The sequence below is a fragment of the Streptomyces sp. CC0208 genome (assembly GCF_003443735.1).
GTDB lineage: Bacteria > Actinomycetota > Actinomycetes > Streptomycetales > Streptomycetaceae > Streptomyces > Streptomyces sviceus.
Genome location: NZ_CP031969.1, coordinates 8,273,238 through 8,330,908 on the forward strand (window position 1 = coordinate 8,273,238; position 57,671 = coordinate 8,330,908).

The 57,671-nt window shown below is 70.1% G+C and carries 47 protein-coding genes and 5 pseudogenes (2 of these 52 cut by a window edge); 31 read left to right on the forward strand and 21 right to left on the reverse strand.

Going from position 1 to position 57,671, the window contains the following annotated elements; genetic code table 11:
• The 3 genes and pseudogenes from D1369_RS37955 to D1369_RS37965 form a co-directional block, all read right to left on the reverse strand.
• Positions 1-135 (reverse strand): annotated as a pseudogene (locus D1369_RS37955) (MFS transporter) (its annotated part extends 546 nt beyond the left edge of the window); the annotation flags it as partial.
• 2 nt (positions 136-137) lie between these two features.
• A pseudogene (locus D1369_RS37960) lies at positions 138-263 on the reverse strand (ferredoxin); the annotation flags it as partial.
• 47 nt (positions 264-310) lie between these two features.
• Complete coding sequence (locus D1369_RS37965) at positions 311-1,516, reverse strand: cytochrome P450 (RefSeq protein ID WP_007379925.1); 1,206 nt, start codon at positions 1,514-1,516, stop codon at positions 311-313.
• A 170-nt stretch (positions 1,517-1,686) separates the two neighbouring features.
• On the opposite strand from D1369_RS37965, the gene D1369_RS37970 reads away from it, so the two are divergent.
• Positions 1,687-2,373, forward strand: a complete 687-nt coding sequence (locus tag D1369_RS37970; protein WP_050789664.1) for a TetR/AcrR family transcriptional regulator — start codon at positions 1,687-1,689, stop codon at positions 2,371-2,373.
• Positions 2,374-2,615: 242 nt separating this feature from the next.
• On the opposite strand, the gene D1369_RS44220 is transcribed toward D1369_RS37970, so the two are convergent.
• Together D1369_RS44220 and D1369_RS37985 are read right to left on the reverse strand one after the other, a co-directional pair.
• Entirely contained in the window at positions 2,616-2,999 is a 384-nt protein-coding gene (locus D1369_RS44220) for a hypothetical protein (protein ID WP_037898926.1), read from the reverse strand.
• Positions 3,000-3,351: 352 nt separating this feature from the next.
• Positions 3,352-4,257: a LysR substrate-binding domain-containing protein gene (locus D1369_RS37985; RefSeq protein ID WP_118082906.1), complete on the reverse strand. Its 906-nt coding sequence runs from the start codon at positions 4,255-4,257 to the stop codon at positions 3,352-3,354.
• 241 nt (positions 4,258-4,498) lie between these two features.
• Here D1369_RS37985 and tcuA point away from each other — a divergent pair, with 241 nt between their 5' ends.
• Positions 4,499-5,971 carry an FAD-dependent tricarballylate dehydrogenase TcuA gene (tcuA, locus tag D1369_RS37990; protein WP_007379922.1) on the forward strand — a complete coding sequence of 491 codons (1,473 nt, stop codon included), beginning with the start codon at positions 4,499-4,501 and terminating at the stop codon, positions 5,969-5,971.
• A gap of 416 nt (positions 5,972-6,387) precedes the next feature.
• On the forward strand, positions 6,388-7,230 hold the full coding sequence (locus D1369_RS37995) for an IS5-like element ISSsv1 family transposase (RefSeq protein ID WP_007379921.1): 843 nt from the start codon (positions 6,388-6,390) through the stop codon (positions 7,228-7,230).
• Positions 7,231-7,361: 131 nt separating this feature from the next.
• Here the strand turns inward: D1369_RS37995 and D1369_RS38000 are convergent, their stop codons facing one another.
• Entirely contained in the window at positions 7,362-8,165 is an 804-nt protein-coding gene (locus tag D1369_RS38000; protein ID WP_007379920.1) for an NAD(P)H-binding protein, read from the reverse strand.
• Between the two features lie 63 nt (positions 8,166-8,228).
• Between D1369_RS38000 and D1369_RS38005 the strand changes: the two genes are divergently transcribed.
• Positions 8,229-8,915: an AraC family transcriptional regulator gene (locus D1369_RS38005; RefSeq protein ID WP_240436128.1), complete on the forward strand. Its 687-nt coding sequence runs from the start codon at positions 8,229-8,231 to the stop codon at positions 8,913-8,915.
• 15 nt (positions 8,916-8,930) lie between these two features.
• On the opposite strand, the pseudogene D1369_RS38010 reads toward D1369_RS38005, so the two are convergent.
• Positions 8,931-9,089 (reverse strand): annotated as a pseudogene (locus D1369_RS38010) (IS5/IS1182 family transposase); the annotation flags it as partial.
• An 880-nt stretch (positions 9,090-9,969) separates the two neighbouring features.
• Here D1369_RS38010 and D1369_RS43210 point away from each other — a divergent pair.
• A complete protein-coding gene (locus D1369_RS43210) occupies positions 9,970-10,185 on the forward strand; it encodes a hypothetical protein (protein WP_158680111.1) in 216 nt (71 codons plus the stop codon).
• 1,374 nt (positions 10,186-11,559) lie between these two features.
• Here D1369_RS43210 and D1369_RS38025 read toward each other — a convergent pair.
• From D1369_RS38025 to D1369_RS38035, 3 genes are all read right to left on the reverse strand, one after another.
• Positions 11,560-12,261: a response regulator transcription factor gene (locus D1369_RS38025; RefSeq protein ID WP_007379916.1), complete on the reverse strand. Its 702-nt coding sequence runs from the start codon at positions 12,259-12,261 to the stop codon at positions 11,560-11,562.
• Between the two features lie 360 nt (positions 12,262-12,621).
• On the reverse strand, positions 12,622-13,326 hold the full coding sequence (locus tag D1369_RS38030) for a CBS domain-containing protein (protein WP_037898924.1): 705 nt from the start codon (positions 13,324-13,326) through the stop codon (positions 12,622-12,624).
• Positions 13,327-13,365: 39 nt separating this feature from the next.
• Complete coding sequence (locus D1369_RS38035; RefSeq protein ID WP_037898922.1) at positions 13,366-13,830, reverse strand: cyclic nucleotide-binding domain-containing protein; 465 nt, start codon at positions 13,828-13,830, stop codon at positions 13,366-13,368.
• Between the two features lie 196 nt (positions 13,831-14,026).
• On the opposite strand from D1369_RS38035, the gene D1369_RS38040 reads away from it, so the two are divergent.
• The 3 genes from D1369_RS38040 (at position 14,027) to pflA (ending at position 17,468) form a co-directional block, all read left to right on the forward strand.
• Positions 14,027-14,236, forward strand: coding sequence for a hypothetical protein (locus D1369_RS38040; RefSeq protein ID WP_037898919.1), 210 nt, complete (start codon positions 14,027-14,029; stop codon positions 14,234-14,236).
• A 227-nt stretch (positions 14,237-14,463) separates the two neighbouring features.
• Positions 14,464-16,725, forward strand: a complete 2,262-nt coding sequence (pflB, locus tag D1369_RS38045; RefSeq protein ID WP_118082908.1) for a formate C-acetyltransferase — start codon at positions 14,464-14,466, stop codon at positions 16,723-16,725.
• A gap of 5 nt (positions 16,726-16,730) precedes the next feature.
• Positions 16,731-17,468 carry a pyruvate formate-lyase-activating protein gene (pflA, locus tag D1369_RS38050; protein WP_082319352.1) on the forward strand — a complete coding sequence of 246 codons (738 nt, stop codon included), beginning with the start codon at positions 16,731-16,733 and terminating at the stop codon, positions 17,466-17,468.
• A gap of 168 nt (positions 17,469-17,636) precedes the next feature.
• On the opposite strand, the gene D1369_RS38055 is transcribed toward pflA, so the two are convergent.
• Positions 17,637-18,656 carry a SulP family inorganic anion transporter gene (locus tag D1369_RS38055; protein ID WP_007379912.1) on the reverse strand — a complete coding sequence of 340 codons (1,020 nt, stop codon included), beginning with the start codon at positions 18,654-18,656 and terminating at the stop codon, positions 17,637-17,639.
• Positions 18,657-18,892: 236 nt separating this feature from the next.
• On the opposite strand from D1369_RS38055, the gene D1369_RS38060 reads away from it, so the two are divergent.
• The 9 genes from D1369_RS38060 to D1369_RS38100 all read left to right on the forward strand — a co-directional run bounded on the left by D1369_RS38060 (position 18,893) and on the right by D1369_RS38100 (position 30,125).
• Entirely contained in the window at positions 18,893-19,522 is a 630-nt protein-coding gene (locus D1369_RS38060; protein ID WP_007379911.1) for a DoxX family protein, read from the forward strand.
• A 164-nt stretch (positions 19,523-19,686) separates the two neighbouring features.
• The gene (locus D1369_RS38065) at positions 19,687-20,592 is read left to right on the forward strand and encodes a universal stress protein (protein WP_007379910.1); all 906 of its coding nucleotides are present in this window, start codon (positions 19,687-19,689) and stop codon (positions 20,590-20,592) included.
• A 25-nt stretch (positions 20,593-20,617) separates the two neighbouring features.
• Positions 20,618-21,640 carry a zinc-dependent alcohol dehydrogenase gene (locus D1369_RS38070; RefSeq protein ID WP_007379909.1) on the forward strand — a complete coding sequence of 341 codons (1,023 nt, stop codon included), beginning with the start codon at positions 20,618-20,620 and terminating at the stop codon, positions 21,638-21,640.
• Positions 21,641-21,645: 5 nt separating this feature from the next.
• Positions 21,646-22,512 (forward strand): universal stress protein, encoded by an 867-nt coding sequence (locus tag D1369_RS38075; RefSeq protein ID WP_007379908.1) that lies wholly within the window; start codon positions 21,646-21,648, stop codon positions 22,510-22,512.
• A gap of 80 nt (positions 22,513-22,592) precedes the next feature.
• Positions 22,593-24,983 carry a phosphoketolase family protein gene (locus tag D1369_RS38080; RefSeq protein ID WP_118082909.1) on the forward strand — a complete coding sequence of 797 codons (2,391 nt, stop codon included), beginning with the start codon at positions 22,593-22,595 and terminating at the stop codon, positions 24,981-24,983.
• A 31-nt stretch (positions 24,984-25,014) separates the two neighbouring features.
• Complete coding sequence (gap, locus tag D1369_RS38085; protein ID WP_007379905.1) at positions 25,015-26,028, forward strand: type I glyceraldehyde-3-phosphate dehydrogenase; 1,014 nt, start codon at positions 25,015-25,017, stop codon at positions 26,026-26,028.
• A 131-nt stretch (positions 26,029-26,159) separates the two neighbouring features.
• A complete protein-coding gene (locus tag D1369_RS38090) occupies positions 26,160-28,853 on the forward strand; it encodes a GNAT family N-acetyltransferase (protein ID WP_007379904.1) in 2,694 nt (897 codons plus the stop codon).
• 12 nt (positions 28,854-28,865) lie between these two features.
• Positions 28,866-29,597 (forward strand): CBS domain-containing protein, encoded by a 732-nt coding sequence (locus D1369_RS38095; RefSeq protein ID WP_037898914.1) that lies wholly within the window; start codon positions 28,866-28,868, stop codon positions 29,595-29,597.
• A 15-nt stretch (positions 29,598-29,612) separates the two neighbouring features.
• Positions 29,613-30,125 carry a flavodoxin domain-containing protein gene (locus D1369_RS38100; RefSeq protein ID WP_118082911.1) on the forward strand — a complete coding sequence of 171 codons (513 nt, stop codon included), beginning with the start codon at positions 29,613-29,615 and terminating at the stop codon, positions 30,123-30,125.
• Between the two features lie 63 nt (positions 30,126-30,188).
• Here D1369_RS38100 and D1369_RS38105 read toward each other — a convergent pair whose 3' ends face one another.
• Genes D1369_RS38105 through D1369_RS38115 form a run of 3 tightly spaced genes read right to left on the reverse strand, consistent with a single transcriptional unit; the run spans position 30,189 to position 31,935 of the window.
• Complete coding sequence (locus D1369_RS38105; protein WP_007379901.1) at positions 30,189-30,833, reverse strand: universal stress protein; 645 nt, start codon at positions 30,831-30,833, stop codon at positions 30,189-30,191.
• A gap of 39 nt (positions 30,834-30,872) precedes the next feature.
• Complete coding sequence (locus D1369_RS38110) at positions 30,873-31,457, reverse strand: hypothetical protein (RefSeq protein ID WP_118082913.1); 585 nt, start codon at positions 31,455-31,457, stop codon at positions 30,873-30,875.
• A 22-nt stretch (positions 31,458-31,479) separates the two neighbouring features.
• A complete protein-coding gene (locus tag D1369_RS38115) occupies positions 31,480-31,935 on the reverse strand; it encodes an STAS domain-containing protein (protein WP_082319351.1) in 456 nt (151 codons plus the stop codon).
• 282 nt (positions 31,936-32,217) lie between these two features.
• On the opposite strand from D1369_RS38115, the gene D1369_RS38120 reads away from it, so the two are divergent.
• From D1369_RS38120 to D1369_RS38130, 3 genes and pseudogenes are all read left to right on the forward strand, one after another.
• Complete coding sequence (locus tag D1369_RS38120; RefSeq protein WP_007379898.1) at positions 32,218-33,288, forward strand: zinc-dependent alcohol dehydrogenase family protein; 1,071 nt, start codon at positions 32,218-32,220, stop codon at positions 33,286-33,288.
• Between the two features lie 18 nt (positions 33,289-33,306).
• Entirely contained in the window at positions 33,307-33,987 is a 681-nt protein-coding gene (locus D1369_RS38125) for a pyridoxamine 5'-phosphate oxidase family protein (protein WP_037898911.1), read from the forward strand.
• Between the two features lie 151 nt (positions 33,988-34,138).
• A pseudogene (locus D1369_RS38130) lies at positions 34,139-34,675 on the forward strand (universal stress protein).
• A gap of 42 nt (positions 34,676-34,717) precedes the next feature.
• On the opposite strand, the gene D1369_RS38135 reads toward D1369_RS38130, so the two are convergent.
• Positions 34,718-35,185, reverse strand: a complete 468-nt coding sequence (locus D1369_RS38135; RefSeq protein WP_007379896.1) for a pyridoxamine 5'-phosphate oxidase family protein — start codon at positions 35,183-35,185, stop codon at positions 34,718-34,720.
• Between the two features lie 165 nt (positions 35,186-35,350).
• A complete protein-coding gene (ppdK, locus tag D1369_RS38140; RefSeq protein ID WP_007379895.1) occupies positions 35,351-38,038 on the reverse strand; it encodes a pyruvate, phosphate dikinase in 2,688 nt (895 codons plus the stop codon).
• 299 nt (positions 38,039-38,337) lie between these two features.
• On the opposite strand from ppdK, the gene D1369_RS38145 reads away from it, so the two are divergent.
• Together D1369_RS38145 and D1369_RS38155 are read left to right on the forward strand one after the other, a co-directional pair.
• Positions 38,338-40,068: a GAF domain-containing sensor histidine kinase gene (locus D1369_RS38145; RefSeq protein WP_007379894.1), complete on the forward strand. Its 1,731-nt coding sequence runs from the start codon at positions 38,338-38,340 to the stop codon at positions 40,066-40,068.
• A 433-nt stretch (positions 40,069-40,501) separates the two neighbouring features.
• Positions 40,502-40,879, forward strand: coding sequence for a hypothetical protein (locus D1369_RS38155; RefSeq protein WP_158680110.1), 378 nt, complete (start codon positions 40,502-40,504; stop codon positions 40,877-40,879).
• Positions 40,880-41,037: 158 nt separating this feature from the next.
• On the opposite strand, the gene D1369_RS38160 is transcribed toward D1369_RS38155, so the two are convergent.
• Positions 41,038-41,703: a DUF4389 domain-containing protein gene (locus tag D1369_RS38160; protein WP_037898905.1), complete on the reverse strand. Its 666-nt coding sequence runs from the start codon at positions 41,701-41,703 to the stop codon at positions 41,038-41,040.
• 946 nt (positions 41,704-42,649) lie between these two features.
• Positions 42,650-43,663, reverse strand: a complete 1,014-nt coding sequence (locus D1369_RS38170; protein ID WP_007379891.1) for an NADP-dependent oxidoreductase — start codon at positions 43,661-43,663, stop codon at positions 42,650-42,652.
• 229 nt (positions 43,664-43,892) lie between these two features.
• On the opposite strand from D1369_RS38170, the pseudogene D1369_RS38175 reads away from it, so the two are divergent.
• The 4 genes and pseudogenes from D1369_RS38175 (at position 43,893) to D1369_RS38200 (ending at position 48,155) form a co-directional block, all read left to right on the forward strand.
• A pseudogene (locus D1369_RS38175) lies at positions 43,893-44,749 on the forward strand (SDR family NAD(P)-dependent oxidoreductase).
• Positions 44,750-45,196: 447 nt separating this feature from the next.
• Entirely contained in the window at positions 45,197-45,787 is a 591-nt protein-coding gene (locus tag D1369_RS38190) for a TetR/AcrR family transcriptional regulator (RefSeq protein WP_007379887.1), read from the forward strand.
• Between the two features lie 433 nt (positions 45,788-46,220).
• Positions 46,221-47,057: an alpha/beta hydrolase gene (locus D1369_RS38195; RefSeq protein ID WP_205574501.1), complete on the forward strand. Its 837-nt coding sequence runs from the start codon at positions 46,221-46,223 to the stop codon at positions 47,055-47,057.
• A 624-nt stretch (positions 47,058-47,681) separates the two neighbouring features.
• Positions 47,682-48,155: a helix-turn-helix domain-containing protein gene (locus D1369_RS38200; protein WP_007379884.1), complete on the forward strand. Its 474-nt coding sequence runs from the start codon at positions 47,682-47,684 to the stop codon at positions 48,153-48,155.
• A gap of 320 nt (positions 48,156-48,475) precedes the next feature.
• Here the strand turns inward: D1369_RS38200 and D1369_RS38205 are convergent, their stop codons facing one another.
• Positions 48,476-49,174: an SDR family oxidoreductase gene (locus D1369_RS38205; RefSeq protein WP_118082915.1), complete on the reverse strand. Its 699-nt coding sequence runs from the start codon at positions 49,172-49,174 to the stop codon at positions 48,476-48,478.
• A gap of 231 nt (positions 49,175-49,405) precedes the next feature.
• Here D1369_RS38205 and lpdA point away from each other — a divergent pair, with 231 nt between their 5' ends.
• From lpdA to D1369_RS38225, 4 genes are all read left to right on the forward strand, one after another.
• Positions 49,406-50,818, forward strand: coding sequence for a dihydrolipoyl dehydrogenase (lpdA, locus tag D1369_RS38210; protein WP_007379882.1), 1,413 nt, complete (start codon positions 49,406-49,408; stop codon positions 50,816-50,818).
• Between the two features lie 145 nt (positions 50,819-50,963).
• On the forward strand, positions 50,964-51,848 hold the full coding sequence (locus tag D1369_RS38215) for an oxygenase MpaB family protein (protein WP_007379881.1): 885 nt from the start codon (positions 50,964-50,966) through the stop codon (positions 51,846-51,848).
• Positions 51,849-51,908: 60 nt separating this feature from the next.
• Positions 51,909-54,158 (forward strand): serine/threonine-protein kinase, encoded by a 2,250-nt coding sequence (locus tag D1369_RS38220; RefSeq protein ID WP_007379880.1) that lies wholly within the window; start codon positions 51,909-51,911, stop codon positions 54,156-54,158.
• 73 nt (positions 54,159-54,231) lie between these two features.
• A complete protein-coding gene (locus tag D1369_RS38225) occupies positions 54,232-55,803 on the forward strand; it encodes an NAD(P)/FAD-dependent oxidoreductase (protein WP_037898899.1) in 1,572 nt (523 codons plus the stop codon).
• 17 nt (positions 55,804-55,820) lie between these two features.
• Here the strand turns inward: D1369_RS38225 and D1369_RS38230 are convergent, their stop codons facing one another.
• The gene (locus D1369_RS38230; RefSeq protein WP_007379878.1) at positions 55,821-56,633 is read right to left on the reverse strand and encodes a glucose 1-dehydrogenase; all 813 of its coding nucleotides are present in this window, start codon (positions 56,631-56,633) and stop codon (positions 55,821-55,823) included.
• 53 nt (positions 56,634-56,686) lie between these two features.
• Between D1369_RS38230 and D1369_RS38235 the strand changes: the two genes are divergently transcribed.
• Positions 56,687-57,538, forward strand: coding sequence for a helix-turn-helix transcriptional regulator (locus D1369_RS38235; RefSeq protein ID WP_007379877.1), 852 nt, complete (start codon positions 56,687-56,689; stop codon positions 57,536-57,538).
• 4 nt (positions 57,539-57,542) lie between these two features.
• On the opposite strand, the gene D1369_RS38240 is transcribed toward D1369_RS38235, so the two are convergent.
• Positions 57,543-57,671, reverse strand: the end of a protein-coding gene (locus D1369_RS38240; RefSeq protein WP_007379876.1) for a serine hydrolase domain-containing protein. 1,635 nt of this gene lie beyond the right edge of the window; the window shows 129 of its 1,764 coding nt (coding positions 1,636-1,764); its start codon lies beyond the right edge, outside the window; its stop codon occupies positions 57,543-57,545.

Genomic DNA, 57,671 nt, shown 5'->3' on the forward strand with positions numbered 1-57,671 from the left:
GTAGACCAGGAGCAGGCCCATGAAGGATGCGACCCAGATGCCGATGCCGGCGCGGAGGTAGGCCGGCCTGAGGAGTTCGCCGAATGCGACGCGCTGGGAGGCGGGCGCTTCCTTGGTGCGGACGAACGCCTCGGACCGGCGGGCGGGGCAGCTTCGAGGAGGACGACCATGCCGTCCTCGTCCCGCTGGTCGAAGACGTCGGGGGCGAGCATGACGCACTGGCCCGAGGCGACGCACTTGGGAACGTCGACTTCTACACGCATGACGGTTCTTCCCTGTGGGGGGGTGGGGGGGGGTAAGCGGGTGCGGGTCACCAGGTGACGGGCAGTTCGTGGACGCCGTAGACGATGGAATCCCGCTTGAAAGCGATGCCCTGCATCGGCACGGCGACCTTCAGGCCGGGGAGCCGGCGGAAGAGTTCCGGCAGGACTATCTGGAGTTCGGCGCGGGCCAGCGGCTGGCCGAGGCACTGGTGGATGCCGTAGCCGAAGGCCAGGTGCCGGCGGGCGTCGGCGCGTTCCAGGTCGAGGTCGTCGGGGGCGGCGAAGACCTCCGGGTCGCGGTTGGCGACTCCGACCGGGATGATCACACCCTCGCCGGCGCGGATGGTGACGCCGCCGATGGTGACGTCCTCCACGGCCGTACGGCGCAGCCCGCCGTGCACGATCGAGATGTGGCGCAGCAACTCCTCGACCGCGCCTGCCACCTGGTCCTGATCGCCGAGCACGTACGGGATCTGCTCGGGATGGTGCAGCAGGGTGATGGTGCTCAGCGCGATCATGTTCGCCGTCGTCTCGTGCCCGGCGAACAGCAGGAAGGAGCTCAGGTCGGCCGCGTCCTGCTCGGTGATGACACCGGCTTCGACCTGCTCGGCGAGCCGGGTGACCAGGTCGTCGCCAGGCGTCGTGCGCTTGGTCCGCACGAGTTCCAGCAGATACGTGGCCAGTGCCTGCTGCGCACGGGTGGTCTCCTCCGCCGTGGCGGTCAGGTCGACGAAGACCTTCGAGTGCCGCTGGAAAAAGGGGTGGTCCTCGTACGGCACGCCCAGCAGTTCGCAGATCACCAGGGAGGGCAACGGCAGCGCGAAGCGCTCCACGAAATCGGCCGGGCCCGGCCGCCCCGTGAGGTCACCGAGGAGCTCGTCGGTCAGACGGGCGATGGCCGGACGCAGCGCGTCGATACGTTTGACCATGAACTCCCGGGTCAGGGTGCGCCGCATCAGGGCGTGCACGGGGTCGTCATGGCCCTGGAAGAAGCCGCGCCGGGGCTGCGGGGTGCCTGGCTTGAAGTTGGGCGCACCGGGCCGAGACGGGTCGGAGCTGAACGCCGGGCTGCCGAGCACCGCCCGCGCGTCTTCCCAGCGGGTCACGAGCCACGCGCTGAGTTGCCCCTCCCACAGGGAGACCCGGGTGACCGGGCGCTCCGTCCGCAGTTCGGCATACAGGGGCGGAGGGTCAAGAGGCGCGTCCTTCGGACGGGCGAGTTCGAACGCGGGGGCGGACGCAGACGAGGGCATAGCTGTTCCTCTCCACCGTCAACTAACAGCGTTAGGTGTTCTGCTTGATAGACTAACACCGTTAGTCGAAGGGTGTGAAGCCGCATCCTCTGTTTCCGCCTCTGCGGCGCCGGCCGTACGGGTAGGGGGCCCGGGCGGGCAGATAGGGTGCACACAGCGAGGAGGTGGCCGTGAAGCAGCAGGTCAGACGGGTGCCCAATGTGCGGGGCGAGGGGGAACGGCTACGGCAGGAGATCCTCGACGCGGCGACCCGCATCCTGGAGGAGACGGGACGCGAGGACGCGCTCTCCCTGCGAGGAGTGGCCCGCGAGGTCGGCATCTCCGCGCCCAGCGTCTATCTGCACTTCAAGGACAAGACCGAACTGGTCGCCACCGTGCTCGACGCCGCCTACCGGGCGCTGGCCGCAGCGATGGGCGAGGCCGGGGAAGCGGCCGCCGCGGCCGGCGCCGCCCCGTGGGAGCGGATAGGGGCCACCACCGCCGCCTACCGCAGATTCGCCATCGACAAGCCCCGCCGGTACCGGCTGATGTTCAGCCTGGAATACGAACCCGAGCGTCAGCCCTCCGCCGAGACCCCCCTCGGCACCGTGCTCCAGGCATGGACCCACGCCGTGGACACCTATCTCGCGGCGATCGCGCCCGCCCGTCGATCGGAAGCGGAGACCGTCGGCATCCACCTGTGGACCGCCCTGCACGGCCAACTGGTCCTCTGGCACACCCTGCCAGGTCACCACACCAGCAGCGAAGACATCCTGATCGAACTTGAACAGTCATTGCTGCACCGGCTGCTGCCCATTCCGGCCCCTCAGCCATCAACCCCGACGCTCGACGCCGCACACAGCCAGCGAGGCAGTTGAGAACGTCGCACCGGACGCCGCTGAAGCGCGGCTACCGCTCGAATCGGCCGGCGCTGCACCACGAGCAGGGGGTTCGTTCACCGATCCGGCACCCACACCGGCCGCTGCCCCAACCCCAACGGACAGCCCGCGTACGGCACCAGCTCCAAGGTCGTCCTGACCAGCGCACACCTCGACCGCACCCCCGGAACTGCGACCCTGTCGGTAACCCGGGCTATCAGAACGTGCGGAATGCTCCGCGATCAGCGCCGAAGAGAGAGGAGGAGACCGGCGAGGGCCAGGAGCATCCAGGCAGCCAGATAGCCGAATGCGGCTGCTGGGGAGAACACACTCCAGAGGATGCCAGCGATGGTGGACGCGGCGAGGTTGCCGAGGGACTGCGCGTGCGGGAGATCCTTCGGGCCGGTGCCGACGCGATCAAGGTGTGCACCACCGGGGGAGTGGCCTCGCCCGGCGACGACCCCCGGCACGCGCATTTCCGCGACGACGAACTCGCCATGATGATGGCCGAGGTCCGCGCCGCCGGGGTGCACGCGACGGCGCATGTTGCCTCCGGCCTCGGCGAGCCGGATCACGGCGAGCGGCGCCGACAGCGTGGGCACCAACCAGGTGCCGTGGGCGAGCATCAGCTCGATTCCCTCGTCGCGAGGTAGATACCTCGGTGAACTGGCCCTCATGGAGAAGGGCGGTATGAGTCCCGCCGAGGTCCTGGCCACCACCACGTCCTCGGCCGCCGACCTGCTCGGTATGAGCGACCTGACGGGCCGCCTGCGCCCAGGCCTCCTCGCCGACCTCGTCGTCGTCGACGGCGACCCCCGCCCATCCCGCGATAGCTCCCGCTGGTCGGCCTGGCGCTGGAGGGCATGCAGGCCTCGACGGCGACGCCCGCGTCCATTCGCGCGGCTCGGCGGTCACGAGTCCTGGGCACGCCCCGCGGGACGGCGGCGATCGCCGGCAGTCACACCGCGGAACGCCTGTCTAGGAACACAGGGTCCCGGCGGTCTCGATGAACAGTTCCGCGATGGCCTTGGTCGACGGTGTCGGTGGAGTGTCGCGCAGCCGGGTGAGCAGGATGCGGCGAACGGGGGCCGAGGGGCCCAGGTCGATGGTGGTGACGTCGTCCCGCAGGCTGGCCAGGGCGAACCTGGGGGCGAGCGTGATGCCCAGGCCGACCGCCGCCATGGCCTGGGCTTCCTGGTAGTCGTGTGCCCGGTAGGCGATCTTCGGCTCGAAGCCGGCGGCACGGCAGCTACGGTTGAGCAGCTCGGCGACCGGGTGATCGCTCCGGACGATCCAGTTCTCCTCGGCCAGCTCCTCAAAACCGGCGGAGTGCCGGGCGGCGAGCGGGTGGCCGGTGGCGACGACCAGGCAGGTGTGGTCGTCCAGCAGATGGGTGACATCGAGGTTGGTCTCGTCCAGGCGCCGCCACGGATAGTCCCACATCAAGGACAACTCGATCTCCCGGCTCTCCAGGAGGTCCATCAGGCCGGCGTTGCGGTCGCTGTGCACGGCCAGCTCAACCTGCGGGTACCGGGTGCGAAAGGCGCGCACGACGCGGGGCAGCAGGGATGCGGCGATGGTGGGGAAGGTACCGATGTGCAAGGTCCCGCTGTGCAGGCCCGCGATGTCATCGAGGGATCGGCGTGCGGCCCGCAACTGGCGATCGATCCGGGCAGCATGCTCGACCAGAGTGCGGCCGGCCTCGGTGAGCGTGACGCCCCGGGGGTGCCGCGCGATCAGCGGCTGCCCGGCCTCCGCTTCCAGCCTGCTGATCTGCTGGGACACCGCCGAGGGCGTATAGCTCAGGGCGATCGAGGCCGCCGTGATGGAGCCCCGGCGAGCCACCTCGGCCAGCACCAGCATGCGGCGTACATCGAGGCTCATCCCGACCGCCTTAAGCATTCATGAAAGCAGCTTCAATTTCTTTCGATTGTACTGATGGCGCTGCTGGCGCATCGTCGTACTGCCCGGCGGGCGGGCCGCGCAGCCGTCAACCCGCCCGCCGGGCCCTGGTGAAAGAGATCCATGCTGCGGTCGCGTACGCACACAGTCCCTCATCCGTACGCCCCAGCCCCGAAAGGATCTCCGATCCGGGCATCTGCTGTCCGAACCCCTGGGAGTACACATGACCGAGCAGTGGGACGTCGTCGTGGTCGGCGGCGGGAACGCCGGCTTCAGCGCGGCTCAGTCCGCCCGACAGCAGGGAGCATGGGTGCTGCTGCTGGAGAAGGCCCCCCGCCAATGGGCCGGAGGCAACTCCTACTTCACTGCCGGGGCGATGCGCACCAGCCACGGCGGGCTTACCGACCTCACCTCGCTGGTCGAGCCACTTCCCGCGGACCGTGCAGGACGCGTCGACCTCGCCCCTTACACCGACGCCGACTTCCTCGCCGACCTGACCCGGGTGACCCAGGGAAGGACCGACCCCGAACTCGCCAGGATCCTGGTCGGTGAATCCCGCGAGACGATGACCTGGCTGCGCAGCCTCGGCCTGCGATTCGAGCTCATGTTCCACCGGCAGGCTTACGAGGTGGACGGGCGCTACCGGTTCTGGGGCGGACTGGCCGTCGGCGTGGTCGGCGGGGGCAAAGGAATGATCGACCAGCACCTTGCCGCCGCCGATCGCAGTGGCATCGAAGTCCGCTTCGACAGCCCCGTCACCGGCCTGGCCACCGCAGCCGACGGCTCCGTTGGCGGCGTGATGCTCGCCGACGGGCAGCGCATCGAGGCCGACGGCGTGGTCCTCACCAGCGGCGGCTTCGAGGCCAACCCGCAGATGCGGGCCGGCTACCTGGGCGCGGGCTGGGACCTGGCCCTGGTGCGCGGAACCCCGTACAACACCGGCGAGGGCATCCGCATGGCCCTGGCGGCCGGCGCGCAACCCTACGGCCACTGGAGCGGCTGCCACGCGGTGGCCTGGGACAGCCAGGCCCGAGCGACCGGCGACCGGGAGCTGACCAACCAACTCACCCGCGGCGGCTACCCGTTCGGCATCGTGGTCAACGCCGAGGGGCGCCGGTTCGTCGACGAGGGAGCGGACTTCCGCAACTACACCTACGCCAAGTACGGTGCCGAGATCCTCAAGCAACCGGCAGGCGTCGCCTACCAGCTCTTCGACGCGACGTCCGCGCCGCTGCTGCGCCCCGAGGAGTACGCCTCGGCGGGCATCACCAGGGTGGAGTCCGACACCGTGGAGGGCCTGGCCAAGGAACTCGGCATGGACGAGGGCCGGCTGGCGGAGACGGTTGAGCGGTTCAACGCCGCCGTTGTTCCCGGTCGCTTCGACCCGACGGTCAAGGACGGCTGCCGGACCGAGGGCATCACCCCTCCCAAGTCCAACTGGGCCCAGCCGCTGACCACTCCTCCGTACGTCGCCTTCCCGGTGACCTGCGGCATCACCTTCACCTTCGGCGGGCTGCGGATCGACGCCGACGCGCGGGTGCTGGACCTGAGCGGCCGCCCCGTCCCTGGGCTGTACGCGGCCGGCGAACTCGTCGGCGGGCTCTTCTGGTTCAACTACCCGGGAGGCTCCGGACTCACCGCCGGTTCGGTGCTCGGCAGGCGCGCCGGGCGCTCAGCAGCCGCCGACACGCATTGACGGCGACGCCGCAACGGGTTGAATCACACGGTGTGTGGTAGATGCGGTGACCGCCTGCTTCGTCGATGAAGTCGGCCCGCGCGCCCCAGCGGTTGCTGACGCACGGCTGTGGTGATGACGCACGTATGACGCACGAAGCCTTCCGAGGGGCCTGGATTCGTCCTTGAAAGCGCCTCTGAGCTGCATGTTTCCCGGGTGGGGTCGGACTGCATACCTTCCCGATGACGCGTCACCTGGAGTGCGTGGCGATCCATGAGTCGACCGCCAAGGCCCCTGACCTGCGGTTTGGGGAATTGTCCCTCGGTTCGACGACTTAGAACTCGCGCAGCTAGGCTCGATGGGGTACCTCGGAAGTAGTAGAGGAACAGGGCCTGGTGATCATGGAGTTGCGACGCTCTGTGATCACCGGGAGACCTGTGCCTGCCTTGCCGTCATGGCTGACCGAACCCCTGTGGGACCAATTCGCGGCGCTGCTGCCACAGCGGCCCGTCTACGCTCCGACCCACCCGCTGGGCTGCCACCGCACGCGGATCAGCGACCGGATCATCTTCGACAAACTGCTGCAACTCCTGCGCTTCGGCTGCTCCTACGAAGCCCTGGCGGACACCACCTGCTCGGCCACCACGATTCGCAACCGCCGTGACGAGTGGATCCGGCTCGGCGTCTTCGCCCGGCTCCGGCACATCGCTCTGGAGGCGTACGACCGCATCGTCGGCCTCGTTCTGGACCAGGTCGCCATCGACGGGTCGATCACCAAGGCACCCGGAGGCGGAGAAGCCGCTGGACGCTCGCCGGTCGACCGGGGCAAACAGGGCCTCAAACGCTCGGGGATGACTGACGGGTACGGCATCCCGCTGGGCCGCGTCCTGGCCGGGGCGAACTGCCACGACTCGCCGCTGCTCGCCCCGACCCTGGACCTTCTGGACGGCCTGGGCCCGCTGCCCGACGACATCACCGTGAACCTCGACGCCGGCTACGACTCGGGCAGGACCCGTATCACCCTCGACGAACGCGGACTGCGCGGCCGGATCGCACACAGGGGCGAGAAGGCTCCCGTCCAGGCCACCGGGCGCTGGCACGTAGAGCGCACCCACGCCTGGCAGAACGCCTTCCATCGACTCGCACGCTGCTACGAACGCCGGATCGACGTCATCAACGCCTTCTTCGACCTCACGGATGCCGTTATCACCGTGCGTAGCCTCGTTCGCCGCGCCTGGACCACTCACCGCTGGGACGACCGCCCCACCCGGCGACCATGACCCCGCCCCCAATTGCGCGAGTTCTCACCGGCTCCGGCGAAGCACCAGAAGCACCAAAGGAGAACGGGCTCTGTCCCTTGAGCTACGAGGGCCTCTTGCCCGAGAGCCTGGCGGCCGTCGGCGGCGGTGGGTTACGGCATTGACGCGAATGCCTCCCGGTGGTCGCGTGCCCACTGCTCGAACGTGCCCGCCGGTCGGCCGAGCACCTGCGGCACGTGGTCGGTGACGTAGGCCGCACCGCCGGCGCGCGCCCAGCCGATGCCGGTGCTCATCCCGGCCGGCAACTGGTCGAGCGCATTCGTGTCGGTGATCTTGACCGGCCGTTCCAGCACGCCCTCCAGGATCGCCGCCTGGTCTGCGAACGTCAGCAGCTCCGGCCCGGTCAGGTCGTACCGCTGCCCGTCGTGCGCATCGCTGGTCATGGCGGCGACGGCGACCGCGGCCACGTCCCTTGGGTCGACGATGGCCTGCCGGGAGTCGCCGGCCAGGTTCGGGATCGGCTCTCCGGCCTGGATCAGCGCCCGATACCACAAGAAGTTCGAGGCGAAGCTCGGCGGGCGGAGCATCGTCCACACGAGCCCACTGGCCTCGATCGCCTCCTCCGCGGCGAGGTGCCACGCGCCGACGGTCGCCCCGTCGAACAGCTCGCCGCTGCCGATGGCGGACAGCTTGACGACCTTACGGACGCCCGCCGCCCGCGCGGCCGTCACCAGGGCGATGTCGTGGTCCGCGGTCGGCACGGGGGGCACGGTCACGAGAAAGACCGTGTCGACGTCGGCCACCGCCCGTGCCAGCGACGCCGGGTCGTCGAAGTCGGCCCGCACCCCGCCGGGCCGCTCGCGGCGGGACATCGCCCGAAACGGCACGCCCCGCTCGGTGAGCAGACGCACGACGTGACTACCGATGGTGCCGGTGGCACCGGTAACGAGGATCATGTCTCGACGGTCGCATCGCTCTCACGCCGCGTGATAGGAAGTTTCGGCACTATCGTGGGCCGCGTGAGCTCTCTCAACATGCCGCCTGCCCTTGCCCGTTGGGTGGCCGGGGTCGATGTCGCTACGGCGGCCGGTTCGGCGGCCGTCGACGTGCCCGATCACGCCACCACACTTCTCCTGCGCAGCGACAAGCGTGAGCTGATCGTCATGGGCCCCCGCACCCGGGCCGCCTATCACGTTGCCGCGCCCGGCCACTCGTGCGTGCGGGTTCGTATGCGGCCGGGTCGTGCCCAAGCCCTGCTCGGCCGTCCGCTGCGTGATCTCGCCGATCGCGCCCTGCCGCTCCGCGAACTGCCGGGTCTGGACGTCGACCAGCTCGCCGCCGATCCGGTCGCCGCTCTCGAAGAAGCATTGGCCGATTGGCCGGAGCCTCCGGAGCGGCTCGAAGAGGCGGCACACCTACTGGTCGGCACCACTGTCGCCACGGCCGCGGCCCGGTTGCACATCAGTGAGCGCCGCCTGCACACCCTGTTCACCGACGGCACCGGCTTGTCCCCGAAGCACTTCGCACGCATCGACCGCGTTCGCACCGTGCTCGCGGCCGATGCCGGCCGGTGGTCGGACATCGCCGCGACGGCGGGTTACTACGACCAGTCCCACATGACGGCCGAGTTCCGCCACTTCATGGGTGTCCCGCCGGCCGCGTTCACCGCAGGGCGGCGTCCCGCCGCGACTCCGTGCACTGCCTGAGTTCCAAGACTGGCAAAGGAGGAGTTGCAGCAGCTTGTCGAAGATGATCCGGTCGCTGATCCGCGTGCGGTGGCAGCCCAGCGGGTGGGTCGGAGCGTAGACGGGCCGCTGTGGCAGCAGCGCCGCGAATTGGTCCCACAGGGGTTCGGTCAGCCATGACGGCAAGGCAGGCACAGGTCTCCCGGTGATCACAGAGCGTCGCAACTCCATGATCACCAGGCCCTGTTCTCTACTACTTCCGAGGTACCCCATCGAGCCTAGCTGCGCGAGTTCTTACTTCGGGAGTTGCAACGGGTGGACGTGGAGGGCATGCCTGAGCTGCGGTTTCCGGAGCTTCGGCAGCGGTCCGCGCGCCGGCGTCGCCGGGCCATGGCGATTTCTTGACGCACGAATGACAAATGTTCCGAATGGAAGTTAAGTCCGTTTCTGGTAGTGGCCTCGTCCGGGCTCGGTGGGGAAGCCTTGACGGAGGAGGTGTCCGAGGTGAGCACGGGTGACATTGACCGACGCCTCGTCGATGGGCACGCCGAGGAGTTCGTGCAGCTCAGATCGGAACTCCTGGTCGGGGTGCTGGTTGAAGGCGTCCGCGACGGCCCGGTAAACGCTGTGTCGCGTAGTTCACCGGCCCGGGTCGTGGCCTTCTCGTGCTGCGCCTGGAGGTCTGCCAGGAGCTCGAGGACTTTCACGCAGCCGGCTCGAGGGTGTCGCGCCAGGCCGGACTCGGGGCGGTGAGGCGGCGGGTCATGTTCGCGATGGAGGCCCAGTAGACGCGTGAGGTGCAGCATGGGAGTCAGGGGCTGCCTGTTCGTTGTTTGCTCGTGGATGTGTAATTATGGGGGGGTGTTCCCGTGTCCGGTCTGTGGCGTACGAGAGCGCCGCCGCCCGTGACCTGCATCATCGGCTGTGACGGCACGAGGAGCCGCGGACACGAGCTTCTCGCACAGCAGTCAGATGGTGGCCCGAAGAGCGGATGGTCGCTCCGTTCGAGCCGATTCAGGCATACAAAGGCCAGCCGCATCCGGTTCTCCCACCCCCAACGCCATATGGAGACACCATGAGCCTGCGCGACATGCCCGAAAAGCAGCGACGACACGCGCTCGAACTGCTCGCCGTCTTCCGTCTGGATTCGGTGTCTCGAACCACATCGCCTTTCAGAGGTTCACCGAATGGTCCGAAGCCCGGGTATGGACAGAACTCCGCCAACTCCTCCGTAACGCGGATCAAAGTCAGGGCGACCTGGATTGGTCGCGACGCGTCGTTGATGCCGTGAACGCGCGTGCGGGCAAGAGAAGACGCGGGCGCTTGTGAATCACCACATTCTCCTCTGAGGGCACTGTCGAAACGGCGGTCCTCGTTCGGCGGTGACCTACGGGAACAGGTGTTGGCCGGAGATGGCTTGATCGGACACTGTGAGACCCAACTCAGGAGCGCTGTCATGGTGGTCCTCGAACGTACCTACTGGCCTCGCCATGCCTTGCCTGGTGCGTGTGTCCTGCAGGCGTAGAGCCAGGACTTGAACTTCGCGAGCAGGGAGGGTGATGCCTCGGATGGGTGTCGGCTTTGTGGCCGGCTTCAGGCGGCCTTGCTATCGGGAATCGCCCGGTACATGCCATGCTCGAATGCGGCAAGACCCCTCCTGACCTGCGCTGTACCAAAGTGCCAACTATCTCTCTGATTCCGCACTTCAAGATGCTGAAGCTACTTGGCATCAGCGCAGGTCACGAACGTCCCCTAGTGCCAACTATCGATCCTGGTCACACGCTTGTGACGAGGATTTTTAGTTGGCACAAAAGAGGGATGGTCGGCATCAAGATCGGCGTCGCTTCTCAAAGGTGACGACGCATCACTTCGATGCACGTGGCTCGGGCCGCGTTCGATCGGTCCCGCGGGTACGGTACGCCGAGGAGGATCCGTTCGCGGGCCTGTCCGGCGCGGAGCCAGTCGGTCCGGCGGTCGTGCGCCGTGGACAGCACTGTGATCGTCGGGTGCCTCTCGAAGGTTCGGGCTGTGAGCACCTCCGCGTGGCGGTGGGCGCCGAAGTCCCGCATCGGGATGCGGTCATGCCCGGGCCAGTGCTGTTTGTTTCTGCCAACCAGCGGCGGCTATCCATGGCCCGGTCCGCATCGGTGGTGTTGCGGTGCTCTGCCTCCCTGGTGAGCTGAAGGACGCTGTCGGCGGGCCTCTTCCGCGTGCGCGGCTTCGGTGAGTTCGGTGATCACAGCGCTGGGCAACGGCCGCGCCGAGAAGGGGAATCGGCTGCCGGGGCGCGGGAGCAGCCGCGTCACTGGTTCCCAGCCGAAGTGCTCCACTGCTGCAGCCGACGGACACGTGCAGGGGCCGCCCGGTCGGGTCGATGTGGCGTAGGCCGCGTTGCGTCGCCGCGCGGATCTCCAGCGTGAGCGTGTCCGGGTCGAGTCGGAAGGGCCAGGGCTGGTGTTGCGGATCGACGGTGCGGCCACGGCCGCGGAGACCAGCGTCTCCAAGGTCCTCGCGTCGAGGACGGCAGTACGCATCGCGGGCTTCTCCCCGCCCTACGCCATGGGATGCAGCGGGGCTTATGGGTGACCGAACCAGCGTGGCGTTCGGCACGCCGACAGGAGCAGGGGCCGTCCGGCCCGGGGTGGGTCCTGGTCGTCCCCTTCGCTCACTTCGTGGGGCGTTCGCCGGTCTCGGACTGCTCCAGATGAGAGGCCAGGACCGCGGCCTGGACGCGGCGCTGGACGCCGAGTTTGGCCAGGAGCCGGGAGATGTGGTTCTTGACGGTCTTCTCCGACAGGTAGAGCTTCTTGCCGATCTCGCGGTTGGTCAGGCCGTCGCCGATCAGGGCGAGGATGTCCCGCTCGCGGGGCGACAGGCTCGCGAGCTCGGGGGCCATGGCGGGTGTCTCGGCGGGGTCGGCACGCAGCGAGCGCATCAGGCGGGCCGTGGTCGCGGGGTCCAGCATCGACTGGCCCGAGGCGACCGTGCGCACGGCCGAGACCAGGTCGGAGCCCCTGATCTGCTTGAGGACGTAGCCCGAGGCCCCGGCCATGATGGCGTCAAGCAGGGCGTCCTCGTCGTCGAACGAGGTCAGCATCAGACAGGCCAGCTCCGGCATCTGGTTGCGCAGCTCCCGGCAGACCGTGATGCCGTCTCCGTCCGGGAGCCGTACGTCGAGCACGGCGACGTCCGGGCGCAGGGCCGGGCCGCGGACGAGGGCGTGCTCCACGGTGCCCGCGTCGCCGACCACCGAGATGTCCGGTTCGGCGTCGAGCAGGTCGGTGATACCGCGTCGTACGACCTCATGGTCGTCGAGCAGGAAGACACGGATCGGATCCTGGTCGGTGAAGGTGCGTGTCCCGGTCATGACGACCCCTTGTTCCCCGGTGGCGGACGGGCTGCGGGTTCCCGTGAGGCCGATCATCGCGCGCCGGGCCCTGATGCACTAGGGCCGACCGGCCCCGCTCGGCGTCGAAACGTGCCCTCACTGGCCCCGTGCGCAGCTCCTGATGGCCCCTGCTGCCAGAGGGATCGACCGGTGAGATCTTGCATGCGGCACCCAGGCTGGTTCTGTCCATGAGGGGCTGTGACCGATGCGGAAGGCACAGCGCACGAAGGTCCGGTCGACAGCCGTTCAGCGCCGATGTACAGCCTTGAGTACGACGTCCTGGCTCCTCATCTGACGTGGAGCGCCGGTGGCTTCAGGGTATGGCCAGGTCTCGAATCACTAAGCGGGAGCGGATTTCCCCGGCTGTGCGGCCTGGGGGTCCGGGGAACCGTCGGAGTGCTCACGGCCGACCAGCTCGAATTCGACGTCCACCACGCCCTCCACAGCACGTACCAGACGGGCGGCCACGGGGATCAAGGACGTGTCCCGGACGCGCCCGGCGAGCTTCACCACGCCGTCGTTCACCTGGACCCGGATCGCCGAGCCCGGCGGGGGGAAGAGGTAGGCCACCACCTCGCGGCGGACCTCCTCCTCGATCTCCTCGTCACCACGCAGGAACACCTTGAGCAGGTCGGCCCTGCTGACGATGCCCTCCAGCATGCCCAGCTCGTTCACGACCGGCAGCCGCTTGACCCTGGAGTGCGCCATGGTCCGGGCGGCCTGGGCGAGGGTGGCGTCCGGGCGGGTGGTGAGCGCCGGGGAGGTCATCAGTTCTTCCGCGGTGACCGCGCCGGCCTTCGCCAGGTCGGACAGGCGGCGCAGCTGCGTGTAGCGGTCGGGGTCGCTGTCGCGGAACTCCTCCTTGGGCAGGAGGTCTGCCTCGGAGACGAGGCCGACCACGCGCCCCTCGCCCTCGAGTACGGGCAGGGCGCTGACCTTCCAGTCCTGCATCAGCCGCACGATCTCCTTGAAGGTGGCCTTGCGGCCGACGGCGGCGACCGTGTGAGTCATGACGTCGCTGACGATGTGTGGGGTGCCGTGCATGGTGGCTCCCTCTCGTGTCGCTTCGGCCCGTGTGAGCGGTCAGACGTGGCTGCCCGCGCCGTACGGGGCGTACAGGTCCAGCAATCGCGTACGGGCGGAGCGCAGGCGGTGGGCCAGCACGCCACCGACCCACTGGGCGATGGCGTTGCCCATGGCCGGGTCCTCCTGGCACATCAGGCGAACGGCCGTGGCGTCGAACTCGTAGGCCCTTACCGGGGTTGTCGCCTCAGCGCCCAGGTGCCAGACATGGGGGGTGAACAGCCAGGACCACCCGACGAGCTCGTTGTGCCGGAGCGTCTCGATGACGGCCGCGCGGCGACCGGGCACGTGCATGTCGAGCTCGACGGTGCCGGTGCGCACGATCCAGAACCGGTCGGCCTTGCCGCCTTCCTCGAACAGGCGCGCCCCTTGCGGGAAGGAGACCTCGCGGGCGACGCGCATGAGCCGGTGCCGGTGCTCGGCCGGCAGGGCGCGCAGCATGCTGGGCGTAGGGGTGGTGATCATGGCGTGCCTCCCGACGGGATGTAGGAACTGCCATGGCCAGCGTCTGTCCGACGGCGGGCAGCAGACCATGGGCCACCCGGTCCATAGGCCGGGCCACTCGGCTCCGGCAAGGGGACCTGCGGCACGCTGCGGCCACGCCGACTCGGCTGTTCCATGAGGGTGTGAGACAACCCGGCCATTGGAGGGGGTGAGTTCTGTGGGTACCTCACTGACACCCGACTTCTGGAAGTTGTTCGGCGTTCTCCTGGTGACCTCGACGGCGGTCACCTTCGTGGTGAGTGCCGCGCTGGACACGCTGGTCGTACGGCTGCAGGAGCGCCGTCGGCAGCGTCGGCAGACCGACGACCGCACGGCCACGACGCCTCACTGGGCCGACCGGCCACGCCGGGCCCTGGTGCACCACTGAACCGAGTGGTGCGAAGGGCGGAGGCCACCGCCCGGTTCGTCGCGCACGCCGGCGGACCGGCCGCGACAGGCGCCTCGGATGCGGGCCCTGGGGCCGGTCGGCGCATGGACAGGGCCACACGGTCCCGTCAACGGCCCTGGTCGGCACTCGTCCCCGCCGGTACCGCTCACCAGGATCAGAGGTGGAAGGCACCTGCGCGCAGGAACGAGCACGAGAGGGGACCGCCGATGACCGTCACCGTGACAGCAGATGACCGGACGGCGACCGATGCCTGGCGAGGCTTCGCTGGAACCGGCTGGCGTGAGCGCGTCGACGTGCGCGACTTCATCCAGGCCAACTTCACACCGTACGAGGGCGACGCGTCCTTCCTCACCGGCCCCACCGACCGGACGCGCGCCGTCTGGGAGACGGTCAGCGCGCTCTTCCCGGAGGAGCGGAGCCGCGGTGTCCTCGACGTCGACACCGCCACCCCCTCCACGATCACCTCGCACGCCCCCGGCTACATCGACCGCGACCGCGAATTGATCGTCGGCCTGCAGACCGACGCCCCGCTGAAGCGCGCGATCATGCCGAATGGCGGGCTGCGCATGGTGGAGAACGGACTGGAGGCGTACGGCTACGAGCCCGACCCGTTCGTGACGAGGGTCTTCGGGACCTACCGCAAGACCCACAATGACGGTGTCTTCGACGCCTACACACCCGAGATGCGCGCCGCGCGCAAGGCGGGCATCATCACCGGGCTGCCCGACGCCTACGGCCGTGGCCGGATCATCGGCGACTACCGGCGCGTGGCGCTGTACGGCACGGACCGGCTGATCGAGGCCAAGCGAGCTGAGCGGGCGCTGCTGGACGTCCGTCCCTCCACGGCCGATGTGATCCGGGACCGGGAGGAACTCGCCGAACAGACAAGGGCGTTGGGCGAACTGTCCGAGATGGCAGCCACGTACGGCTGCGATGTCTCGCGTCCCGCCACCACCGCCCACGAGGCCGTGCAGTGGCTCTACCTCGGCTATCTCGCCGCCGTGAAGGAACAGAACGGCGCCGCGATGTCGCTGGGCCGCACGTCGACCTTCCTCGACGTCTACCTCCGGCGCGACCTGACGGACGGTCTCATCGACGAGTCCCGTGCCCAGGAACTGATCGACGACTTCGTGATCAAATTGCGGATCGTACGGTTCCTGCGCACCCCCGAGTACGACGCCCTGTTCTCCGGCGACCCGACCTGGGTGACGGAGTCCATCGGGGGCATGGGCGCCGACGGCCGGACCCTGGTGACCCGCACCTCGTTCCGCTTCCTCCAGACCCTCTACAACCTCGGCCCGGCTCCGGAGCCGAACCTCACCGTGCTGTGGTCGCCGCGACTGCCCACCGGCTTCAAGGAGTTCTGCGCCCAGGTCTCGATCGACACCAGCGCCGTCCAGTACGAGTCCGACGACCTGACGCGTCCGCGGACCGGCGACGACACCGCGATCGCCTGCTGCGTCTCCGCGATGGCGGTCGGCAGGCAGATGCAGTTCTTCGGCGCCCGGGTCAACCTCGCCAAGGCTCTGCTGTACGCCGTCAACGGCGGCCGGGACGAGATGACCGGCGACCAGATCGCCCCGCCGACGCCTCCGCTGACCGGGGAGTACCTGGACTACGACGAGCTGTCGGCGGCGTACGACCGGGTCCTGGACTGGCTGGCGAAGACGTACGTCGACGCGCTGAACGTCATCCACTACATGCACGACAAGTACGCCTACGAGCGCGTGGAGATGGCGCTGCACGACCACCCCGTGCACCGCTTCATGGCCTGTGGCATCGCCGGCTTGTCGGTCGCCGCGGACAGCCTGTCGGCCGTCAAGCACGCGCGGGTGAAGGTGTTCCGGGACGCCGGTGGCCTCGCCGTCGACTTCCGTACCGAGGGCGACTTCCCGGCGTACGGCAACAACGACGACCGCGCCGACAGCATCGCCGTCCACCTGGTGGAGTCCTTCATGGCGAAGGTGCGCGAGCACCCCACCTACCGGGACGCCGAGCACACCCAGTCCGTGCTGACGATCACCTCGAACGTCGTCTACGGCAAGCACACCGGCAACACCCCCGACGGCCGCCGCGCCGGAGAGCCCTTCGCCCCCGGCGCCAACCCGATGAACGGCCGCGACCGGCACGGGGTGGCCGCCTCCGCGCTGTCGGTGGCCAAGCTGCCGTACGAGCAGGCTCGCGACGGCATCTCACTGACCACGACCATCACCCCCGAGGGCCTGGGGCACTGCCCGCAGGAACGGGCAGGTCACCTGGTCGGCATCCTCGACGCGTACATGGCCGCGGGAGGCTTCCACATGAACGTCAACGTCCTCGACCGCACCACGCTGGAGGACGCCATGGAGAACCCCGGCAAGTACCCGGACCTGACCATCCGCGTCTCCGGCTACGCCGTCAACTTCGTCCGGCTGACCCGCGAGCAGCAGCTCGACGTGATCAGCCGTACCTTCCACGGAACGCTGTGAGCCCGATGGCGGGGACGATGAACGGCCGGATCCACTCCTGGGACCTGTCCACCGGTGTGGACGGTCCCGGGACCCGGTTCGTCCTCTTCGTCTCCGGCTGTCCGCTCCGCTGCCTGTACTGCGCCAACCCCGACACCTGGCACATGCGGGACGGCAAGGAGACATCCGTGGACGAGGTGATGCGGGAGATCGAGAAGTACCGCGCCTTCGTCACCACGGCCGGCGGCGGGGTGACCGTCACGGGCGGCGAGCCGCTGCTCCAGCCCGCCTTCACCGGCGAGATCCTGCGCCGCTGCAAGGACACCGGACTGCACACGGCGCTCGACACTTCGGGCTTCCTCGGTGCGCGCGCCAGCGACGAACTCCTCTCCGGGACCGACCTGGTGCTGCTGGACATCAAGTCCTTCGACAGCGCGGCCTACCGGCGTCTGACAGGCGGTGAACTCACGCCCACCCTGAACCTCGCCAACCGTCTCGACCGGCTCGGTGTCCGGATGTGGATCAGGTACGTCCTGGTGCCCGGCTGGACGGACGACGCGGAGTCCGTGGAGAGTCTGGCCGACTTCGTGGCGGGGCTTCGCTCGGTCGACCGCGTGGACGTCCTGCCGTTCCACAAGCTCGGCGCCTCGAAGTACGAGGCCCTCGGCCTCCCGTTCCCGCTGCGCGACACCCCGACCCCGGCACGGGATGCGGTCGAGCGGGTACGGGAGCGGTTCCGCGCGCACGGCTTGATGGCCTACTGAACGGGTGTGAAGCGGTCGATCAGGTAGCGAGCCGCACCGGTCAGGGCCTGCGGAGGGAAACGAGCCTCCGCGACAAGGCCGGAGCCGTCCGACCGGAGCGCCTCCCGGAGACGCCGGCATGGTGTTACGGCAAGTCGGCAGCCTGCCGCTGTCATGGTGCAGCCCGGTCTAACCGGTGTTGGTCGTGAGCCAGCGACGGTACGCCGCCACTGCCGTCGGCAGGGTCGGGAAGATCAGATCCGGACCCACGGAGTCCGCCAGGCCGTACGCCTCCAAGTCGTCCAAGAGGTCCTGCTTGACCCGGGCCAGGGCGAACACGACGCCACGGCCGGTGAGTTCACGCCGGAGTTCATCGACCGCGTCGAGGGCGGTGGCGACGATGAGCACCCCCAGCGCGGGCAGTACGAGTCGGGGCAGCTCGCCCGGATCCGGCCACGCGAGGGTGGGCAGGCCCGACGGGACCTCGCCGATCACCTTGACGCCGTACCGCTCGTCGAGGTCGAGGGAGACCACGGCGGCCGTGGTGAGGACCACGGCAAGGAGCGGGCCGGGCACGGCACGGACGTATCGCGACACCGTGAACAGGAACGCGAGCACGGCGGCGGAGAGGGCGACGGTGGCCGTGTGGGCGTCAGCCACGTGCCGTACGAAGGACCAGAGTTGGGGGAAGAACTCCGAGCCGGTCGTCTTCACGCCGGTGAGCTTGGGCAGTTGGTCGACCATCATGATCAGAGCCACGCCCGCCAGGTACCCGATCAGGACCGGTCGGGAGAGCAGGTCCGCGAGGAAACCGAGCCGTACGGCCCGCGCCAGTAGGCACAGCAGTCCGACCGTGACGGCGAGCGTGGCCGCCAGGGCGGCGTAGCGCGCCGGACTGCCGGCGGCCAGCGGGGCGACCACGGTGGCGGTCATCAGCGCGGTCGTGGACTCGGGACCGACGGAGAGCAGGCGCGAGGAGCCGAATAGCGCGTACAGAGCGAGGGCGGGCAGGATCGCCCACAGCCCGGTGACCGGCGGGAGCCCTGCCACCCCCGCGTACGCCATGACCTGCGGCACCAGGTACGCGGCCACGGTGACACCGGCCAGCAGGTCGCCCCTCAGCCAGGTGCGCCGGTATCCGAGGAGGGCGACGACTCCGGGCACGAGGTCACGCCACCTAGGAGCTTTTCTGCCCGCGTCCTGCGACATGCGCCGCCCTTCTCCGTTCGATCGGTCTCAGGATCCCCCGACAGTCACCCCCTCGCGACAGATGAGCCGTGCCCGTCGCGTCGAAGGCCGAGCATGCACCCCAACGGCCCATGAGCACAGGGCCGTTCAGCCCTGCACCCGCGGACCTTCGGCATCCGGTGGCCACCGCCGCACGAGACGACAGTGAGGGACGTCAGATAACGAACGGACTCACCCTCCTTGAAGGGATCACCACCATGGCCGTGCACGAGCACCCTCACCGGAGCTCCGGCTTCCACCTGTCGTCCTTCCGCAGGAACCGGACCGCCTCCGCATCCGAGTCCGGCGTGTCGGCACTCAGCGCCACGCACACCGCGCAGGCCTACGTCCTCGCGTCCCTGCGCCTGCTCACCGGGTTCGTCTTCCTGTGGGCCTTCCTCGACAAGACCTTCGGCTTCGGCTACGCGACTCCGTCCGGCAAGGGCTGGATCGACGGCGGCTCGCCGACCAAGGGTTTCCTCAGTGGTGTCGTCGCCGGACCGATGGAGTCCACGTTCCACTCCTGGGCCGGGGACCCGTGGGCGGACTGGCTGTTCATGCTCGGTCTGCTCGGGATCGGTGTCGCGCTCATCGCCGGTGTGGCGATGCGGTTCGCGGCCGTGGCCGGCACCGCGATGACGGCGCTGATGTGGGTCGCCGAGTGGCCGCCCGCCCAGCACCTCTCCGACGGTTCGCCGAGCATGTCGACGAACCCCTTCGTGGACTACCACCTCATCTACGCGGTCGTCCTGATCGCCCTGGTCGCCGCCTCTGCCGGCGACACCTTCGGTCTCGGCAAGTTCTGGGCCAAGCTCCCCCTCGTCCGCCACAGCCGCTGGCTGCGGTGACCGCGGGAGGCGCGGCGGGCCCCATCAAGGGCAAGCGAGGGTCCGCCGCGCCAAGGCGGGCCTGGGCCGGTCGGCCCATGGCAGGGACCTGCGGCCCCTGCCATGGGCCTCATCCGAAGACGAAGCTCGAATTGGGAAAACCCCCGATTCAGGAGGTGGAGATCATGACCCGCACCGTCACCGTCGGTCTCGACGGCTCGAGTGAGAGCCGCGCGGCGGCCGAGTGGGCGGCCCGCGAGGCACAGTTGCTCGGACTGCCACTGAAGCTGGTGCATGTCTGGGAGCCGGTGCCGGCCCCCATGGCGCAGGCGCCGCTTCTGGGCGCCGAGACCCATCAGCACTGGGCCGAGAGGATTCCCCGCGAGGCGGCCGAAGGTGTCCGTCTGCGCCACCCCGGCCTCGACGTCGCCACCGAGCAGCTGTCCGGCCGTCCCGCCGACATGCTGGCAGACGCGGCGAAGGACGCCGAGCTGCTGGTGCTGGGCTCGCGCGGTCTGAGCGGGATCGGTGGATTCATGGTCGGCTCCGTCGCTCTGTCGGCCGTGGCCCACGCCGAACGGCCGGTCGTCCTGGTCCGGGCCGGTGAGCAGGCCGCCGACGAGCACGAGATGGACCCGGCCGGCATCCCGTCCGCCGTCACCCCGTTCCGGCCCGTCGTCCTCGGCCTCGACGTCGAGAGCCCGGACGAGGAGCTGATCGAGTTCGCGTTCGCGGCCGCCGCCCGCCGGAGCACCTCCCTGCGGGTGGTCCACGCCTGGAACCCCCCGCCGTACTACGCCTACGGGCTCTCCGTCGACCTGGAACTCCACGGAGAACTGGCCCGGCGCGAGGCCACCACCCTGGCGGAGGTCCTGCGGCCGTGGCACAAGAAGTTCCCGGACGTCGAGGTCACCGAGGAGTCCTCCTACGGCAGCCCCGGCAACCACCTCGTCGACGCCTCCCGTGAGGCCTCCCTGGTCGTGGTGGGCCGCCGGATCCGCCGCGCCGCGCTCGGCGCCCACATCGGCCCCGTCACCCACGCCGTCCTGCACCACTCCACCGCGCCCATCGCTGTCGTCCCGCACAACTGACTTGGAAGATCTGAGGAGTTGAACCATGAAGGCAGCGGTCGTACGAGCCTTCGGCGAGCCCCTGGTCATCGAGGAACGCCCCGACCCCGAACCCGGCCCCGGCCAGGTCCGGGTCCGTGTCGAAGCCTCCGGGCTCTGCCACACCGACATCCACGCCGCCCGCGGCGACTGGCCCGTCAAGCCGAACCCACCCTTCGTGCCCGGCCACGAGGGCGTGGGCCTGGTCGAAAAGCTCGGCGCGGGGGTCGCCCACCTGTCCGTCGGACAGCGGGTCGCCGTGCCCTGGCTGGGCAAGGCCTGCGGGCGGTGCGAGCACTGCCTGTCCGGCTGGGAGACGCTGTGTGAGGGGCAGATCAACACCGGCTACGGCTGCGACGGCGGCTACGCCGAGAAGATGCTGGCCTGGGCCGACTTCGCCCAGCCGGTGCCGGACGGCGTCACCGCCGTCGACGCCGCCCCGCTGACCTGCGCCGGCGTGACCACGTACAAGGCCCTGAAGGTGGCCGGCGTGCGGCCCACGCAACTCGTCGCGATCTCCGGCGTCGGCGGACTCGGGCACCTCGCGGTGCAGTACGCGAAGATCGTCGGAGCGCAGGTCGCGGCGATCGACGTCACCGACGAGAAGCTCGACCTCGCCGCCGAACTCGGCGCGGACCTGGTGATCGACGCCCGCAAGGACGACGTGGGCGAGGCCCTCAAGCGGTACGGCGGGGCCCACGCTGCGATCGCTCTGGCCGTGAACGAGGAAGCGTTCACCGCGGTCAACTCCGGGCTGCGGCGCGGCGGCAAGCTCGTCATGGTCGCTCTGCCCGCGCACGGCACGATCCGGGTCCCGATCTTCGACACGGTCCTGAACGGCACGAGCGTGATCGGTTCGATCGTCGGCACCCGGCAGGACCTCGCAGAGGTCTTTCAGTTGCACGCGGCCGGCCGCACCCGGGTCATCTCCGAGACCCGCCCTCTCGCCTCCGTGAACGAGTCCATCGAGGACGTGCTGCGCGGTCAGGTCAGGGCCAGGATCGTCTTCGATCTCGGTGCGGGGCGGTGAGCGCGATGTCGATGGATCTCCCGGTGGTCGTCGGTGTCGACGGCTCCGAGCCGAGTCTGCGGGCCGTCGACTGGGCGTCCGACGAGGCCGTCCTTAGGAGCGTGCCGCTGCGGATCGTGAACGCATGCCTGTGGGAACGCTACGAGGGGTCCGCTCTCGCCCACGACCTCGGCAAACCCGCCGGAGGGGTGCTGCCGCAGGACCTCGTCCGGGATGCCGTCCGGCGCGCCGGCACCCGCCACCCAGACCTGAAGGTGACCTCGGAGGTCGTCTTCGAGGAGCCCGAGTACGCACTGGTCCGCGAGAGCCGCAACGCCTGCGCACTGGTGACCGGCACCCGCGGCCGCGGCGGCATGACCGAGGCCCTGCTGGGCTCCGTGAGCCTGACCGTGGCCGGCCACGCGCACTGTCCGATGATCGTCGTCCGGGGCAACCACGACAACCAGGCCCGGTCCGGACGGCACGGCCGCATCGTCGTCGGGGTAGGCGAGAAGACGACCCTGGACTTCGCCTTCGAGGAGGCGCGGCGGCGCGCGGTGCCGGTGGAAGCCGTACGGGCCTGGCGGTGCCCCGCGCACGAGAGCACCGACCACCCGCTGCTCGCCGGGGAGCCCGCCCGGCTGCACGCACAGCAAGCCGTCGAGGCCCTGGACGCGGCACTCCAGGACGCCCCCGCCGATGTCGAACTGCGCCGCCGCACCGTCGAGGGTCCCGCCCGGACCGTGCTGGTGGAGGCCTCGCACCACGCCGACCTCCTGATCCTGGGGGCCAGGCGCCATCCACGGCAGTTCGGGCTCCAGCTGGGCCGGGTGGCCCATGGGGTACTGCACCACTCCGCCTGCCCGGTCGCGATCGTGCCCGAACAGGCGTGAGCGCGACGACCCGCTGCTGGGAGACGCGCCGTCAACGCCACCGTCCCGATGACCCGTACCGATGACTTCCGGAGCCACTCATGCCCAAGGCCGAACACCTGGACGCCACCGCTCTGTCGGTACTCTCCGACGACGAACTGCGCACTCTGGACGCCCACTGGCGGGCCGCCAACTACCTGGCCGCCGGACAGATCTACCTGATGGCGAACCCGCTGCTGACCGAGCCCCTGAAGCCGGAGCACATCAAGCCGCGGCTGCTCGGCCACTGGGGCACCTCCCCGGGACTGAACCTCGTGTACACACACCTCAACCGGGTGATCAAGGCACGGGGGCTCGACGCGCTGTGCGTGTGGGGTCCGGGGCACGGCGGGCCGTCCGTGCTCGCGAACTCCTGGCTGGAGGGCAGCTACAGCGAGACCTACCCGGACGTCTCCCGGGACGCCCAGGGGATGGAGCGACTGTTCCGACAGTTCTCCTTCCCAGGTGGCGTGCCAAGCCACGTCGCCCCGGAGACCCCGGGCTCGATCCACGAGGGCGGCGAGCTCGGATATTCGCTCGCCCACGCGTACGGGGCCGCCTTCGACAACCCGGACTTGCTGGTCGCCTGTGTGATCGGGGACGGCGAGGCGGAGACCGGACCGCTGGCGGCTGCCTGGCACTCCAACAAGTTCCTGGACCCGGTGCACGACGGGGCTGTCCTCCCGATCCTCCACCTCAACGGCTACAAGATCGCCAACCCGTCCGTGCTCTCCCGCCTGCCCGAGTCCGAACTCGACGAGCTGATGCGGGGTTACGGCCACGAGCCGATCCACGTGACCGGCGACGATCCGCTCCAGGTGCACCGGGCCATGGCCGCCGCGTTCGACGACGCGCTGGAGCGCATCGCCGTGATGCAGTCCAGCGCCCGCGAGGAGGGCGTCTCCGGCCGCGTGCACTGGCCCATGATCGTGCTGCGCACCCCGAAGGGCTGGACCGGCCCCGCGGAGGTGGACGGTGTCCCCGTCGAGGGCACTTGGCGCGCGCACCAGGTCCCGCTGGCGGGCGTGCGCGAAAACCCGGAGCATTTGCGGCAGTTGGAGGCCTGGCTGCGGTCGTACCACCCTGAGAAGCTGTTCGACGCCGACGGCCGGCCCGTCGCGGACGTCCTCGCCTGCGTGCCCGAAGGCGTCAGGCGTCTCGGTTCCAGCCCGTATGCGAACGGCGGCCTGCTGGTACGCGACCTGCCGATCCCGTCCCTCGACCATTTCGCCGTACCTGTGGACAAGCCGGGTACCACCCTGCACGAGCCCACCCGGATCCTCGGCGACCTCCTCGAAAAGGTCATGCACGACACCTCGGCAAGCCGCGACTTCCGGGTCGTCGGACCCGACGAAACCGCCTCCAACCGACTGCAGGCCGTCTTCAACGCCAGTGGCAAGGCCTGGCAGGTCGAGCACCTGCCGGTGGACGAGCACCTGGACCGGCACGGCCGGGTCCTGGAGATCCTCTCCGAGCACACCTGTCAGGGCTGGCTGGAGGGCTATCTGCTGACCGGCCGGCACGGACTGTTCTCCTGCTACGAGGCCTTCGTGCACATCGTCGACTCGATGGTCAACCAGCACATCAAGTGGCTGAAGACGTCCAGGGAACTGGCGTGGCGTGCTCCGATCGCCTCCCTCAACTACCTGCTGACGTCGCATGTGTGGCGACAGGACCACAACGGCTTCTCCCACCAGGACCCCGGCTTCGTCGACCACGTCCTCAACAAGAGCCCCGAGGTCGTCCGTGTCTACCTGCCGCCGGACGCCAACACGTTGCTGTCGGTGGCCGACCACGCGCTGCACAGCCGGGACTACGTCAACGTGATCGTGGCCGGCAAGCAGCCCTGCTTCGACTGGCTGTCCATGGACCAGGCGAAGGCGCACTGCGCCCGCGGCGCCGGGATCTGGGACTGGGCGGGAACCGAGAACGGCGGCGAACCGGACGTGGTGCTCGCCTGCGCCGGCGACGTGCCCACCCAGGAGGTGCTGGCCGCCGCGCAGTTGCTGCGTCGCCACCTGCCGCAGCTCGCCGTCCGTGTGGTCAACGTCGTCGACATGACCAGGCTGCTGCCGCGCGAGGAACACCCGCACGGGATGAGCGACTTCGAGTACGACGGCCTGTTCACCACCGACAAGCCGGTCATCTTCGCCTACCACGGCTACCCCTGGCTCATCCACCGCCTCGCGTACCGCCGCACCGGTCACGCCAACCTGCACGTACGCGGCTACAAGGAGTCCGGGACCACGACCACACCTTTCGACATGGTCGTCCGCAACGACCTCGATCGCTACCGCCTGGTCATGGACGTCATCGACCGCGTCCCCGGACTCGCCGTCCGCGCCGCCGCCGTACGACAGGAGATGGCCGACGCCCGCACCCGGCACCATGCCTGGATCCGCGAACACGGCACCGACCTGCCCGAGGTCGCCGACTGGGCCTGGAACGCCTGAAAGCCCCTTCCCCGCACAGGAGTTCACCGCCATGACCGTACGTATCGGCATCAACGGCTTCGGTCGCATCGGCCGCACCTATCTCCGCGCGGCACTCGACCGCGCCGAAGCGGGCATCCAGGACGTCGAGGTGGTCGCCATCAACGACATCACCTCGCCCGCCACCCTGGCCCACCTCCTGGAGTACGACTCCACGTTCGGACACATCGGACGCGAGGTCCTCCACGACGACAGCTCGATCACCGTCGACGGCAGGCGCATCGCCGTCAGCGCCGAACGCGACCCGGCCGCCCTGCACTGGTCCGACTACGGCGCCGACATCGTGGTCGAGTCCACCGGCCGCTTCCGCGACCGCGACGCGGCCGCCCTGCACCTGAAGGCCGGCGCTCACACCGTGCTGCTGTCCGCGCCCGGCAAGAACGCGGACGCCACCATCGTGATGGGCGTCAACGACACGACGTACGACCGCAGCCAGGACCGGGTCATCTCGGCCGCCTCCTGCACCACCAACTGCGTCGCCCCCATGGTGAAGGTGCTGCACGAGACCTTCGGCATCGACCGCGGCATGATGACCACCATCCACGGCTACACCAACGACCAGGCCCTGATCGACAGCCCGCACAAGGACCTGCGCCGGGCACGCTCGGCAGCGCTCAGCATCATCCCGACCAGTACGGGCGCCGCGCGCGCCGTCGGGCTCGTGCTGCCGGAGCTGGCCGGGGCGCTGGACGGGATCGCGGTCCGTGTTCCGGTCGAGGACGGTTCCCTCACCGACCTCGCCGTCGTCCTGCGCCGCGAAGCGACGGTGGACGAGATCAATGAAGCGTTCACCGCGGCCGCCGAGGGACCGCTGCACGGCATCCTCCGGGTGTCGAAGGCGCCCATCGTGTCCCGCGACGTCATCGGCGATCCCTCCTCCTGCATCTTCGACCCGGTCCTCACCCAGGCCAACGGCACGCTCGTCAAGGTCTTCGGCTGGTACGACAACGAGTGGGGCTACACCAACCGGCTGCTCGACCTCACGGCCCTCGTCGCCGACGACTGACACGTCCTGGAGGGGACGACCAGCGGAAACGTTGGGCCGACCGGCCCCCCGGAGCACCCGGACAGCCCATGGGAACCGGCCACGATCCGCTGGATGCTCGAAGTGCCGAAAGGCGTTGGAGGAGATCCCCCATGACGGACGACGTGCTCAACCGATCCCCGGTCCACGCCCTGCTCGCGGACGGCACCACCGTGTGCATCCGCCCCGTGGTGCCCGGAGACCACGATCAGCTGGAAGGGCTCTACGAGGAGATGTCCCCGGAGAACCTGCGGCTCAGGTTCTTCGCGGCGAGCCGCCGGTCGGCCGCCCTGGCCGCCGACCGCGCCTGTGCGCCGGCCCGATCCGGCTACCGCGCCCTGCTGGCGGAGACCCAGGGCCGGGTCATCGGCCTCGCCGAGTACGACACGGGCGACGACAAGGACGCCGCTGAGATCTCCATCGCCGTGGCCGATGGGCTGCACCACCGGGGTGTGGGCACCCTGCTCGTCGAGCACCTGGTTTCCGCGGCCCGCGCGGACGGCATCACCACCTTCACCGCAGACGCGCTCAGCGAGAACCACGAGGTGCTCCGGCTCTTCGCCGACCTCGGTCTGCGCACCGCCCGGCACTTCGAGGGCCCGGAGGTGCGCTGCACGGTCGCGCTCGACGAGGACGACGCCTATCTGTCGGCCGTGGAGTCCCGCGGCCGCTCCGCCGACGTGGCCAGTCTCCAGCCCGTGCTGCGGCCGAAGGCCGTTGCGGTCGTCGGCGCCGGACGCACACCCGGGTCTGTCGGCCGGGCGATCCTCCACCATCTGCACACCGGTGGCTACGCCGGCCGTCTGTTCGCGGTGAACCCGGCGGCGCACTCGATCCTGGGGGTGCCGTGTCACCCGGCGATCAGCTCCCTTCCCAGGACTCCCGACCTCGCGGTGCTCGCCGTACCCGCCGCCGCGATCCCGGCGACCGCCGAGGAATGCGGCAAGGCGGGCGTACGAGCCCTCCTGGTCGTCACCGCGGGGCTGGACGCCGACCAGGCCCGGGCACTGCTGTCCGCCTGCCGTACCCACGGCATGCGTCTCGTCGGGCCGAACTGCCTGGGTATCTCCAACACCGACCCCGAACTGAGCCTGGACGCCACGTTCGCGGCGGATCACCCGCGCCCCGGCACGGCGGGAGTCGCCGTGCAGTCCGGTGGTGTCGGCATCGCCCTGTTGGACGGGCTGTCCCGGCTCGGTATCGGCGTCTCCTCGTTCGTCTCCCTCGGCGACAAGTACGACGTCAGCGGCAACGACATGCTCCAGTGGTGGGAGAGCGACGGCCGCACCGACCTTGCTCTACTGCACCTGGAGTCCTTCGGTAATCCGCGTGCCTTCTCACGTACCGCCCGCCGGGTGACCCGCCGGATGCCGGTGCTCACCGTCGACGCCGGCCGCACGGATGCCGGACGCCGTGCCGCCGCCTCGCACACCGCGGCCGCCGCGACGCCCACCATGACCCGCCAGGCCCTGTTCACCCAGGCCGGGATCACCCCGACCCGCTCGGTCGGTGAACTCCTCGAAACCGCCGCCCTGTTGCACTCCCAGCCGCTGCCGGAGGGCTCACGGGTCGCCGTCGTCACCAATGCCGGCGGCGCCGGAGTCCTGGCGGCGGACGCCTGCGCGGAGGCCGGGCTCGTCCTGCCTCCGTTCACCCCCGCAGTGATCGACGGACTCCTCGCCGTACTCCCCGACGGCGCCTCGATCGGCAACCCCGTCGACGCCACCGCCGCGGTGACGGAGGAACAGCTCGGCGACTGCGTGGACCGGCTCATGGCAAGTGCGGGCATCGACGCCGTACTGGTGGCACTGGTCCCCACCGCGGTTGCCGAGGCGACCGGCGACGACCTGGTACGGGCACTCACCCGAGCACCCGGACACAGGGCCCGGCCGATCGCCGTCGTACGCCTGGGACAGGCCCTGCCGGTCGAGCTGCTGCCCGCAGCGGACGGCGCCACCATCCCCTCGTACGCCGAACCGCACGCTGCTGCCCGTGCATTCGCCCACGCCGCCCGTCGCGCTGCCTGGCTCGCCCGTCCTGCGGGCACCGTGCCCGAGGTCCCGGGCGTCGACACCCGGCGTGCGCACACCATCGTCGATGACCATCTGCGGGCGCATCCGGACGGCGGCCGGCTCGACCCGCGCACCTGCGCCGCGCTCCTGTCCTGCTACGGCATCCCCCAGATTCCCTGGGGCTGGGCGGAGACCGAGGAGGACGCCGTTCTCGCGGCCGACCGGCTGCGCGGCTTCGACGGCCGGGTGGTCATGAAGGCCCATTGGCCAGGGCTCGTGCACAAGACGCAGCAGCACGCGGTCCACCTCGACCTGCGGGGTGACTCTCAAGTTCGGTCCGCGTTCCGCGACCTGGAGACGCGGTTCGCCGGGCTGATGACCGGGGTGGTCGTACAGCCGCTCGCCGCCCGCGGCACCGAACTGTTCGCGGGTGTCGTCCAGGACGAGGTCTTCGGGCCACTGGTCATGTTCGGCCTCGGCGGTACGGCCACCGAAGTGCTCGCGGACCACGCGGCCCGGCTCGCCCCCCTCTCCGACCACGACGTGCACGACCTGATCACATCCCCGCGCTGTGCCCCCCTGCTGTTCGGCGTGCACGGCAGCGCCCCTGTCGACCTCGAAGCTCTGGAACACCTGCTGCTGCGGCTGTCGCGGATGGCCGCAGATCTGCCGCAGCTCGCGGAGGCCGACTTCAACCCGGTCCTCGCGGCTGCGGGTCAGGTCACCGTGCTCGACGCACGTGTCCGCCTGCTGCCGCGCCGGCCCTACGACCCCTATCTGCGCCGACTTCGCTGAGGAGGACCAGCCATGAAGCACGACAAGGTCGGTTCCGTGATGACGAGTGATGTCGTCCGGGCCACGTACGGGACCCCGTTCAAGGAGGTGGCGCGGCTGCTCGCCGACCACCGGATCAGCGGACTTCCGGTCGTCGACGAGGACGACAAGGTGATCGGCGTCATCTCCGAAACGGACCTCGTGGTGCGCCAGGCGGCCACCCCTGATCCCTTCGGCCCCCCGCGCCGTCGGTGGCTCCCCGCGCTGACGCGCAGTGCCCGGCAGCAGGCCGCGAAGGTCGAGGCGCGTACGGCCGGCCGGCTGATGACCGAGCCGCCGGTCACCGTGCACGCCGACGACAGCATCGTCGAGGCCGCCCGGACGATGGCCCAGCGGTGCGTGGAGCGGCTGCCCGTCCTCGACGAGGAACACCGGCTCGTCGGCATCGTCACCCGCCGCGACCTGCTCCAGGTCTTTCTGCGGCCGGACCCGGAGATCCGCGAACAGGTCGTCCAGGAGGTGCTGATTCGCGCCTTGTGGGTGCCGCCCCGCAGCATCGACGCCTCCGTGGCGGAAGGGGTCGTCATCCTCACCGGCCAGATGGAGCGCAAGAGCGAAACGGAGATCGCCGTCTCCATGACCCGACAGATCGACGGCGTGGTCGCCGTGGTCGACAAACTCACCTGGCTCCTGGACGACGAACGGCTCCAGCCCGACGAACAGGCACTGCACGGTGTGGCCGACGACTGGCTGCGCAAGCTGTGAGAGGAGGCGGACCCCATGACCGGCAAGACAGGCAAGGTGCTGGTGACCTACGGAACGACGAACGGGTCGACCGCACAGATAGCCGAAGCCATCGCCGAGGTCCTGCGCAAGGACGGTCTGACAGTGGAGGCACTGCCCGCCCGCTCCGTGACGAGCGTGTCCCCGTACGACGCCGTCGTGGTCGGCGGCGGCCTGTACGCCGGACGCTGGCACAAGGACGCCCGCCGCTTCGTCCGTCGCCACCACCGAGGTCTCGCCGAACGCCCGCTCTGGCTCTTCAGCAGCGGGCCGCTCGACGCCTCGGCCGCCGAGCGGGACATCCCGCCCGTGCCCGGCGTGCGGAAGGCCATGACGGAGCTGGACGCGAACGAACACGTCACCTTCGGCGGCTGCCTCGAGGAAGGTGCGAAGGGATGGGTGGCCAGGATGATCCTGCGCTCCGGAAAGGGCGGAGACTTCCGGGACTTCACCCAGATCGAGACCTGGGCAGGGCGCATAGCAGGCGAGTCGACGGCACGTGAGACGTGAGGAGGGCGAAGGCGACGTCCCCGGTGCCCGGACAGCGGGCACCGGGGACGTCGCCGAACCGGCCTATGCGGGCACGACGGCGACAGGGCACAGGGACTCCCGCGGGAGCACCCGCGTGACCGCTCCTGGTGCGCCGCCGGGCCGCCGGCCCACGACCACCAGCCCGGCGCTCGCGGACCGTTGGAGCAGGGCCTGCGCCGGAGGCAGCAGCCGGACGTCTTCCAGCACGGGCACCTGCGGGTACTTCTTCCGCCACGGCCGCAGTACGTCGGCCAGCAGTTGCACCTCGTGGTCCTCCCAGGCCCCGCGGTCCTCCTCCGGTACGCCGAAGGGCAGTTCAGCCGCGCAGGAGGGGAATCGCCAGGCGTGCACCGCCCGCAGCCGTACGCCCCGCACCCGGGCGGCGTCGAAGGCGAAGTCGACGGCCGCCTCAGCGGGTTCGCGGACGTTCACGGCGAGCACGACCTCGGCGCCGGGACGCTCGGGAAAGGGAGCGGTCGGTACGAAGACGACAGGACATGCGAAGTCCCCCAGGCCGACATCCGAGGTGCCGACCACGAGAAGCTTCGTCCCGTCCGGGATCTCTGACCGCGAGTCGCCGAGCACCCTCAGCGGCAGGCCACGCAGCGACGCCTCCCGCTCCGCCCATCGGACCACTGCCCCTGCACGTTCCGGGCGGTCGGTGCGGGCAACGATGACGTGCTCCATGAGGTTGGCCCTTTCTCGAGTGGACGACGGACAGTGCCTTCAGGTGGTCCTGTGCCCCCACTGCGGCCCCGCGAGGTCCCACTCCCTGCCCCACGCCTCGATGCGCCGCAGGTCCAGCCGCCATCGTGCGACGGCGCCCAGGGCGCACACGGGGCCGGCGAAGGCGAGCCCGGCGAAGGAACCCAGGGCACCCGCCTCGACGGCGGCCTCCGCGGGGCTCGGCGGTCGGGTGACCAGGCTGCCCTGGTCGTCCTGCCAGAGCACCACATGGCTCCCGGCCCGCAGGCCGGTGTCGACCAGGGTGCGGTCGGTGCGGACGGAGCCGTCGCGTGCCGTCCAGCGGACGTCGGCAAGGGCCTGGTCGCTCGACGAGCGGACCGATGACGCGTGCTCGGACGCATCGGTGAGGAGGACGGCTCGGACGGAGTGCCGCTCGGCACGGTGCTCGGCGAGCGTCTCGTAGGTGGCGTGCGCGGTCACCAGACCGGCGGCCGTGCCGCCCACCGCGACGACCGCCCACACGGCCAGTACGAGCCAGGCCTCGACGATGTCGTCGTGGCGTCGCAGCGGATTGCTCCGCCAGCGCCAGAACCGCTTCTGCAGCGCGGGCTTGTCGCCGTCCATGCCTCCGCACCTCCTCCAGTCGTCACTCCCTCGAAGGTGGCAGTCCTGGGCGGACGGTCACATGGGCCGAGAAGACGGCATCGCGGGGCCGCTCGGGACCGGTTCCCGGCCGGGAGCAGGGCCGTTCGGCCCCGGGAGGCGCCAGGTGGGTGCCCACCTCGAACACCCCGCCAAGGCCGGCAGCGCGGAGAACCCGCAGGAAACCGCCGTCCTCGGTGACGAGCCGGAGCCTGCCCTGCCGCGCCCGGACCCGGTTCCAGGTCCGGCACAGGACGCTCAGGCCGGAGCAGTCGATGAAGGAAACGGGGCGCAGGTCGAGCACCAGGTCCGGGTGCGGGCCCGAGGACAGGGCGTCGAGGCCGGATGCCAGCGGTATCGCCGTCACGAGATCGATCTCGCCGTACAGCGTCACGACGGTCGTTCCGTCGCTCGTACGGACCGAGATGGGCGGTGCGGGCCTCGTGCGCTTTTCGGACATGGTGAGATCCAAGTGCGCCGGTGGACGGGACGGAAGGGCCGATCGGCCCTGCGGGCTGGGCCTGGTGGACCCACGCGGTGTCTCGTGGCTGCCCTGTGCAGCGGTCGGGCCCCGTCCGGCCCCGGAAGTGGCCCGACCGGCCCAAGCGACACTCCTGGACACGGGCCAGGCTGGACTTGCGGGGCACATCCGGCGCGGGGACGGCGCCAGGCTCGTACTGGCAGTCGACGCCTCGCGGCCGGACCCGGGCTCCGTAACCGAGCGAGTGGAGTGAGGAGCGCCATGAAAGGCTACGTGTTCCACGGCGCGGGACAGTCGGCCTGGGAAGAGGTCCCGGACCCGGCCATCAAGGAGCCCACCGACGCGATCGTGCGCGTCCGCGCCGTCACCATCTGCGGCACGGACCTGCACATCCTCAAGGGCGACGTCCCCGAGGTGCCTCCCGGCACCGTGCTGGGGCACGAGGCGGTCGGCGAGATCGTCGAGACCGGCAGCGACGTCCGGACCGTGCGGCCGGGGGACCAGGTCCTGGTCTCCTGCATCAGCGCGTGCGGACGGTGCGCCCACTGCCGTCGGACGATGTACGGCCAGTGCCGGGGCGGCGGAGGCTGGATCCTGGGCCACCTGATCGACGGCACCCAGGCCGAGTACGTCCGCGTCCCTCACGCCGACCTGTCCGTGCACCCCCTGCCCGCCGCCATGGACAGCAAGGAGGCCGTCCTGCTGGCCGACATCTTCCCGACCTCCTACGAGGTGGGCGTGCTCAACGGACACGTGCGTCCCGGAGACACCGTGGCCGTCGTCGGCGCCGGTCCCATCGGACTGGCGGCGATCGCGACCGCCCGGCTGTTCACCCCCGAACGGATCGTCGCGGTGGACCTGGCCCCCTCCCGGCTGGAGGCCGCCAGGAAGCTTGGCGCCGACGCGGTGGCCGACGCCCGGGAGGCTCCGGAACAGCTGATCGCCGACCTCACCGACGGGCTCGGCGCGGACGTCGTCATCGAGGCCGTGGGCGTGCCGGAGAGCTTCGAACTGTGCACCCGCATGGTCCGGCCCGGCGGCCACGTCGCCAACGTCGGCGTGCACGGCAAGCCGGCCACCCTGCACCTCGAAGACCTGTGGATCAAGAACATCACGATCACCACCGGTCTCGTCGACACCTACTCCACCCCCACCCTGCTGCGCATGGCCGCCGCCGGACGGCTGCCCACCGCACAGCTGGTCACCCACACCTTCCCGCTCGACCACATGGAGGAGGCGTACGACGTCTTCGCCCGCGCCGGCGACACCGGCGCCCTCAAGGTCGTGCTCGGCGAGGAGCAGCACGATGCCGTCGCCGTGCGCGCGGTCTGAAGAAGGGATGTGAGGGCCATGCCCGAACGGACACGGACCGACGCCGCCACGACAGCGGAACGGCCGTCGGGCGACCTGGGGCGTCGGCTCGCTGCCCGGCGCCTACACCTTGGCCTGGCCCGACGGGAGACAGCCGTCCGGGCGGGCGTGGCGCCCAGCTACCTCAAGTACCTGGAGGAGCATCCCGGCGCGTCTCCGAACAGGGGCACGCTCCTGACTCTGGCCGCCGCCCTGGAGACCACGGTGTCGGAGCTCACCGGCGGAGCTGCTGATCTTCCGACGGGGCTCGGAGAAGCCGCTCGCAGCCCCGAGTTCACGGAGCTGAGCACGGACGAGTGCAGGTCCCTGCTCGGCACGCACGGCGTGGGGCGAATCGCGGTGTCGACGCCTTCGGCGCCGGTCGTCGTGCCGGTCAACTACAGCGTCGTCGACGGCGCGATCGTCTTCCGGACGGCCTCGGGTGCGACGCCTTCGCTGGCGTCCGGCCACCAGGTTGCCTTTGAGGTCGATCGCATCGACGACGCCTTCAGCAGTGGCTGGAGCGTGCTCGCGTGCGGGCCCGCGCATACCGTCACGGATCCTGACGAGACACGTCGGCTCGACGAACGGGCGTACACCGCTCCTTGGGCGGGCGGCCACCGTGACCTCTGGATGCGGATCGAGCCGCGCACGATCACCGGGCGCCGGATCACTGTCTGACCATCCTGCCGCCTCCACCGAACGGCCCTGTTCCAAAGGGCCGTGCGGCGTTTCGGCAGGTGCCTTCGACCCCTGCCCCGGACAGCGGCGGACGACGACCATCGCCAGTGGAAGCAGACCGACAGAGCGCGCGCAGAAGGGAAGCCGAGTCATGACTCTCCGCCATCACGTGGTAGCCGGAGTGGACGGTTCTCTGGCCTCCACCCGGGCACTGGACCTGGCCGCGGACGAGGCGGCCCACCGCGGGACCGCGCTGCGGGTGGTGTACGCCGTGCCCGACCGTGACGAAGCGGGACCGGTCCTGGCCTCGGCCGCGTCGCGGGACTGCTCGGCCTGGAGAGCGACACCGACGTGGCGGCCGCCCTGTACGCCTTGCAGGAGGCCGAGCGGCGCGGTGCTCAGGTGCTTCATTCCTGGACGCACCGGCACACGACCCCCGAACTGCCCTCGCCGATACCGGCGACGAGCCCGGGACAGACGCGCCTGGCTCTGCACGGCCGGGCGGAGGAGGCGGTCCCCCGCTTCGCCATGGCAGCGATCTGCGAACAACACCCCGACGTGGAGGTCGAAAGCCTCACTGTCCACGCCGCCCCGGCACACGCATTGGTCGAGGCCACTCATGGGGGCGGTCACCCACGCTCTCCTGCACCGCTCGCACTGCCCTGTGCTCGTCGTCCCCACCCGGTGAACGCCCCTTGCCCCCCGGTTCCACGGGCCGCCCGGGCGTGGTTCAGACCTCGCCCGGGCGGCCGTCCGCGGTGAGCAGGACGCCGGTGACCAGGTCCGGATGGATGCGAATCGCCTGGTCCATGGCCCCTTCCGTCCACGGGCGCATCATCCCCTGATACCGGGCCAGCTCAGCGGGGTCGGTCACCAGGCGGGCGTATCCCGTCACCACCACGCTCCAGCCCAGATGTGTGTCCGGGGCGATGTCGTCGGCCTCGTAGGCGACGACGACTCCGGGGCCGTCGGTCTGCCGGGCGTGCGAGGTCAGGGCCGCGGCCTCGTGGGTGCGGATGACGATGTCACCGCCGTCCAGGACGTGGTTGACCGGGCGGACGGTCGGCAGGGCGTGCTGGGTGAAGACGATCCGCCCCAGAGAAACGCTGCCCAGCAGGCGAAGCGCCTCGACACTGTCGAGTTCGACGCGGCGGCGTGGTTCCACCGTGGTCGGCCGGTGATTGTTGTCCTGGTCCATGACGGGCTTCCGTTGGCGTGCGTTCGAGGGTGTGCTGCTCACTGCTGGGTCGGGATAGGGCCGGAGCGACACCGCGGGGGATCGGCGCCGCTCCTTGAGTTCACTGTCCCCCGAACCGCGACCCCTTCGTAGGGCCGATGGGCCCTGGTGTCGGCCCAGGCGGCCTCATCGGCTGTCACTTGCCTCGCTCGCGGGCAGAGCGGCCCGACCTGCTTCCAGCCGGGCCACCGGGACCCGGAACGGCGAGCAGGAGACGTAGTCCAGGCCTGTGGCGTGGAAGAAGTGGACGGACTCGGGGTCGCCGCCGTGCTCGCCGCAGACGCCGATCTTCAGGTCGGGGCGCGTGGCCCGGCCTTCGTCGACGGCGATCCGGACCAGGCGGCCCACGCCGTCACGGTCGATGGTCTCGAAGGGCGAGGCCGGGAAGACGCCCTTGTCGAGGTAGGCGGAGAAGAAGGCCGCCTCGACGTCGTCGCGGGAGAAGCCCCAGGTGGTCTGGGTCAGGTCGTTCGTACCGAAGGAGAAGAACTCCGCCTCCTCGGCGATCCGGCCGGCGGTGAGCGCGGCGCGGGGCAGTTCGATCATCGTGCCGACCGGGCACCGCACGGGGACGCCGGACTCCTCGGACACCTCTGCGAGCACCCGCTCGACTTCCGCGCGCTCGATGCGCAGTTCCTCCACAGCGCCGACGAGCGGCACCATGATCTCGGCGCGTGGTGCGCCACCGGCCCGCGTACGGGTCACGACGGCCTCGGCGACGGCTCGTACCTGCATGGCGACCAGACCCGGAACCACCAGTCCCAGGCGCACGCCCCGCAGGCCCAGCATCGGGTTCTCCTCGTGCATGCGGTTCACCGCGTCGAGCAACTCCACCTCGTGCGTCTCCGGTTGCCGGCCGCGGGCCTCCGCGGTGGCGATGCGTACGGTGAGGGCGGTGCGGTCGGGCAGGAACTCGTGCAGCGGCGGGTCCAGCAGCCGGACGGTGACGGGCAGGCCGTCCATCGCCTCCAGGATGCCGACGAAGTCCTGTCGCTGCAGCGGCAGAAGAGCCGCCAGCGCCTGCTCGCGCTCGGCGTCGTCCCGGGCCAGGATCATGTCCTCGACCAGCTTGCGGCGCTCGCCGAGGAACATGTGCTCGGTGCGGCACAGCCCGATGCCCTGCGCTCCGAACCGGCGGGCGCGCCGCGCGTCCTCGGGGGTGTCGGCATTGGCCCGCACCTCCAACCGCCGTACGGAGTCGGCCCGTTCGAGGGCGCCTGCCACCGCCGCCACGACGCCGTCGGACTGCTCGCCGGTCTCCAGGTACCGCATCGCCTCGGAGGCGACCAGCGGAACCGCGCCCGCGTACACCGTTCCGGCGGAGCCGTCCACGGAGATGACCGTGCCTTCCTCGACGACGACTCCGGCGCGGGTGGTGCAGCGCCGGGCCGCGGTGTCCACGGTGAGTTCCTCGGCCCCGCACACACAGACCTTGCCCATACCGCGGGCCACGACGGCCGCGTGGCTCGTCTTTCCGCCCCGGCTGGTCAGCACGGCTTCGGCGGCGACCATGCCGGGGAGGTCGTCGGGGGTGGTCTCCTGGCGGACGAGCACCACTTTCTCGCCGGTGGCGGCCCGCCGTACGGCCTCGGCGGAGTCGAACACCGCCGCGCCGACCGCCGCACCCGGGGAGGCAGGGAGGCCGTGGGCGAGTGCCTCGCCGGTGGCGTCGGTGTCGAAGCGGGGGAACATCAGCCGGGCCAGGGCGTCCCCGCTCACCCGGGCCAGCGCCTCCTGCGGAGTGATCTGGCCTTCCTCCACCAGTTCGGCGGCTATGGCGAACGCGGCTTCGGCGGTGCGCTTGCCGACCCGGGTCTGCAGCATCCACAGCGTGCCGCGTTCGATGGTGAACTCGATGTCGCACAGGTCGCGGTAGTGCCGTTCCAGGCGCTCCATGTGGTCGCGCAGCCGCCGGTGGGAGTCCGGGTCCAGCCGCTCCAGGTCCGTCAGCGGCACGGTGTTGCGGATACCGGCGACGACGTCCTCGCCCTGGGCGTTGGCCAGGTAGTCGCCGTACAGGCCGGGCCGCCCGGTGGCCGGGTCGCGGGTGAAGGCGACGCCGCTGCCGGAGTCGGCGCCGAGGTTGCCGTACACCATGCGCTGCACGGTGACCGCCGTTCCCAGGTCGTCGGGGATGTGCTCTCGCCGACGGTAGAGGCGGGCGCGCTCGCCGTTCCAGGACCGGAACACCGCGAGGATCGCGAGCCGCAGTTGTTCGGCGGGTGACTGGGGGAACACATGGCCCGTCTCGTCGAGGATCAGCCGCTTGTACGTCTCCACCAGGCCGGCCAGGTCGTAGGCGTCCAGATGCAGGTCGTCGGGGGCCTCGCGAGCCTCCTTGAGCAGGGCCATGGCCTCGTCGAACGCGGCTGCGTCGACGCCCATGACCGTACTGCCGAACATTTGAACGAGCCTGCGGTAGGAGTCCCAGGCGAAGCGATCACTGCCGGACGTCTTGGCGAGGCCCAGGACGGAATCGTCGTTCAGGCCGATGTCCAGGACGGTCTCCATCATGCCGGGCATGGAGAACCGCGCCCCGGACCGGACCGACACCAGCAGCGGATCACCCCGCTGGCCCAGGCGGCGCCCCGCGGAGTCCTCCAGCGCGGTCAGGTGCCGGGAGATTTCGGCCGACATGCCCTCCGGCTCGGCACCGGTCGCGAGGAAGGCCCGGCAGGCGTCGGTGGTCACGGTGAAGCCCGGCGGGACCGGCAGTCCCAGGCGGGTCATCTCGGCCAGGTTGGCGCCCTTGCCGCCCAGCAGTTCCGCCATGTCCCTGCGGCCCTCACGGAAGTCGTACACGTAATGGACCATGACGCTGCACTCCTCGGGTCGACGGGCTCGGTTCGCACTTCGGTCACGACACAGCCCCAGCGTCGAACGGCGCCGGCGTGCCCGGCAGGTGCTGTCCGTCCCCTTCACAGGGCCGAACGGCCCAGTGCGTCGGTGGGGTGAAGGCAGGCGCCCGTCAAGCGTCAGTTCACGGGGGAGGCGGCCACCGGGCCTGCTGCCGCCGGGGCCGAACCCATATCGTCCCCCCTCGTCGGCCGGTAGCGTGACCCCTAACTGAAGCGGCTGGTGTCAGCCTGCCCGAGAGATCGGAGGAGGCGCTGGTGGCAAGCCCCGAAGAGCCTCAGGCGGCCCGCATACGACTGCCGCATCTGCAGCTGGACGAACTGCTTGAGGAACTGCAGGCGCGGCTGGACGCCGCCCGTGGCACCCGGGACCGGGTGCACAGCCTGTTGGAAGCGGTGCTTTCGGTCGGCCGGGAGCTGGATCTGGAACAGGCGCTGTACAGCATCGTCGAAGCCGCGGCGGCGCTGGTCGACGCCGAGTACGCGGCGCTCGGCGTGATCGATCCGGACGGCCGGCGACTGTCCGCCTTCCACACGATCGGGGTCACCGAGGAACAGATCACCCGGATCGGCTCCTTCCCTGAGGGCCACGGCATCCTCGGCGAGCTGATCAGCCATCCCGAGCCGCTGCGGCTGACGAAGATCTCCGAGCACCCGGCCTCGTACGGCTTCCCGCCCAACCACCCGCCGATGAACACCTTCCTCGGCGTCCCCATCCGGGTGCGCGACCAGATCTTCGGCAACCTGTACCTCACCGAGAAACGCGGAGGGGCGCAGTTCGACCAGGAGGACGAATCGGTCCTGTCGACCCTGGCCGTCGCCGCGGGCGTCGCCATCGACAACGCCCGCCTCTACGAGCAGTCCCGGCTGCGGGAACGCTGGCTGCGGGCGAACGCCGAGATCACGCACAGCCTGATGTCCGGCGGAGGGCGCACCGAGGTGCTCGGCCAGATCGCCGAGCGGGCCGCCGAGATCACTGGATCGGCACTGTCCGCGGTCGCGCTGCCCATGGAGGACACCGGATCACTCGCCGTGGAGATCGCCGTCGGGATGGACGCCAAGGCGCACCAGGGGCTCGTGCTGCCCCTGGACAGGACCTTGATGGGGCTGGCCTTCTCGAGCGCCGCCCCGGCGGTCAGCGCGGACGTCTCCCACGACAATCGGATCTCTCCGGAGCCCCCTCGCTTCCAGGGCCTCGGCCCCGCCGTGGCCGTGCCCATCGGCACGAGCGAAGAAGGAGTCCGAGGCGTGCTCCTGCTGGCGCGCAGTTCCGGCAGACCGGAGTTCTCCCCGACAGAGACCGAAACCCTGCAGGCCTTCGCCGCACAGGCCGCCGTCGCGATGGAACTCGCGGAACGACGTCAGGACGCGGAGGAGGTCGCGGTACTCAAGGACCGCGACCGGATCGCCCGGGACCTGCACGACCTTGCCATCCAGAGGCTGTTCGCCACAGGCATGACCCTGCAGAGCGCGGGCCGCTTCATCGAACACCCCGAGGCATCCGAGCGCGTGGTGCGAGCGGTGGACGACCTCGACGAGACCATCAAGATCATCAGATCGACGATCTTCGGCCTGCGCTCACGTGAGGGCACCGACGGGACCGGACTGCGGGCGCGCGTGGTGCGGATCGCGGGCGAGGCGGCGCCAGTCCTGGGCTTCGCGCCCAGCGTGCGACTGGAGGGGCTGGTCGACACCGACGTACCGCGGGAGATCGCCGAGCACGTGGTGGCCGTGCTCTCCGAGGCACTGACCAACATCGCCCGGCACGCCCAAGCCGGGCGCGCCGACGTCGTCCTCACGGCCGACTCCCGCCAGGTCCGCCTCACGGTCACGGACAACGGCACCGGTATCTCTCCCGACGGGCGCCGCAGTGGGCTGCTCAATATGGCGGAACGTGCCGAACAGCTGGGCGGGAAGATGGAGTTGAGCAGTCCAGCCGACGGCGGTACCAGGTTGGTGTGGTGGGTGCCGAAGCCGAACGTGTCGTAGCTCTGCATGGCGGGGGCGCAGACGAAGAGGCGTCCGTGACCAAGACCCGTCCTTTTCCCGGCAGATGCGCCTGTGACAGATAGGCCGCGGCCCGCCGCAGGACCTCGTTCTCCTGCTCCAGCAGCTTGATCCGGCGACGCGCTTCCCGAAGCTCGGCACTCTCCTGGCTGGTCGTTCCGGGCTTGGTTCCGTCGTCGATGTCCGCGCGATGCATCCATTTCCACAACGTCATCGGGTGGACTCCGAAGTCGGTGGCCCACCTGCTCGACCGTCACACCCGGGCCGCGGTTCCTCGCGACCCGCACGACGTCCTGGCGGAACTCTTCCGGATAAGGCTTGGGCACAGCGGCATCCTTTCCACCCGCCCTACAGGGCAAGCCAGTTCAGATGTCACCCGATCGTGCGGCAGACCCCGGCCCCGGCCGGTCCCGTCGTGCTGGTCGGCGACCACGCCCTGACGGCGCGGGCAGCGGAGTTCGCCTTCGCCGAGGTGTCCGTCCGTGGTGTGGACCTGGTGGTGTTGGCCACGACGAAGACGCGAAAGGCCTCCCGGCACCACGAGTTCACCCATGCTTCGTCGTCGCTGGGGGAGAAGTATCCGGACGTCAGCCTGCACTACGCCTGCGTCCGCTGCGGAATCCGCCGAGCACTCGTGAAAGCGAGCGCCGAATCCCAGCTTGCCGTGGTCGACGCGCAGGACCGTGATGGTCTTCGTGGTGGTCTTGCGGGAATGTTGGGGAACTCGGTCAGCCGGGCGACACTCCGCCGCTCGGACTGCCCCGTCACTGTGATCTGCGGCAGGGGACGGTGACCTCGGCGCGAAGTGGTTCGGCTCTGGCCGGTGCCACGAACTCGTGGGGGCGGACAGGTTCCGACGCCGAAGGGCGCGGTTTGGACGGTGTGGGCGCTGTACAGATAAGGGCGGCAACAGCCCGTGCACGATCGAGGATGCGGCCACCAGCGCGATGATCACGTCCGCTCTTCCGGAGCGGTCGTCTCCGAGCCGCCTTGGTCCAGGCGGAATGGTGGGTACTTGTCCGTCATGAGAGCGGAGTAGGCGGTGACGCGGAGGACCCAGCGGTTGAGGCCGATGATCAGGTCGAACAGATCCTTCGGATACTTCTCGGTGAAGGCCAGGATCACGGCCGCGATGACCGTCAGCAGGGCGATCAGGCCACCGGACCACCAGCCGAGGTGGGCGCCGCCGAGGAAGAAGCCGATGACCATGTAGTGCGGGATGGCCAGGAGCCACCACTTCACCAGCACCAGGCCGCGCGAGAGCTTCTCCGGGTAGGCGATGTCCAGCCGCGCCGGGTAGTCCGGTTCCTCGCCCAGGCTGAACGGGGGATACCGGTCGGTGCCCAGGGCATCGTATGAGTAGTACGAGACCCTCCAACTCCAGCGCAATACTCCTAGGTTGAAGTCGAACAGGGCACGGGGATAGCGCTCGGTGAACAGGATGGCGAAGAACGCGATCACGGTCACCACGGTGAAAGCGATCCAGAGGAAGAACAGCACCACGTAGTGCGGAATGGCGAGGATCCACTTCACGAGCCACAACCATCGGGACAGTGGCGACTCGATACGAGCGTTCACCTGGACCGGGCGGTCGTGGAATGCAATTGGAGTCGGCATGGTGATCAGCTCCCTCCCCCCGGCGTATGCGTCGCTGGGCGGCCTCATGACCAGCCTGGCTGCTTCCGCTCCGGCTCGCGAGGGCAGACGGGTCCGTTCCGGTGGCCTATCGACCGGTCCCTGGTGCACAAGCGGTACCCGGGGCTGTCATAGCCGAGCACGATAAAGCTGCCGTGACGCACGGTGCGGTGGACTGCTCGGCAGGAAGGGCCCCACCAGCTGATGTGGATCAACAACGTGCGCATGCCGGCCGCCGGCCGCCGGCCACCTGCCCTGTGGCGTCCATGGTCACCCGTACATTCCCGCTGGCCCGTATGAAGGAGGCCTGCGAAGCCTTCTCTCGAGCCGCGGACAGCGGTGCGCTCAAGGTCGTTCTTCGGCGGGGAGCAGCACGATGCCCTGACAGTCCGGGCGTCATAACAGGACGAAGTGGCGGCCCAAAGCCGTGCACGGCGGCGCCACCGCACCCTGCTGCCGACGACGAACTTGTGGAGGTCCATCTGCCGGGGCGGCACACAGTGAGCACGACGACGTTGTCCGGCTGCTCCGACGAGTGAACCGGAAACGGACGCGGAGGAGCCGTGCCACCTCACCGGATCGGCACCGCTCCGTCGTCAACCGGGTGAGACTGGGCTCAGCCATGCGGAGGCGGCGCGTCGCCTGCCTCGATACGGTCCTAACGCAGGGATCGCCGAACACGCCGACCCCCTGTCCGCACGTGGCGGTGCAGCTCCGCAGTCCGCTGAGCATGGTCCTGCTCGCGGCCCTCGACCTGACCCTGGCCGATCGGCGACCACGTCGTGGTCTCGCTCGTCATCGTGGCAAATACGGCCGTCGGCGTGGCGCAGGGGATTGGATCTGGTCAGGCGGTCGCAGCGCTGTCGGTACCGAGCGCGCTTGTCCGCCGTGACGATGCCGAGACCTGGCGGGTTTCCTGTGCTCGAGTTCAGTCGTTGTCGGGCGCCATCGAGACCACGACCTTGCCGGCCTTGGTGCGGCCCTGTTCGACGTACGCCAGAGCCTCGAGCGTCCGGTCGAACGGGAAGGTGCTGTCGACGACCGGGTGGAGCTTCCCGCTGTCGTAGAGGGCACCGAGCTTGCGCAGCTGGGAGCCGTCGGCCCGCATGAACAGGAACTCGTAGCGCACGCCCAGCGCCCTGGCCCTCTTGCGGATCTTACGACTGAGCACGCTCATGACCAGGCCCAGGAATGACGGGGCGCCGAGCTGTTTGGCGAACGCGGCGTCCGGCGGACCGACGACACTGATGGCCAGACCGCCGGGCTTCAGAACGGTCAGCGACTTCTCGAGGTTCGCTCCGCCCAGGGAATCCAGCACCACGTCGTAGCCGGACAGCACCTTCGAGAAGTCTTCCTTGGTGTAATCGACGACGACGTCGGCTCCGAGGCTCCTGACCAGCTTCTCCGCGTCGGCGCTCGCGGTCGTGGCGACCGTGGCGCCGAGGTGCCTGGCGAGCTGGATGACCGTCGAGCCGAGGCCACCGGCACCGGCGTGGATGAGTACCTTCTGCCCCGGCTGCACGTGAGCCCGGTCGACGAGGGCCTGCCAGGCGGCCAGGGCCACCAGCGGCACGGCGGCCGCTTCCTGGAAGGTGAGGGAGGCCGGCTTGGGAGCGACGTCGTCCATGTCGATCGCGATGAACTCCGCGAAGGCGCCGATCCGCAGGTCGCGCGGACGGGCGTAGACCTCGTCGCCGACTTCGAGGCCGTGTACGGCGGAGCCGACCCGCGTCACGACGCCGGCCACGTCGTGGCCGAGCACGAATGGACGCTTGTACTTCAGGAGCTGCTTGAACTCCCCGTTGCGGACCATTTTGTCCAGCGGATTGATACTGGCGGCGCTCACTCTGACCAGGACGTCACGGTCTCCGACCGCGGGCTCGGGTACGTCCGCGGCGTGCGCGCCGTCCTTGCCGTACTTCTCGACGACGAATGCCTTCATGCCCGGCCGCCTTTCTGTGGGGTTCCCCGACATTTGATGTGATTCTTCGGGCAAGTCACCCTGCGCGCCCGTTCGCGTGCGGTCGGAATGGGGTGTGCCGACCGTGACGTTACTCCCTGAGTATAGGAAAGTAAACTTAGACGGCTTGAGGTCATCGCTATGGATGTGTCCCAGGGCATGGAGCTGGTACCGGCGGTGATGGGGCTGCTGAAGGGGGGCGACCGTTGTCATGTCGGCCTGGAGGGGGTGGCGGCCCTGCTCGGCGTGCCGTCGAGGCGCTGGTCAGCTACTGCCGCACCGCAGCAGGCGGGCACTTGGACTGGGGCGAGCACCGCCAGGTGATGGCCGTCGACCGGCGACTTGTCTGATCGGAACCGCTCGCGACACCGCGCGGGTCACCGCGCCCGCCGGGGTGACCTACCTCGACCTCGACGTGACCAGCGACGAATCGGTCGACGCCGTGGTCAAGCTGGTGATCGACCGGTTCGGGAGTATCGACGTCCTGGTCAACAATGCCGGGGTCGGCGCCAACGGCGCCGCCGAGGAGTTCTCCGTCGCCCGGACGCAGGAGGTCTTCGACGTCAACGTCTACGGCGTCATGCGGATGGCCAGGCGGTTCTGCCGCACATGCGCGCTCAACGGCGCGGACGCGTCACCAACGTCTCCTCCCTCAGCGGGTTCGTCGCCAGCCCGTTCATGGCCATCTACACCTCCACGAAGCACGCGGTCGAGGGCTACTCCGGGTCGCTGGACCACGAGGTCCGCGAGCACGGCGTCAGGATCCTGCTCGTCGAACCCGGCCCGACCAACACCCCGTTCGGGGACCACAGCGTGCAGGGCGACACCCCCTTGCCGCTCTACGCGTCGGGACAGCGCGCCTTCGACGAGGTGCTGGCGAAGAACACCAGCGGCGGCGACGATCCCGCAGCCGTGGCCAAGGTCATCGTCGCGGCGGCCACCGACCGCAACCCGAAACTGCGGCGCACCGCCGGCGCGACGGCCGCCGGCATCAGTGTGTTCCACCGCGTCCTTCCGGCCCGGATCTTCGACCGCATAGTCCGCAGGTTCAACCGGATGCCGAACTGACACCCACCTGTGGCCTGCCCGAACCCGCCCGAAAACGCCGGGCGCGTCTTCGGCGAGGTGAGCGGAGGCGGCACCTTCTACGCCGACTTCGCCTCCAAGGGCGGCCTCGTCGCCCAGGTGGCACCCGGCCGCGCCGGACTCGTACAGATCGTGCGCTCTTCTCCCCCCCGGCAGCGCGACGATATCGAGGACCGCCCGTCTGGCACCCCATGACCCGCCCTCGGCACGCCTGAAGTCACTGAGCCTCCTCGGCGCGATGACCGGCACGCTGTAACTCTCCCGCGCCCTCACGGGCCGTCAACTCGCCGACCGGCTCCTCGAACAGGGCATCCGCAACGCCCTCGCCCGTCGCCTCTGCCGACTCTTTGGATTACGTTTGAAATACCATAGAGTGGCTGAGTCGGTGAAGGGCGACCGGTCCTTTCGGCCGGCGAAGGAGCGTGTGGCATGGTGCGCTACGGAAAAGAGCACAAGTCGGAGACCAGGCGCCGGATCATCGAGACGGCGGGCCGCCGGTTCAAGCAGGACGGTATCGACGGCTCCGGCGTCTCGACGCTCATGAAGGACGCGGGGCTGACCAATGGCGCCTTCTACGCTCACTTCGCCTCCAAGGACGACCTCGTCACCACGGCAATCGCCGACCAGTTGAAGGTGCAGGCCGAGAGCGTCGTCGCGCTGGCCGAGCCTGGCCGTGCCGGACTCGAGCAGATCGTGCGGGGCTACCTTTCGCCCCAGCACCGCGAAAGGCTTGGCGACGGCTGCCCCAACGCCGCTCTGCTCGACGAGATCGGGCGCTGCGCCGAGACGACCAGGCAGGCGTACACCGACGGTGTGCTGATCCTCGTCGAGGGCATCGCCGACCGCATGGCCCCCGAGGCCCCGTCCTCCGCGCGGGTGAAGGCGCTCAGCCTCCTCGGCATGATGGCCGGGACGCTACAGCTTTCCCGTGCCTTGACCGACAGCCGACTCGCCAACGAGCTCCTCGAGCAGGGGGTCCACAACGCCCTCGCTCTCCTGGACGCCTGGCAGCGCGACTGACGCACATCGCGTCATGGATGCCCGTGCAATCGACACGCCGGGCTCCCGTTAATATATTACGATCATAATTGCTAAGCGGGTGCTCGACAGCCCGCAGGTGGGGCTGTTGTCCTGCGCGTGTCATGCCTCGCGGTCGGCGGCCCGCGTGACGCGATGCTCTCGTCGCTCCGGCGCCCTGTCGACGCCATCCCTGTGCTCCTTGCCGGCGCGGGTCGCGTCGGTTGGCGCTGGGGGTGGGCGCCGAACCTCTTGCGGGCAGCATTGAAGTATGGTCATACTTCAATGGTCGGCGTGATGCTGAAGGGTTCAACCGGACAGGGTTCCGACCCCTGTGTACGCATTCAGCCGTCGTCCGAGTCCGGACCGCAGCCGCAGTCCGGAACCCACCCAGAAGGGCACGGCCGTGAACGACGCACAAGGAGTACAGGGCGACGTGGTGACGTCGTACAGGAAGGCGCCCACCCGCACGCTCACCGCCGGGGGAGTGACCTTTGCCTACCGCGACCTCGGCCCGAGGGCCGGCGTCCCGGTGGTCTTCATCACCCACCTCGCCGCGGTCCTGGACAACTGGGACCCCCGGGTCGTCGACGGCATCGCCGCCAGGCGTCGCGTCATCACCTTCGACAACAGGGGCGTCGGCGCATCAAGTGGCACGACGCCGAAGACCATCGAGGAGATGGCGAGGGACGCCGTCACCTTCGTCCGGGGACTCGGGCTCGAGCATGTCGACATTCACGGCTTCTCGATGGGCGGCATGATCGCCCAGGTGATCGCGCAGGACGAACCGCAACTCGTCCGCAGGCTGGTTCTCACGGGCACCGGCCCCGCGGGCGGTGAGGGCATCAAGAATGTGACCCGCCTGTCCCATCTCGACACCCTCCGGGCTCTGTTCACCCTCCAGGACCCGAAGCAGTTCCTCTTCTTCACCCGCACCGCGGCCGGGCGCCGGGCCGGGAAACAATTCCTGGCCCGGCTCAAGGAGCGCACCCACGACCGCGACAAGGCGATCTCCCTCACGTCCTACTTCGCCCAGCTCAAGGCCATCCACCGCTGGGGGCTGGCGCAGCCCCAGGACCTCTCCGTCATCCGTCAGCCCGTGTTCGTCGCCAACGGCGACAACGACAGGATGGTGCCGACGAAGAACTCGTTCGAACTGGCCCGGCGGCTGCCGAACGCTGACCTGGTCGTCTATCCCGACGCCGGCCACGGGGGCATCTTCCAGTTCCACGAGCAGTTCGTGGCGGAAGCCCTCGACTTCCTCGAGCGGTAGCCGGTGTGAGGGGCGGCCGGCGCATGTGGCCGGGGGTGACCAGCGTCGGACGCCCGGACGGGTCCTCGCGTCCGGGCTCGGCTCGATGTCGTTCGCTCGCCGCTCGCCGTTCGCGCACCGCTCGCCGGAGGGCGATGTCGAACCGCTGCCATCGATGGGGTGCGGTCGCGCCTCTCGGTCGATGAACGTGCGGGCGTTCTCGATTCCCTGCGCGAGGACCTCGTCGGTGAACTTGCGGTCGGCGAGAGCGGGGGACAGCTGCGGCGTCCCGGCCGTCATGGTGAAGCCCGACGGTTCTGCCGCGAGCGGGCTGCGAACTCGCGGGGTGCCAGGCGGGCAGCGCTCTCTTCCGCGATGGCCGCCGCGCCCTCGGTGTGCGCCTGCTTGGTGCCGTCCGTGCGGCGGCTGGCCCCGTCCAGCCGTTCGGCGGAGGAGTGGTCCGGTGCCGGAACCGCTCACGATCTCGGACGACAGGCGGCCGCGAACGAAGTTCTCAAGTCCCTCTCGGCCGGGCCGCAGCGTGCCGCACTGATCCTCCGGTGCGCGCTGAGTCTTTGAAAGTAAACTCAAACGGCTAGAATCGCTCTCATGAATGCGTGGACCGAAGTTCTCCCATCCACCGGCATGGATCCCCGGCTCGACCGGGACACATCGAACTGCTCGATCGCGCGGACCCTTCAGGTGGTGGGCGAGAAGTGGACGATCCTGATCTTGCGTGAGGTCTGGTACGGCTCGTCCCGTTTCAGCGAGTTCGAGCGGGTCCTCGGCTGCCCTCGTAACCTGCTCGCGGCACGGCTTCGGATGCTGGTGGAGGAAGGAATCCTGGCCACCGAGACCTACAAGGAGCCGGGTTCGCGGAGCCGGCCGAAGTATGTGATCACGTCCAAGGGCATGGACCTGCTGCCCGCCGTGATGGGGCTGCTGCAGTGGGGTGACCGCTACCGTGCCGACCCGGAGGGGCCGGCGGTCCTGGCACGGCATCGGGAGTGCGGTGCGCACGTCGACGTTCAGATCCGCTGCGAACAGGGCCATCCGGTGGAGGCGAAGGACATCGAGAGCGTCCCCGGCCCGGCCTTCCGGGTGAGGTCGCCCGAGTGAGCTGGTTGCGGGCCGGGGAGCGGTTCACGAAACGCAGAGCGCAGCGATCGGCTCCACGGACGCGTACGCGCCGGATCTCGGGGGGTAGAAGCACGTCGACGGCGTCCTGGGCGACAAGCGCCAGGGCGAGTGGGGTCGGCGGCGAGGGCCGTGGGGTCCGCGGGCTCCAGGCGGTCCTCGGCGCCGACGAGTTGCAGGGCGGGTCTGGGGGCCGCCGATGTCGACCGGTTGAGCGTGCGGGCCGGCGGACGACCGCACGGGGGAGGCGACGGCGAGCACCGGCACCGCCGTACTCGAGGCGGATCGCTGGGCGGCTGCTCTCAGGGGAGTTGCGGGTACAGCACGGAGACGCCTCCGGCCAGTGCGGCCTGCGCCTGGCGCGAGACGTCGTCCGCGACGATCTCGTACGCGCCGTCGGCGATGCCGTCGACGGCGATCCGGGCGATGTCGATGGGGTCGGACTTGGGCGCGTCGACGCCTCGGGCCATGTCGGTGTCCATGTAGCCGACGTGCAGGCCGGCCACACGGATGCCCTGGTCGGCGAGCTGGAGGCGCAGGGCGTTGGTGAGCGACCACTCGGCGGACTTGGCGGCACAGTAGGCGCCGAGATCCGGGAAGCTGACCCAGGACAGGCCGGACAGGACGTTCAGGATCGCCCCGCCGCCGTTGGCCGCGATCTGGGGTGCGAAGGCGCGGGTCGCCGAGAGGGTGCCGAAGTAGTGGGTGTCCATCTCCAGGCGTACCGCGTCCAGGTCGGCGGTCAGCAGGTCGGCGCCGGTGGACGACCCCGCGTTGTTGACCAGGATCGTGACATCCCCGGTGGCCTCGGCGGCCGCCGCGACGGAGGCGGGGTCGGTGATGTCGAGCGAGATCGGCTTGGCGCCGGGCAGGTCGACCTGGTCGGGGTTGCGGGCGCCGGCGTAGACGGTGGCGCCGCGGCCGAGGAGTTCGGCGGCGAGGGCCCGGCCGAATCCCCGGTTGGCTCCGGTGACAAGAACGGTGCTGGTGGAGAGGTCCATGGCGATTCCCTGGTGAAGTGAGCTATTGAAGTACGATCATAATCTAAAGAGGGAGGGGTGGTGATCGCAAGCCCTCTGCGTGGAGAGGGTGTGCCCGACGGCGAGGCGGGCATGGATCACGGCGCCGGGGGGCGGATCTCACCGTTGCCGAGTTGAAGACCAGGTTGTTGGATCGGGAGTGAGTCGGCCCCTCGCGGGGAGCCGGCCGCCCCAGTGGAAAGGGAACCGTCCATGGACGAGCAGGGTGAGCGCTTCGACGTCGTCGTACTCGGCGCGGGCCCCGGCGGATACGTGGCCGCCATCCGGGCCGCCCAGCTGGGCAAGCGTGTCGCGGTCGTCGAGCAGAAGTACTGGGGTGGCGTCTGTCTGAACGTGGGCTGTATCCCCACCAAGGCCCTGCTGCGCAATGCCGAGCTCGCGCATCTCTTCACGCGCGAGGCGAAGACCTTCGGCATCAAGGTGGACGGTGAGGTCTCCTTCGACTACGGGGAGGCCTTCCGTCGTAGCCGGAAGGTCGCGGACGGCCGGGTCAAGGGTGTCCACTATCTGATGAAGAAGAACAAGATCACGGAGATCAGCGGCCGCGGTACGTTCCTCGACCCGCACACGCTCCAGGTGGCCGACTACGACGGCAACACCCGCACCGTCGCCTTCGATCACTGCGTCATCGCCGCCGGGGCGAGCCCCAAGCTGCTGCCCGGCACCCGCCGTACGTCGCGCGTGGTGACGTTCGAGGAGCAGATCCTGGCCGAGGAGCTGCCGCAGTCCATCGTGATCGCGGGGGCCGGCGCGATCGGTGTCGAGTTCGCGTACGTGCTGCACAACTACGGCGTGAAGGTGACGATCGTCGAGTTCCTGGACCGGGTCGCCCCGCTGGAGGACGCTGAAGTCTCCGCCGAACTGGCCAAGCAGTACCGGAAGTTGGGCATCGACGTCCTGACATCGACCCGCGTCGAGTCGATCGACGAGTCCGGCCCGCAGGTCCGGGTCACGGTCACCGGCAAGGACGGCGCTCAGCAGACCCTGGAGGCGGACAAGGTCCTGCAGGCGATCGGCTTCGCCCCGAACGTCACCGGCTACGGGCTGGAGAACACCGGCGTGCGCGTCACCGAGCGCGGCGCGATCGACGTCGACGGCCGTTGCCGCACCTCCGTCCCGCACATCTACGCCATCGGCGACGTCACCGCGAAACTGATGCTCGCGCATGCCGCCGAGGCGATGGGCGTGGTCGCCGCCGAGACGATCGCGGACGCGGAGACCATGGAGCTGGACTATGTGATGATCCCGCGGTCCACGTTCTGCCAGCCGCAGATCGCCAGCTTCGGCTACACGGAGGCGCAGGCGCGGGAGAAGGGCTTCGACGTCCAGGTCGCCAAGTTCCCGTTCACCGCGAACGGCAAGGCGCACGGTCTGGGCGACGCGACCGGCTTCGTGAAGCTGATCAGCGACGGCAAGTACGGTGAGCTCCTCGGCGGCCACCTCATCGGCCCGGACGTCACCGAACTCCTCCCCGAGCTGACCCTGGCCCAGCAGTGGGACCTCACCGTCCATGAGGTGGCCCGCAACGTCCACGCCCACCCCACGCTCGGCGAGGCGGTCAAGGAAGCCGTGCACGGCCTTGCCGGCCACATGATCAACATGTAGCAGGACGCTCGACGCGGCGGGAACAGGACTCGTTGCTGCTCGGATCGTTTCCGTCCCGGCGCGGGCCGTGCATCCGTTTCGCGGGAATGATCCAGCAGCGTCATGGGAACGATCCGCAGTGACCTCGTGTTTGGGGATCGGTGTGATGCTCTGGAGACAGGTGGAGGCTGGAGGCACCGGCTTCGAGGCCGGCGATCCCGGGCTGTTCACCCCGGACTCGGTGACCTGGCAGGTGCACGGCGACCCGATGATGTGGGTCGCCGGCATCCGTGCCCTCTACCTCCAGGCCCTGCACCCGCGGGCGGTGCGCGGCGTCATGCAGAACTCGGACTTCCGGCGCGACGCCTGGGGCCGGCTGATGCGCACCGCGAACTTCGTCGGCACCACGACCTACGGCACCACCGAGGCCGCGGAGAAGGCCGGCGCCCGGGTCCGGAAGATCCACAGCATGCTCGGGGCGACCGACCCCGCCACCGGCGAACGCCACGGCGTCGACGAACCTGACCTCCTGCTGTGGGTGCACTGCGCCGAGATCGACTCCTACCTCCATGTCGCCCGCCGCTCCGGCTTCCCCCTCACCGACGAGCAGGCGGACCGCTACCTGTCCGAACACCGGGTCAGCGCCCGCCTGGTGGGCCTGGACCCCGAGGCCGTACCGGCGAACCAGGCGGAGATGGCCGCCTACTTCGAGAAGGTGCGCCCCGAACTCGCCGCTACGACCGAGGCCCGCGAGGTGGACGACTTCCTGCTCCGCCCGCCGACGCACCCTCTTCTCGTCCCGGCGCGTGAGGTGCTGTGGCGGCGCGTGGCGCAGCTGGCGTACGCCGCCCTGCCGCCGTACGCCCACGAGTTGTACGGCAGGAAAGCCCCCGAACCCACCACCGTCACCCGACAGTTGCGCGCCACCGGCACCCTGCTGCGCTGTGTTCCCGCACGTCTGCGCTGGCAACTCCCGCCCAAACACATCCTCCGCGCCATGGCACGGCTCGGCCCGGGCTCCCGTCCCGCCCCGTACAAACTCGGACGATAGGTCGCCATACTGGACAGGCCAGGGGAGGCGGGGCGAGTTCGACGGGGGCGGTCGCAGGAGATGGGGGACAGCAGGCTCATCCAGGGGCGGTACCGACTGCTCGACCTGATCGGGCGCGGGGGCATGGGCGAGGTGTGGCGGGCCCGCGACGAGTCGCTGGGCCGCCAGGTCGCCGTGAAGTGCCTCAAGCCGCTGGGCCGGCAGCACGACCAGACCTTCACCCGGGTCCTGCGGGAGCGGTTCCGGCGAGAGGCACGCGTGGCCGCCGCCCTCAGCCACCGCGGCATAACGGTCGTCCATGACTTCGGCGAGTCGGACGGCGTCCTCTACCTGGTCATGGAGCTCCTGGACGGCCGCAACCTCAGCCAGCTCCTGGAGGACAACAAACAGCACCCCCTGCCCGTGTCCGACGTCGTCGAGATCGCCGACCAGGTCGCCGCCGCCCTCGCCTACACCCACCAGCAGGGCATCGTGCACCGGGACCTGAAGCCCGCGAACATCGTCCGGCTGACCGACGGCACCGTGAAGATCTGCGACTTCGGCATCGCCCGTCTCGGCCACGACGTCGACTTCACCTCCCGGCTGACCGGCACCGGCATAGCCATGGGCACCCCGCACTACATGTCGCCGGAGCAGATAGGGGGTTCCGAGGTCGACCAGCGCAGCGACCTGTACTCCCTGGGGTGCGTGCTGTACGAGATCGCCACCGGGGCACCGCCGTTCGACCTGGAGGACGCATGGGCGATCCTCGTCGGCCACCGCGACACCCCGCCCCGGCCGCCGCGCAGCCACCGCGCCGAACTCCCCGAGTACCTCGACAAGGTCATCCTCGACCTGCTGGCCAAGCGGCCCGAGCAGCGCCCGCACGACGCACGGGAACTGGGCCGCCGGATCACTCTGGGCCGCACCACCCCGGCGTACGTGCCCACCGTGGTGACCCCGCGGCCCGACTTCCGGCCGCCGGTGTCGCCCGAACCCGCCCGGCCCCGTGAGAACCGGCTGCCGTCCTGGACCCGGGGCATCACCACCGGCCACAAGGCCACCGGCACCGGACTCGTCACCACACCCCCGGACGCCGGCGCCGGGCTGACCGGCGAGTGGATCGCCCGCCCCGCCACCGGCCGCACCGAGGAGCCCGTCCCCGACGAGCCGCCCGTGCCCTCGGCGCAGGCCCTGACGGCACTCGCCGGGCGGCACAACGCGGGGCTCAGCCTCGGGCGCCTGGGCCGCTGGGACGAGGCCGGCGAGGTGCACCGCGCGGTCGCCGCCGAACGCGAGCACCTGCTCGGCCCCGACCACCCCGACACCCTCGCCAGCCACTACGAGGTCGCCTTCACCCTCAGCCGCACCGGCCGCGCCGCGGACGCCCTGCGCGCGTACAAGCACGTGGCCGCGACCAGGACCCGCACCCTGGGTGCCGACCACCCCGACACCCTCGCCGCCCGCCAGGAAATGGCGTACGTCCTCGGCCAGTTGGGCCGCCACTTCGACGCCCACCAGGTCTACCACTCGGTGCTCGCCGCCCGCGAGCGCGAGATGGGCCCGGACCACCCCGACACCCTCCGCTGCCGCCACAACCTCGCCTTCAACCTCAGCAGGCTCGGCCGCCTGGAGGACTCCTACCGCATGGCCTGCGAGGTGGCCGCAGCGCGCGCCCGGGTGCTCGGCCCCCACCATCCCGACACACTCGTCACCCGCTACGAAGTCGCCTACGCGCTGGGCCAGTTGGGTCACTGGGCGGAAGCCCTGCAGACCTACCGCGAGGTCGCCGAGGCCCGCGCCCGGGCCCTCGGCCCCGATCACCCCGACACCCTCGCCGCCCGCTACGAGGTCGGCATCAGCCTCGGCCGCCTCGGCCGCAGCGCCGACGCGCTCCGGCTCTACCGCGACCTGATCGAGGACCGCACCCGTATCCACGGCCCCGCCCACCCCGAGACCCTGCGCGCGCGCCACGGCCTCGGCGTCAACCTCGGCCGTCTCGGCCACTGGGAAGAGGCCCTCGCCGAGTCCCGGGACGTGTGCGCGATCCGCGAGCGCGTCCTCGGCCCCGACCATCCGGACACCCTGGTCAGCCGCCGCGAGGTCGCCGTCGGTCTCGGCTGGCTCGGCCGCTGGACGGACGCCCTCACCGAGTACCGCACCGTGGCCGGGGCCCGTGAGCGCGTCCTCGGCGCCGACCACCCCGACACCCTCGCCAGCCGCAACGACGAGGCCCACTGCCTGGAACAGCTCGGCCGGGGCGCGGAGGCGGTCGAGCTGTACCGCAGAGTGGCGGTCCTGCGCCGGCAGCGGGCGCCCGGAGCACGGTGACCCCGGACCAGGGGCGTGGGCCGGGTGCGCTCCCCCTCTGGCCGACCTAGATCACCACGTGTTACGAAGAACCATGCCTGCACACGAGGGACACCACGGCCGCTACGACGCCGTCATCGTCGGCGGAGGCCACAACGGACTGGTCGCCGCCGCCTACCTGGCCCGGGCCGGACGGTCCGTGCTCGTCCTCGAGCGGCTCGGGAACACCGGGGGAGCCGCGGTGTCCACGCGGCCGTTCGCCGGGGTGGACGCCCGGCTGTCGCGGTACTCGTACCTGGTCAGCCTGCTGCCCAGGAAGATCGTCCGCGATCTCGGCCTGGACTTCCGCGTCCGCACCCGCAATGTCTCGTCGTACACCCCCGTGGAACGCGACGGCAGGCCCACCGGACTGCTCGTCGGCGGCGGCGAGCGCCGTACCAGGGAGGCCTTCGCCCGGCTCACCGGCGGCGAACACGAGTACCGGGCCTGGCAGCGGTTCTACGACATGACGGGCCGGGTGGCCAAGCGGGTGTTCCCCACGCTCACCGAGCCGCTGCCCAGCCGGGACGAACTGCGCCTGCGGGTGGACGACGAGGAGGCGTGGCGGATCCTGTTCGAGGAGCCGATCGGTGTGGCGGTGGAGGACCGTTTCGCCGACGACCTGGTCCGGGGCGTGGTCCTGACCGACGCGCTCATCGGCACCTTCGCCGACGCCCACGACCCCTCCCTCAAGCAGAACCGCTGCTTCCTCTACCACGTGATCGGCGGCGGGACCGGCGCATGGGACGTACCTGTCGGCGGCATGGGCGCCCTCACCGACGCCCTGGCCACCGCCGCACGGCAGGCCGGTGCGGTTCTCGCCACCGGACACGAGGTCGTGGGGATCTCCGCGGACGGCAGCTCGGCCGAGATCACGTACCGCACCGCCGAGGGCGAGGGCACCGTCGAGGCCCGGCACGTCCTGGTCAACGCCTCCCCGCGGGAACTCGCGGTGCTCACCGGCGACCAGCCGCCCACGCCCGCCGAGGGCGCCCAGCTCAAGGTCAACATCCTCCTCAAGCGCCTCCCGAGGCTGCGCGACAGCGAGGTCGATCCGCGCGAGGCGTTCTCCGGCACCTTCCACATCGCCGAGGGCTACCAGCAGCTGGCCACCGCCCACGCCGAGGCCGCCGCGGGCCGGCTCCCCACCGCCCCTCCCTCCGAGATCTACTGCCACTCCCTCACCGACCCGACGATCCTGGGCCCGGACCTGGTCGAGCAGGGCTACCAGACCCTCACCCTGTTCGGTCTGCACACCCCGGCCAGGCTCTTCGACCGGGACAACGACGCCGTACGGGAGGAACTCCTCAAGTCCACCCTCGCCCAGCTCGACGCCCACCTCGCCGAGCCGCTGGCCGACTGCGTGGCCACGGACGCGGACGGCCGGCCCTGCATCGAGGCGAAGACCCCGCTCGATCTGGAGCGGGACCTGCGGCTGCCCGGCGGCAACATCTTCCACCGCGAACTGTCCTGGCCGTACGCCGGGGAGGGCACCGGCCGCTGGGGCGTGGAGACCCGGCACGCGAACGTCCTCCTGTGCGGGGCGGGCGCGGTGCGCGGCGGCGGGGTGAGCGGGGTACCGGGCCACAACGCGGCCATGGCCGTGCTGGAGGAGCTCGGCGGCTGAAGCGTCCGCCCGTACCCTCAGGCCCGGCTGCCGCCGTCGACCTGGAGCACCACTCCGGTGACGTACGAGGCCCGGTCGCTCAGGAGCCAGGCCGCGGCCTCGGCGATCTCGGCCGGGTCGGCGCCCCGGCCCAGCGGGGTCTGCGCGACGAGCTGCTCGACGATGCCCGGGGAGTTCGTCTCCCACTCGTCGATCATCTCCGTCATCGTGGTGCCGGGGGCGACGGCGTTGACCCGGATGCCCTCCGGGCCGTACGTGGCGGCGGCCGACGCGGTCAGGCTGTTGACCGCCCGCTTGGCGGCGCCGTACGCGGGCAGCCAGGGGTTGGCCATCAGGCTGCCGATACTGGAGTTGTTGACGATCGCGCCGCTCCCGGCGGTGGCCCGGATCGCGGCGATCTCGGCGTTCATCGCCAGCCAGGGGCCCTTGAGGTTGACGGAGACGACGTGGTCGAACTCGGCCTCGGACAACTGGTCCATGGGGCCGGGCTGCTGGATGGTCGCCCCGTTGTTGAAGGCGACGTCGAGCCTGCCGTACAGCTCGACGGCCCGGTCCACGGCGGCGCGGACGCTCGCCGGGTCGGCCAGGTCGCACCGGACGTGCTCGGCGGTGCCGCCGGCGGCACGGATCTCCTCGGTCACCGCCTTGAGCTGGGCCTCCGTGCGGGCCGCGAGGACGACACGGGCGCCTTCGCGAGCGAACAGCCGGGCGGCCGCCGCGCCGATACCGCGTCCGGCGCCGGTGACGAAGGCGACCTTGTCGGCGAGCAGAGCAGGAGTGGTCGTGGTGTTGGTCATGCCGACGAGCCTGCTGCCGATGCCCGGGCTCATCCAGGCACAGGCAGTACCTGGCTGGGCATGCGGGCCCCCCGCACACTGGGGCTGTGGACCGACGAGAACTGGCCGACTTCCTGCGCAGCCGGCGCGAGCGCATCACCCCCGCGGACGTCGGGCTGTCCGCCGGACCGCGCCGTCGCACCCCGGGCCTGCGCCGCGAGGAGGTGGCGCAACTGGCGTACATCTCCACCGAGTACTACACCCGGCTGGAGCAGGCGCGCGGACCCCGTCCGTCCCTCGAGGTCCTGGCCCAGGTCGCCCGCGCCCTGCGTCTGTCGGACGCCGAACGCGACCACCTCCACCATCTCGCCGGCACGCCACCCGGCCCGCCGCCCGGCCCCTCCCGCGAGGTGCGCCAGAGCATCGTCGACCTGCTGCACCGGCTGCCGCAGGCCGCCGCGATCGTCATCTCGGCCGCCCACGAGGTCATCGCCTGGAACGACCTGGCCGCGGCCCTCATGGAGGACTTCTCCGCCCTCTCCCGCCGCGACCGAAACCTCGTCCGGCGCGCCTTCCTCGGCCGGCACCCGCACGGCCGGCGTCTGTACGGGGTGTCGGACGGGGAGGAGTTCGCGATCTCCTCGGTCCAGCACCTGCGCGCCGCCTCCGCCCGCTATCCCGGCGATGCCGAACTGACCGGCCTGGTGGCCGAACTCCTCGACGGCAGCGCGGAGTTCGCCCGGCTGTGGGCCGCCCATGACGTCACGGCCAGTCCCACCCTGTGCAAGACCTTCGACCACCCGGTGGTCGGCCCGGTCGTGGTCAACTGCGACGTCCTCGACATCGCCGACCGCGACCAGCGGGTCGTGATCTACACGGCCGCTCCGGGCTCCCCCTCCGAGGAGGCGCTGCGGCTGCTGTCGGTCGTCGGCACCCAGCGCCTGGACGTCCCCGGCTGAGCCGTCAGTCCGCGGACGCCGTCCAGCCGACGGCCTCGATCCGCGCCGCGTCCGCGGGACGTGACGCGTCGAAGAGGACGCGGTCGCGCGTCTTGACGCACAGCGCGTCGACGTACGCGCCCCGGCCGACGTA

Coding starts and splice junctions, on each gene's coding strand:
- D1369_RS37965 (WP_007379925.1), bottom strand. CDS start 1,516: ATGCCCTCGTCTGCGTCCGCCCCCGCGTTCGAACTCGCCCGTCCGAAG.
- D1369_RS44220 (WP_037898926.1), bottom strand. CDS start 2,999: ATGCTCGCCCACGGCACCTGGTTGGTGCCCACGCTGTCGGCGCCGCTC.
- D1369_RS37985 (WP_118082906.1), bottom strand. CDS start 4,257: ATGAGCCTCGATGTACGCCGCATGCTGGTGCTGGCCGAGGTGGCTCGC.
- tcuA (WP_007379922.1), top strand. CDS start 4,499: ATGACCGAGCAGTGGGACGTCGTCGTGGTCGGCGGCGGGAACGCCGGC.
- D1369_RS38000 (WP_007379920.1), bottom strand. CDS start 8,165: ATGATCCTCGTTACCGGTGCCACCGGCACCATCGGTAGTCACGTCGTG.
- D1369_RS43210 (WP_158680111.1), top strand. CDS start 9,970: ATGAGCCTGCGCGACATGCCCGAAAAGCAGCGACGACACGCGCTCGAA.
- D1369_RS38025 (WP_007379916.1), bottom strand. CDS start 12,261: ATGACCGGGACACGCACCTTCACCGACCAGGATCCGATCCGTGTCTTC.
- D1369_RS38030 (WP_037898924.1), bottom strand. CDS start 13,326: ATGCACGGCACCCCACACATCGTCAGCGACGTCATGACTCACACGGTC.
- D1369_RS38035 (WP_037898922.1), bottom strand. CDS start 13,830: ATGATCACCACCCCTACGCCCAGCATGCTGCGCGCCCTGCCGGCCGAG.
- pflB (WP_118082908.1), top strand. CDS start 14,464: ATGACCGTCACCGTGACAGCAGATGACCGGACGGCGACCGATGCCTGG.
- pflA (WP_082319352.1), top strand. CDS start 16,731: ATGGCGGGGACGATGAACGGCCGGATCCACTCCTGGGACCTGTCCACC.
- D1369_RS38055 (WP_007379912.1), bottom strand. CDS start 18,656: ATGTCGCAGGACGCGGGCAGAAAAGCTCCTAGGTGGCGTGACCTCGTG.
- D1369_RS38060 (WP_007379911.1), top strand. CDS start 18,893: ATGGCCGTGCACGAGCACCCTCACCGGAGCTCCGGCTTCCACCTGTCG.
- D1369_RS38065 (WP_007379910.1), top strand. CDS start 19,687: ATGACCCGCACCGTCACCGTCGGTCTCGACGGCTCGAGTGAGAGCCGC.
- D1369_RS38070 (WP_007379909.1), top strand. CDS start 20,618: ATGAAGGCAGCGGTCGTACGAGCCTTCGGCGAGCCCCTGGTCATCGAG.
- D1369_RS38075 (WP_007379908.1), top strand. CDS start 21,646: ATGTCGATGGATCTCCCGGTGGTCGTCGGTGTCGACGGCTCCGAGCCG.
- D1369_RS38080 (WP_118082909.1), top strand. CDS start 22,593: ATGCCCAAGGCCGAACACCTGGACGCCACCGCTCTGTCGGTACTCTCC.
- gap (WP_007379905.1), top strand. CDS start 25,015: ATGACCGTACGTATCGGCATCAACGGCTTCGGTCGCATCGGCCGCACC.
- D1369_RS38090 (WP_007379904.1), top strand. CDS start 26,160: ATGACGGACGACGTGCTCAACCGATCCCCGGTCCACGCCCTGCTCGCG.
- D1369_RS38095 (WP_037898914.1), top strand. CDS start 28,866: ATGAAGCACGACAAGGTCGGTTCCGTGATGACGAGTGATGTCGTCCGG.
- D1369_RS38100 (WP_118082911.1), top strand. CDS start 29,613: ATGACCGGCAAGACAGGCAAGGTGCTGGTGACCTACGGAACGACGAAC.
- D1369_RS38105 (WP_007379901.1), bottom strand. CDS start 30,833: ATGGAGCACGTCATCGTTGCCCGCACCGACCGCCCGGAACGTGCAGGG.
- D1369_RS38110 (WP_118082913.1), bottom strand. CDS start 31,457: ATGGACGGCGACAAGCCCGCGCTGCAGAAGCGGTTCTGGCGCTGGCGG.
- D1369_RS38115 (WP_082319351.1), bottom strand. CDS start 31,935: ATGTCCGAAAAGCGCACGAGGCCCGCACCGCCCATCTCGGTCCGTACG.
- D1369_RS38120 (WP_007379898.1), top strand. CDS start 32,218: ATGAAAGGCTACGTGTTCCACGGCGCGGGACAGTCGGCCTGGGAAGAG.
- D1369_RS38125 (WP_037898911.1), top strand. CDS start 33,307: ATGCCCGAACGGACACGGACCGACGCCGCCACGACAGCGGAACGGCCG.
- D1369_RS38135 (WP_007379896.1), bottom strand. CDS start 35,185: ATGGACCAGGACAACAATCACCGGCCGACCACGGTGGAACCACGCCGC.
- ppdK (WP_007379895.1), bottom strand. CDS start 38,038: ATGGTCCATTACGTGTACGACTTCCGTGAGGGCCGCAGGGACATGGCG.
- D1369_RS38160 (WP_037898905.1), bottom strand. CDS start 41,703: ATGCCGACTCCAATTGCATTCCACGACCGCCCGGTCCAGGTGAACGCT.
- D1369_RS38170 (WP_007379891.1), bottom strand. CDS start 43,663: ATGAAGGCATTCGTCGTCGAGAAGTACGGCAAGGACGGCGCGCACGCC.
- D1369_RS38190 (WP_007379887.1), top strand. CDS start 45,197: ATGGTGCGCTACGGAAAAGAGCACAAGTCGGAGACCAGGCGCCGGATC.
- D1369_RS38200 (WP_007379884.1), top strand. CDS start 47,682: ATGGATCCCCGGCTCGACCGGGACACATCGAACTGCTCGATCGCGCGG.
- D1369_RS38205 (WP_118082915.1), bottom strand. CDS start 49,174: ATGGACCTCTCCACCAGCACCGTTCTTGTCACCGGAGCCAACCGGGGA.
- lpdA (WP_007379882.1), top strand. CDS start 49,406: ATGGACGAGCAGGGTGAGCGCTTCGACGTCGTCGTACTCGGCGCGGGC.
- D1369_RS38215 (WP_007379881.1), top strand. CDS start 50,964: ATGCTCTGGAGACAGGTGGAGGCTGGAGGCACCGGCTTCGAGGCCGGC.
- D1369_RS38220 (WP_007379880.1), top strand. CDS start 51,909: ATGGGGGACAGCAGGCTCATCCAGGGGCGGTACCGACTGCTCGACCTG.
- D1369_RS38225 (WP_037898899.1), top strand. CDS start 54,232: ATGCCTGCACACGAGGGACACCACGGCCGCTACGACGCCGTCATCGTC.
- D1369_RS38230 (WP_007379878.1), bottom strand. CDS start 56,633: ATGAGCCCGGGCATCGGCAGCAGGCTCGTCGGCATGACCAACACCACG.